51 protein-coding genes and 4 tRNA genes (1 of these 55 cut by a window edge) are annotated in these 56,341 nt (G+C 67.5%); 33 read left to right on the top strand and 22 right to left on the bottom strand.

The genetic code is table 11. The features are described from left to right. A protein-coding gene (locus M3B11_RS01085; RefSeq protein ID WP_259874714.1) for a 1,4-dihydroxy-2-naphthoyl-CoA synthase crosses the window boundary here: on the bottom strand, positions 1–180 show its beginning. The gene continues 738 nt to the left of window position 1, outside the view; only the first 180 of its 918 coding nucleotides appear in the window; it begins with the start codon at positions 178–180; its stop codon lies off the left edge, out of view. Positions 181–239: 59 nt separating this feature from the next. Here M3B11_RS01085 and M3B11_RS01080 point away from each other — a divergent pair, with 59 nt between their 5' ends. Continuing rightward, positions 240–1,316, top strand: a complete 1,077-nt coding sequence (locus M3B11_RS01080; protein ID WP_259874712.1) for an o-succinylbenzoate synthase — start codon at positions 240–242, stop codon at positions 1,314–1,316. Positions 1,317–1,320: 4 nt separating this feature from the next. Here the strand turns inward: M3B11_RS01080 and M3B11_RS01075 are convergent, their stop codons facing one another. Then, the gene (locus M3B11_RS01075; RefSeq protein ID WP_259874710.1) at positions 1,321–1,968 is read right to left on the bottom strand and encodes a sensor domain-containing protein; all 648 of its coding nucleotides are present in this window, start codon (positions 1,966–1,968) and stop codon (positions 1,321–1,323) included. Between the two features lie 76 nt (positions 1,969–2,044). On the opposite strand from M3B11_RS01075, the gene M3B11_RS01070 reads away from it, so the two are divergent. Next, on the top strand, positions 2,045–3,064 hold the full coding sequence (locus tag M3B11_RS01070) for a GNAT family N-acetyltransferase (RefSeq protein ID WP_259874709.1): 1,020 nt from the start codon (positions 2,045–2,047) through the stop codon (positions 3,062–3,064). 71 nt (positions 3,065–3,135) lie between these two features. Here M3B11_RS01070 and M3B11_RS01065 read toward each other — a convergent pair whose 3' ends face one another. After that, positions 3,136–4,611, bottom strand: a complete 1,476-nt coding sequence (locus M3B11_RS01065; RefSeq protein ID WP_259874708.1) for an alpha/beta hydrolase family protein — start codon at positions 4,609–4,611, stop codon at positions 3,136–3,138. Positions 4,612–4,708: 97 nt separating this feature from the next. Next, positions 4,709–5,668, bottom strand: coding sequence for a CPBP family intramembrane glutamic endopeptidase (locus M3B11_RS01060; RefSeq protein ID WP_259874707.1), 960 nt, complete (start codon positions 5,666–5,668; stop codon positions 4,709–4,711). A gap of 89 nt (positions 5,669–5,757) precedes the next feature. On the opposite strand from M3B11_RS01060, the gene menD reads away from it, so the two are divergent. After that, a complete protein-coding gene (gene menD, locus M3B11_RS01055) occupies positions 5,758–7,431 on the top strand; it encodes a 2-succinyl-5-enolpyruvyl-6-hydroxy-3-cyclohexene-1-carboxylic-acid synthase (protein WP_259874705.1) in 1,674 nt (557 codons plus the stop codon). A gap of 8 nt (positions 7,432–7,439) precedes the next feature. Here the strand turns inward: menD and M3B11_RS01050 are convergent, their stop codons facing one another. Next, positions 7,440–7,955 (bottom strand): hypothetical protein, encoded by a 516-nt coding sequence (locus tag M3B11_RS01050; RefSeq protein ID WP_259874703.1) that lies wholly within the window; start codon positions 7,953–7,955, stop codon positions 7,440–7,442. Further along, positions 7,948–9,417, bottom strand: coding sequence for an isochorismate synthase MenF (locus M3B11_RS01045; RefSeq protein WP_259874701.1), 1,470 nt, complete (start codon positions 9,415–9,417; stop codon positions 7,948–7,950). The genes M3B11_RS01050 and M3B11_RS01045 overlap by 8 nt, the downstream gene beginning before the upstream one ends. Before the next feature lie 107 nt (positions 9,418–9,524). Here M3B11_RS01045 and M3B11_RS01040 point away from each other — a divergent pair, with 107 nt between their 5' ends. From M3B11_RS01040 to M3B11_RS01030, 3 genes are read left to right on the top strand one after another with little or no spacing between them, the layout of a single operon-like run. Then, positions 9,525–10,253 carry a demethylmenaquinone methyltransferase gene (locus M3B11_RS01040; protein WP_259874699.1) on the top strand — a complete coding sequence of 243 codons (729 nt, stop codon included), beginning with the start codon at positions 9,525–9,527 and terminating at the stop codon, positions 10,251–10,253. Then, complete coding sequence (locus M3B11_RS01035) at positions 10,250–11,569, top strand: geranylgeranyl reductase family protein (protein WP_259874697.1); 1,320 nt, start codon at positions 10,250–10,252, stop codon at positions 11,567–11,569. Before M3B11_RS01040 ends, M3B11_RS01035 begins: the two co-directional genes overlap by 4 nt. A gap of 38 nt (positions 11,570–11,607) precedes the next feature. Beyond that, entirely contained in the window at positions 11,608–12,618 is a 1,011-nt protein-coding gene (locus M3B11_RS01030) for a polyprenyl synthetase family protein (protein ID WP_259874695.1), read from the top strand. A 23-nt stretch (positions 12,619–12,641) separates the two neighbouring features. On the opposite strand, the gene rarD is transcribed toward M3B11_RS01030, so the two are convergent. Beyond that, positions 12,642–13,715: an EamA family transporter RarD gene (gene rarD / locus M3B11_RS01025; RefSeq protein ID WP_311197706.1), complete on the bottom strand. Its 1,074-nt coding sequence runs from the start codon at positions 13,713–13,715 to the stop codon at positions 12,642–12,644. Positions 13,716–13,836: 121 nt separating this feature from the next. Here rarD and M3B11_RS01020 point away from each other — a divergent pair, with 121 nt between their 5' ends. Both M3B11_RS01020 and M3B11_RS01015 read left to right on the top strand, forming a co-directional pair. Next, complete coding sequence (locus M3B11_RS01020; RefSeq protein ID WP_259874693.1) at positions 13,837–15,258, top strand: FAD-dependent oxidoreductase; 1,422 nt, start codon at positions 13,837–13,839, stop codon at positions 15,256–15,258. Between the two features lie 2 nt (positions 15,259–15,260). Further along, positions 15,261–16,574, top strand: coding sequence for an alpha/beta fold hydrolase (locus M3B11_RS01015; RefSeq protein ID WP_259874691.1), 1,314 nt, complete (start codon positions 15,261–15,263; stop codon positions 16,572–16,574). On the opposite strand, the gene M3B11_RS01010 is transcribed toward M3B11_RS01015, so the two are convergent. Then, a complete protein-coding gene (locus M3B11_RS01010; RefSeq protein WP_102161404.1) occupies positions 16,565–17,056 on the bottom strand; it encodes a YajQ family cyclic di-GMP-binding protein in 492 nt (163 codons plus the stop codon). The two genes, M3B11_RS01015 and M3B11_RS01010, sit on opposite strands and share 10 nt — an antisense overlap. Before the next feature lie 125 nt (positions 17,057–17,181). Here M3B11_RS01010 and M3B11_RS01005 point away from each other — a divergent pair. Further along, positions 17,182–17,263 (top strand) — tRNA-Tyr (locus M3B11_RS01005). 101 nt (positions 17,264–17,364) lie between these two features. Here the strand turns inward: M3B11_RS01005 and M3B11_RS01000 are convergent. From M3B11_RS01000 to M3B11_RS00970, 7 genes are all read right to left on the bottom strand, one after another. Further along, the gene (locus tag M3B11_RS01000) at positions 17,365–17,709 is read right to left on the bottom strand and encodes a transcriptional regulator (protein ID WP_259874689.1); all 345 of its coding nucleotides are present in this window, start codon (positions 17,707–17,709) and stop codon (positions 17,365–17,367) included. A gap of 35 nt (positions 17,710–17,744) precedes the next feature. After that, a complete protein-coding gene (locus M3B11_RS00995; protein ID WP_259874688.1) occupies positions 17,745–18,200 on the bottom strand; it encodes a hypothetical protein in 456 nt (151 codons plus the stop codon). Positions 18,201–18,315: 115 nt separating this feature from the next. Continuing rightward, entirely contained in the window at positions 18,316–19,098 is a 783-nt protein-coding gene (locus M3B11_RS00990; protein ID WP_259874687.1) for an LPXTG cell wall anchor domain-containing protein, read from the bottom strand. Further along, complete coding sequence (locus M3B11_RS00985) at positions 19,091–19,675, bottom strand: signal peptidase I (protein ID WP_259874686.1); 585 nt, start codon at positions 19,673–19,675, stop codon at positions 19,091–19,093. The genes M3B11_RS00990 and M3B11_RS00985 overlap by 8 nt, the downstream gene beginning before the upstream one ends. Then, positions 19,675–20,874, bottom strand: coding sequence for a hypothetical protein (locus M3B11_RS00980; protein WP_259874685.1), 1,200 nt, complete (start codon positions 20,872–20,874; stop codon positions 19,675–19,677). Before M3B11_RS00980 ends, M3B11_RS00985 begins: the two co-directional genes overlap by 1 nt. Beyond that, positions 20,871–21,653, bottom strand: a complete 783-nt coding sequence (locus M3B11_RS00975; RefSeq protein ID WP_259874684.1) for a hypothetical protein — start codon at positions 21,651–21,653, stop codon at positions 20,871–20,873. Before M3B11_RS00975 ends, M3B11_RS00980 begins: the two co-directional genes overlap by 4 nt. 4 nt (positions 21,654–21,657) lie before the next feature. After that, entirely contained in the window at positions 21,658–22,239 is a 582-nt protein-coding gene (locus M3B11_RS00970) for an alternate-type signal peptide domain-containing protein (protein WP_259836474.1), read from the bottom strand. Between the two features lie 340 nt (positions 22,240–22,579). Here M3B11_RS00970 and glsA point away from each other — a divergent pair, with 340 nt between their 5' ends. The 4 genes from glsA to M3B11_RS00950 all read left to right on the top strand — a co-directional run bounded on the left by glsA (position 22,580) and on the right by M3B11_RS00950 (position 25,396). After that, entirely contained in the window at positions 22,580–24,373 is a 1,794-nt protein-coding gene (gene glsA, locus M3B11_RS00965; RefSeq protein ID WP_259874682.1) for a glutaminase A, read from the top strand. Beyond that, on the top strand, positions 24,373–25,167 hold the full coding sequence (locus M3B11_RS00960) for a glycerophosphodiester phosphodiesterase family protein (RefSeq protein ID WP_259874680.1): 795 nt from the start codon (positions 24,373–24,375) through the stop codon (positions 25,165–25,167). Before glsA ends, M3B11_RS00960 begins: the two co-directional genes overlap by 1 nt. Positions 25,168–25,223: 56 nt before the next feature. After that, positions 25,224–25,296: transfer RNA gene (locus M3B11_RS00955), tRNA-Thr, on the top strand. Positions 25,297–25,322: 26 nt separating this feature from the next. After that, a tRNA-Met gene (locus M3B11_RS00950) sits at positions 25,323–25,396 on the top strand. 58 nt (positions 25,397–25,454) lie between these two features. Here M3B11_RS00950 and M3B11_RS00945 read toward each other — a convergent pair. From M3B11_RS00945 to M3B11_RS00935, 3 genes are all read right to left on the bottom strand, one after another. Beyond that, positions 25,455–25,748 carry an AMP-binding enzyme gene (locus M3B11_RS00945; protein ID WP_259874678.1) on the bottom strand — a complete coding sequence of 98 codons (294 nt, stop codon included), beginning with the start codon at positions 25,746–25,748 and terminating at the stop codon, positions 25,455–25,457. After that, the gene (locus tag M3B11_RS00940) at positions 25,745–26,617 is read right to left on the bottom strand and encodes a class I adenylate-forming enzyme family protein (protein WP_259874676.1); all 873 of its coding nucleotides are present in this window, start codon (positions 26,615–26,617) and stop codon (positions 25,745–25,747) included. The genes M3B11_RS00945 and M3B11_RS00940 overlap by 4 nt, the downstream gene beginning before the upstream one ends. Positions 26,618–26,765: 148 nt before the next feature. Beyond that, entirely contained in the window at positions 26,766–27,488 is a 723-nt protein-coding gene (locus M3B11_RS00935) for a cyclase family protein (RefSeq protein ID WP_259874674.1), read from the bottom strand. A gap of 401 nt (positions 27,489–27,889) precedes the next feature. Here M3B11_RS00935 and M3B11_RS00930 point away from each other — a divergent pair, with 401 nt between their 5' ends. The 7 genes from M3B11_RS00930 (at position 27,890) to M3B11_RS00900 (ending at position 34,983) form a co-directional block, all read left to right on the top strand. Further along, on the top strand, positions 27,890–30,043 hold the full coding sequence (locus tag M3B11_RS00930; RefSeq protein WP_259874672.1) for a hypothetical protein: 2,154 nt from the start codon (positions 27,890–27,892) through the stop codon (positions 30,041–30,043). Positions 30,044–30,054: 11 nt separating this feature from the next. Next, entirely contained in the window at positions 30,055–31,377 is a 1,323-nt protein-coding gene (locus M3B11_RS00925; RefSeq protein WP_259874670.1) for a hypothetical protein, read from the top strand. A 127-nt stretch (positions 31,378–31,504) separates the two neighbouring features. Beyond that, positions 31,505–31,789 carry a pyridoxamine 5'-phosphate oxidase family protein gene (locus M3B11_RS00920; RefSeq protein ID WP_259874668.1) on the top strand — a complete coding sequence of 95 codons (285 nt, stop codon included), beginning with the start codon at positions 31,505–31,507 and terminating at the stop codon, positions 31,787–31,789. Between the two features lie 108 nt (positions 31,790–31,897). Beyond that, positions 31,898–32,788 (top strand): helix-turn-helix domain-containing protein, encoded by an 891-nt coding sequence (locus M3B11_RS00915; protein ID WP_259874666.1) that lies wholly within the window; start codon positions 31,898–31,900, stop codon positions 32,786–32,788. 124 nt (positions 32,789–32,912) lie between these two features. Next, a complete protein-coding gene (locus M3B11_RS00910) occupies positions 32,913–33,368 on the top strand; it encodes a MaoC family dehydratase N-terminal domain-containing protein (protein ID WP_259874664.1) in 456 nt (151 codons plus the stop codon). After that, entirely contained in the window at positions 33,365–33,856 is a 492-nt protein-coding gene (locus M3B11_RS00905) for a MaoC/PaaZ C-terminal domain-containing protein (RefSeq protein ID WP_259874662.1), read from the top strand. Before M3B11_RS00910 ends, M3B11_RS00905 begins: the two co-directional genes overlap by 4 nt. After that, positions 33,853–34,983, top strand: a complete 1,131-nt coding sequence (locus M3B11_RS00900) for a UDP-N-acetylmuramate dehydrogenase (protein ID WP_259874661.1) — start codon at positions 33,853–33,855, stop codon at positions 34,981–34,983. The genes M3B11_RS00905 and M3B11_RS00900 overlap by 4 nt, the downstream gene beginning before the upstream one ends. A gap of 65 nt (positions 34,984–35,048) precedes the next feature. On the opposite strand, the gene M3B11_RS00895 is transcribed toward M3B11_RS00900, so the two are convergent. After that, the gene (locus M3B11_RS00895; RefSeq protein ID WP_259874659.1) at positions 35,049–36,068 is read right to left on the bottom strand and encodes an adenosine deaminase; all 1,020 of its coding nucleotides are present in this window, start codon (positions 36,066–36,068) and stop codon (positions 35,049–35,051) included. Positions 36,069–36,174: 106 nt separating this feature from the next. Here M3B11_RS00895 and M3B11_RS00890 point away from each other — a divergent pair, with 106 nt between their 5' ends. From M3B11_RS00890 to rplL, 9 genes are all read left to right on the top strand, one after another. Continuing rightward, on the top strand, positions 36,175–37,941 hold the full coding sequence (locus M3B11_RS00890) for a metallophosphoesterase family protein (RefSeq protein WP_259874657.1): 1,767 nt from the start codon (positions 36,175–36,177) through the stop codon (positions 37,939–37,941). A 107-nt stretch (positions 37,942–38,048) separates the two neighbouring features. Next, positions 38,049–38,121 (top strand) — tRNA-Trp (locus M3B11_RS00885). 40 nt (positions 38,122–38,161) lie between these two features. Then, positions 38,162–38,413 (top strand): preprotein translocase subunit SecE, encoded by a 252-nt coding sequence (gene secE, locus M3B11_RS00880; protein WP_175293053.1) that lies wholly within the window; start codon positions 38,162–38,164, stop codon positions 38,411–38,413. Positions 38,414–38,504: 91 nt separating this feature from the next. After that, positions 38,505–39,269, top strand: coding sequence for a transcription termination/antitermination protein NusG (nusG, locus tag M3B11_RS00875; protein WP_259874655.1), 765 nt, complete (start codon positions 38,505–38,507; stop codon positions 39,267–39,269). A gap of 249 nt (positions 39,270–39,518) precedes the next feature. Next, the gene (gene rplK / locus M3B11_RS00870; protein WP_102161444.1) at positions 39,519–39,956 is read left to right on the top strand and encodes a 50S ribosomal protein L11; all 438 of its coding nucleotides are present in this window, start codon (positions 39,519–39,521) and stop codon (positions 39,954–39,956) included. Between the two features lie 102 nt (positions 39,957–40,058). After that, complete coding sequence (rplA, locus tag M3B11_RS00865; protein ID WP_259874653.1) at positions 40,059–40,754, top strand: 50S ribosomal protein L1; 696 nt, start codon at positions 40,059–40,061, stop codon at positions 40,752–40,754. A 228-nt stretch (positions 40,755–40,982) separates the two neighbouring features. After that, positions 40,983–41,198: a hypothetical protein gene (locus M3B11_RS00860; protein ID WP_259874651.1), complete on the top strand. Its 216-nt coding sequence runs from the start codon at positions 40,983–40,985 to the stop codon at positions 41,196–41,198. Between the two features lie 671 nt (positions 41,199–41,869). Further along, positions 41,870–42,406: a 50S ribosomal protein L10 gene (gene rplJ, locus M3B11_RS00855; protein ID WP_259874649.1), complete on the top strand. Its 537-nt coding sequence runs from the start codon at positions 41,870–41,872 to the stop codon at positions 42,404–42,406. A 72-nt stretch (positions 42,407–42,478) separates the two neighbouring features. Beyond that, a complete protein-coding gene (rplL, locus tag M3B11_RS00850) occupies positions 42,479–42,871 on the top strand; it encodes a 50S ribosomal protein L7/L12 (protein ID WP_102161449.1) in 393 nt (130 codons plus the stop codon). A gap of 105 nt (positions 42,872–42,976) precedes the next feature. Here the strand turns inward: rplL and M3B11_RS00845 are convergent, their stop codons facing one another. Both M3B11_RS00845 and M3B11_RS00840 read right to left on the bottom strand, forming a co-directional pair. Then, positions 42,977–43,318 (bottom strand): MGMT family protein, encoded by a 342-nt coding sequence (locus M3B11_RS00845; RefSeq protein WP_259874647.1) that lies wholly within the window; start codon positions 43,316–43,318, stop codon positions 42,977–42,979. Further along, complete coding sequence (locus M3B11_RS00840) at positions 43,311–46,550, bottom strand: hypothetical protein (protein ID WP_259874645.1); 3,240 nt, start codon at positions 46,548–46,550, stop codon at positions 43,311–43,313. Before M3B11_RS00840 ends, M3B11_RS00845 begins: the two co-directional genes overlap by 8 nt. Positions 46,551–46,639: 89 nt before the next feature. On the opposite strand from M3B11_RS00840, the gene M3B11_RS00835 reads away from it, so the two are divergent. Together M3B11_RS00835 and M3B11_RS00830 are read left to right on the top strand one after the other, a co-directional pair. Continuing rightward, positions 46,640–46,894, top strand: coding sequence for a hypothetical protein (locus M3B11_RS00835; RefSeq protein ID WP_259874643.1), 255 nt, complete (start codon positions 46,640–46,642; stop codon positions 46,892–46,894). 245 nt (positions 46,895–47,139) lie between these two features. Continuing rightward, positions 47,140–47,706, top strand: a complete 567-nt coding sequence (locus M3B11_RS00830; RefSeq protein WP_259874641.1) for a hypothetical protein — start codon at positions 47,140–47,142, stop codon at positions 47,704–47,706. 20 nt (positions 47,707–47,726) lie between these two features. Here M3B11_RS00830 and M3B11_RS00825 read toward each other — a convergent pair whose 3' ends face one another. Then, positions 47,727–48,527 (bottom strand): MBL fold metallo-hydrolase, encoded by an 801-nt coding sequence (locus tag M3B11_RS00825; protein ID WP_259874639.1) that lies wholly within the window; start codon positions 48,525–48,527, stop codon positions 47,727–47,729. Positions 48,528–48,837: 310 nt separating this feature from the next. Here M3B11_RS00825 and rpoB point away from each other — a divergent pair, with 310 nt between their 5' ends. Both rpoB and M3B11_RS00815 read left to right on the top strand, forming a co-directional pair. Beyond that, positions 48,838–52,323 (top strand): DNA-directed RNA polymerase subunit beta, encoded by a 3,486-nt coding sequence (gene rpoB / locus M3B11_RS00820; RefSeq protein ID WP_259874637.1) that lies wholly within the window; start codon positions 48,838–48,840, stop codon positions 52,321–52,323. A gap of 97 nt (positions 52,324–52,420) precedes the next feature. Then, the gene (locus M3B11_RS00815; RefSeq protein ID WP_259874636.1) at positions 52,421–56,293 is read left to right on the top strand and encodes a DNA-directed RNA polymerase subunit beta'; all 3,873 of its coding nucleotides are present in this window, start codon (positions 52,421–52,423) and stop codon (positions 56,291–56,293) included. The last annotated feature ends 48 nt before the right edge of the window (positions 56,294–56,341 follow it).

The raw sequence follows: 56,341 nt of genomic DNA, 5'->3' as shown, positions 1-56,341 counted from the left end.
AAGCTCATCGACGGTGTGCGGACGGAACGCATTGCGCACCTCGGGCCGGTCGAAGGCGATGCGCACACAGCCGACGTCGGCGCCGTCTGCGTCGATGGCGCGGTGGTAGGTGATGTCGGTGAAGTCGAAGCCGGAGACCGCGCGCCAACGGCTGGGGTCGAAGATCTCAGAGACAGGCATGCCCTTACCTTAGCGCTTGGGACCGTCGCAGGTGCCGGTGCGCGGCGTAGTGTGGAGGCATGATCCCAGACTGGCTGGCCGACCTCGTCACCGGCACCGAGGACCTCGATGAGCTGCTGCCTGAGCGCCGCGTCGTCGAGCTGCCGATGATCACCCGCTTCCGCGGCATCACCTCCCGGCAGGCGCTCGTCTTCCGGGGGCCCGCCGGCTGGTCGGAGTTCTCACCGTTCGCCGAATACGCCGCGCCCGAGGCGGCACGCTGGCTGGCAGGTGCGCTCGAGTTCGGTCACCGGCCGGCTCCGGCACCGCTGCGTGATGCCGTCCCCCTCAACGGCACCATCCCCGACTGCCCGCCAGCAGCGGTGCCGGGTCTCATCGCCCGCTACCCGGGTGCCGGAACCTTCAAGATCAAGATCGCAGCACGCGGGATCGCGAGCCTCGACACTGATCTTGCGCGCATCCGCACTGTGCGCGCCCACACACCTGCAGCCCGGCTGCGCTTCGACGCCAACACCGGCTACCCACTGGCCGACGCCCAGCAGCTGTGTGCCGCCATCGCCGAGCTGCCCGAGGTGGGCGACTGGCTGGAGTACATCGAGCAGCCCGTCGCCTCAGTCGAGGATCTCGCCCGGCTGCGGGAGTGGATCGCCGCACGCGGGCTGCCCATCCGCATCGCTGCCGATGAGTCGATCCGCAAGGCCGATGACCCCTACCGGGTCGCAGTCCTCGGTGCGGCTGATGTCATCATCGTCAAGGCCCAGCCGCTCGGCGGCGCCCAGCATGCCGCAGAGGTTGTCACCGGATGCGGGCTGCCCGCCGTCGTGTCATCAGCCCTGGAGACCGGCATCGGGCTGCGGGCAGGTGCGCTGCTGGCCGCCAGCCTGCCGGTCGATACCGCGGCCGAGGCGATCTTCGCCGGCCCACCAGCCTGCGGGCTGGGCACCGGGGCGCTTTTCGCCGAAGACATCATCAGCGAACCCGGCCCAGGCGGTTCAGAAAACGCCGCAACGCTGCCAGCGGCCCGCACGGCACCTGATCCGCAGCTGCTCGCCGCCCACACCGCAGACGCCGGGGCTCACGCCTGGTGGGACGCCCGGGTGCGCGAATGCCTGACCGAACTGCGCCGCGTGGCTTGAGCTCTCAGCCGAAGACACCCAGGGCCTCACCGGCGATCGCCTGCAGGTCGACCCGATAGGCCTCATCATCGATCGGTGCCGGCGAATCCGGTGCCCCATACGCGGAGATGAGCGTGTTTCCGGCCTGGGCGTAGACGTAGAGGAAGACGAACCCGTCGGCCTGCTTCTCCGCATAGCCCAGTGCCGCATCGGCGCCGTCGACCTCAACGTCGAAGAGCGTGAGCGTCGAGGACGCGTACGTCTCACCACCGCTCGTGCGCTCATAGCTGGCACACGACTCGACATAGGCGCGCACCCGCTCGAGGCCCGCCTCGGCGGCGTCTGCATCGGGGTAGCTGGTCGCATCGAGGTCGGCACGGGCATGCTCGCCGTGGGAGAAATGCTCATGCATCTGCACCTGCTCACGCTGCACCGCCGTCAGCGCCTCGGCACACGCAGTGTCCGCGATCTCCTCGGAGATGAACCCGATCTCATCCTCACTGGGCACCGTCTCATTCCCGTGCGCGGTGAACGCCTCACCATCGAAGCTCACCTGGTCGATCCGCTCCGAGACCGCATCCGTCTCCAGCTGCTCACCCCCACCGACACCGCAGCCGGCGAGCAGGAGGAGGGAGGCAGCAGCGCAGGCAGTGACAGCATGACGGGTTCGCATTCCCCCCCAGCCTATCGGCACTGGCATGCACCACACCGCATGTGCGCAACCTGCCGCGCGCGCCTAGGATCGCTGCATGGACACCGTCTTCGATCCCGCACCGCATGCCGCGCTCGCCCGGCTCACCACCGAGCAGACCGCCCGGTTGGCTGCCCTCGATCCGGCCTGGGCACCGCTGGAGGTGCCACACCTCGACGCCGGTGATTCCGTTGTCGGGGCTGATCCCGCTGCACCCGCGCCCGAGGCGTCGGTCGCCCTGGCCGTCGTGCGCACCCATGTCTCCCAGCTCGATACCCCGGCTGCCGCGTGGGGCACCCGGGTGGCGCACACGATCCAGTTGCGCGTCGGCAGCGATGCCGATGCCGCTGAAATCGCTGCGGTGCTCGCCGCTGCCGTCGCCGAGGCGCGGGCCCGGGATGCCGAGACGGCCCGTGGTCCCGGCAGCAGGTTCGGCGGCGGGGAGACGATCGACGAGCAGGACCGGTCGATCCGCGTCTCGATTCCCGCCCGCGAGGCGGTCATCGCGCAGGCGCTGGCGGCGACCGGCTTCCGTCTCGACTCCGTCGACGGATTGCGCACGCTTTCCGGCGACGCGCCCTGTGCGCCGGCAGGGGAGGCGCCGTTCACCGCACCGGAGGAGGCTGATGAGGACGCGCTGACGGACGGGATGATGAAGCTGCAGGCCTTCGATGCCGCGTTCATGTCCAACCTCATGCGCGAGAACACCGAGGCGGCCATGCGCCAGTATGCGCGCGAGGCGATCGCAGCCGGTCCCGGGTGGTCGGCGATCGTGCGCGGCCGAAAACCGGGCACCATCGACGCCTACCTCACCATCACCCCACCCGAGGAGTCCGCCTGGGCGGCCGCCGGCCTCACAGTTGGTGCCAGCGCCTATGTCGGCTTCGCCTGGACCGAACCGCACCTGCGCGGCACCGGACTGGCCAGCCGGATGCTCGCCGCCGGAGAAGCCCACGCCCGGGCTCAGGGCGTCGACTCGCTGCTCATTGGGTATGCGGCACAGAATCCGCTCTCCGGCCCGCTGTGGATCCGGCGCGGCTACCGGCCGGTGCGTGCGCACTGGCTGCTGCACCCGTAACCATCACCAGGGCTGCTACCGGGACCCGTCACTGCGGCACAGCGGTCGACGAGTACAGCCACTGCCGGATTTCAGCGTTTCTCGGCGGCGTCCCCGCGGCGACGCTTCCAGGCCCTGGATGCGGCCGGCACCGGTGCACAGGGTGCGATCGTCACATGCGTGATCTCGTCCTGGCCCCAGGTGCGATAGTGGCGGGTGCGCCGGCCGGGCACGATCGGATCGTGCAGCGCTCCGGCCATCCGGCCGGTGAAGTCGAGCCGGCCCTGTGCATCGGCGCGCAGCGTCGAGACTGACTCCGACAGCGGCGAGGAGATCCGCAGTTCATACTTCTCACCCGGGTGGTACAGCGCAGGAGTGCGGATGCGGAACGTGCCCGCCCCGTTGAGGGTGAACCCGGCAGTCGTCACCTGCCCGAAGGTCACCAGCTGCGCGCGCCGCCGCGAGATCGAGACCTCCCAGCCGTGCACGGAGAACACCGGCAGACCGGTGATGAAGGTGAATGATGCGCCATCGGAGACCTGACCACCACCTCGGGAACGGCGACCGGCGGCAGCCTGGGCCGCCAGCCGCTGCGGCAGCGCGGTGAGCCACTCGCCGAGTTCGCGCTGCCAGGCGAACCAGTTGTGCAGGCCGGTGGCGCGCGGCGTCCACAGGTGCCTGATGCCCAGCTCGCTCAGCCGCCGGTGGAAGGACTCACCGTGATGACTGACGCTGGCCTCCAGCACGTCGACGTGCTCCTCGGCCTCCTCCGGGTCCGGATCGCCGGAGCCGGCGGTGAACCACAGATCGGTGGCGGCGAGGTTCTCCGCCAGGTGCAGCGGGGAGTTGGCCAGCCATTCGGCCTTGTCACGGCGCGGATCGCCGAACAGCGAACGCGGTTCGCCGCCCTCGCGCAGGGAGATGATGTCCATGAGCGGCACGGCGGCCAGCGGGTCGAGCGGGGAGGAGAATGCGGCAGCCGCGCAGTAGCGGTCGGGATGCCAGGCGGCGTACTTCATCGCCGCATATCCGCCCATCGACAGGCCGGCCAGGATCTGGCCGCCGCGTTCGGCGTTGACGGAGTAGCGGCCGGTGACGAAGTCGACGAGCTCGCCGGTGTGGAACTTCGGCCAGTCGAGCAGCGTATCGCCGAAGGCATGCGTGGAGTAGCTCGCCGCCCCGGCATCGGGCATGACGACGAGATACGGGCTCTCAGCGGTGATCCGCTCAGCAGCCCCGAGGTCGGTCCAGGAGCGGAAGTCATCGCCGGAGCCGTGGAAGAGGTAGATGACGTCGGCGACCTCGCTCGGGGTGCCCGGCAGCAGCACCCGCAGCCCGACAGTGCGCGACAGGGCGGGGGAGTAGACGAAGAACTCGCGCAGCCGGCGGGAGAGCTTGCGCTTTTCCCGCACATGGAAGCGGGCGGCATCCTCGCCGGTGGGTTCGGGGCCGAGGAAGGTGAGCGTCTGGTTGCGGCCGGGGAACTCGCCGGCCCGGTTGCGGGCAGCGGTCAGGGCGCGCACGGCGCGCGCGCCGACGGAGAGCATGATGTGACGTCGCTGGATCATAAGCGTCCTCGCAGGGGTCGGCAGATGTGGGCGCGACACTGGGTCTCACCGCTCACGATAGGACGCGTGGGTGAACGGGAGGAGACGGGCGTGCGACTCAGCGCTGGGGATTGGCTGCCCGGCGCCGCTCGGTGCGCAGGCTCGGCAGCAGCTGACCCTGCCGGTGGGCGAGGAAGAGCATCGCCAGGCCGGCCAGCGAGCACACCGTGACGGTGATGACCGATCCCTCCATGCCGAGGTCCCCGCCGGTCAGCCAGTCCGGCCCGGAGAATGTCGCAGCGAACAGACCGTCCCCGGAACCGACGCCGGAGACCGGGGAGCTGAAGATGCCACCGGAGAGGAAGTTCCACGTGGCGTGGATGCCGATCGGCAGCCACAGCCGGCGGGTGAGCAGATAGGCCCCGCCCAGCAGCAGACCGGCCTCCACAGCGATCGCGGTCGCACCCCACCAGCTGGAGCCGGGATTGCCCAGATGCGCGGCACCGAACAGCGCTGAGGAGATGATGAGTGCTGCCCATGAGCCGAACCACGCATCGAGGATCCGCAGCAGGATCCCGCGGAAGACGATCTCCTCGATGACACCGGCGCTGATCCCGCTGGCCAGGCCGATGAGAATCCCGTCACTGAGCTGGATGCCGGTGATCCGGTAGCCGCCAAGCAGAGCGATGATCCCGATCGCTGCGAGGATGACCGCGACACCGACGGTGATGCCGAAGAGGAACTCGATGGTCTTCGAGCCCCCGCGCAGCCCCTGACCCGGATCACCGCCGATCCAGCCGACGATGAGCCGGTAGAGCAGCAGCGCAACGGCGGCGGCCGCGCAGGCGCTGATGACGCCCATCCAGCCGGGCCGGGCGACGGTGCCCGGATCGGTGATCTCGATCGGGTGGCCGGAGAGGTTCAGCAGCGCCCAGTCGACGGTGAGCAGTACGACGCTCGTGAGGATGAACAGGACCACCCCGGCGAGCAGCTGCAGGATCCGCCGCCTGTCCGTGCGCTGCGTCTTGGGCTCCTCAGGCTCAGAGCGCAGCAGATAGGGATGCGGCGGGTAGGTCATGAGCACATTCTAAGCTGTTGCGTCGGATGCCCGGCACGCTGCGACCGGAGAGGGAACAGCTTTCGGGCGGGCGTGGTTGAATCGAGGTGATGAACACCTCTCCCGATCAGCAGCTGCAGCCCTCGACCGCGGTGGCCCGTGCCGTCGTCCGCGCCCTGACCGCCGCGGGGGTGCGCGATGTCGTCATCTGCCCCGGCTCCCGGTCGGCACCGCTGACCTATGCGCTCGCGCAGTCAGCCGCGGCCGGGAAGATTACCGCCCATGTGCGCATCGACGAGCGCTCGGCTGCTTTTCTCGCCCTCGGTTTGGCCAAAGGGCACCGGATCGCAGGGCACCCCCGCCCGGTCGCTGTCGTCACCACCTCGGGTTCGGCGGTCGCGAACCTCCACCCGGCGTTCGCCGAAGCCGCCTACGCCCACCTGCCGCTCATCGCGCTCACCGCCGACCGGCCCGCCCGGCTGCGCGGCACCGGCGCCAATCAGACTCTCGATGCCCAGGCGACGATGCTCCCCGAGGCCGTGGCCGGCTGCGATATCCCCTCCGGCGCCGCTGACGCCGAGGCGATCGCCGGGCGCTGCCTGGCAGCGGCCCGCGGTGCCGGTCCGGGTGGGCAGCCGGGGCCGGTGCAGGTCAACGTCCAGTTCGACGTCCCGCTCGTGCCCACCGCCGCCGAGGCGGCAGACGGCTGGGCAGCAAAGCTCACGTGCGCGCCGATCCCCGCACCGATCCCCGCGACCGAGACAGTGGAGACCGCGCAGATCGCCGCCGCTGTCGAGGCGCTCACGAAGACGAGCGGGGAGACGATTGTGCTTGCCGGGGATGTCCACGGCTTCCCGCTTGCGGGTCTCGCCGCAGCATTGGAAGCCACCGGTGTGCCGATCCTGGCCGAACCCTCCTGTCCGCTCGTCGACTCCAGCGCCGCGGTGCCGGCTCACCCGCAGGTCCTCGAGGCGCACCCAGAGCTTCTCGACGAGTGCCGGCGGGTCGTGGTCATCGGCAAACCGACCCTGTTCAGGCCCGATGCGAAGCTGCTGGCCTCCGACCGGCAGATCATCCGCATCCCCGCCGGCGCCGAGGCGGGACTCGCCTCGGCACTCGACGCCGAACGCGAGGCCGGGTGCCACGCCGAACGTCCCGCTGGTGCCGGCGGCTGGTCGGGCCGCTGGATCGAAGCCGGCCGGAAGCACACCGGAACCGGCGGCAGGCGGGCGGAGATTGTGCAGGCGGCGCTCACCGCCGCGGGCGATGTGCGCCCGCACGTCTACGCAGCCAGCTCGTCGGCCATCCGCGTCATCGCCAAGACCATCCACGCCGTACCGGTCGAGAGGCGCGCGCATGTGCATGCTTCGCGCGGATTGGCCGGCATCGACGGGCTCATCTCGACAGCCACCGGGTTCTCCCGGGCACGTGACCCGGCCGTGCCGGTACGCCTCATCATCGGGGACCTGGCGATGCTGCATGAGATCGGCGGGCTGCTGCGCGAAGCAGGCGAAGAGCTGCCAGCGGTGCAGATCATTGTGCTCAACGATGACGGCGGGCAGATCTTCGCCGGACTCGAACACGGCCAGGACCACCTCGTGCCCTACTTCGAACGCTACTTCGCCACCCCGCACGGCCGGGACTTCGCCGATCTGGCCGCCGGCTACGGCTGGCCGCACACACGGGTCGACAATGCCGAAGAGCTCGCACGGGCGCTGGCTGCTGGCGAGGCGGGCATCATCGAGGTGCCGCTGCCGTCAGTGGCCAGCCCAGCAGCCAGCTGAGCCTGGCATCAGGCGCTGCCGCGGCGCTGCGCGCGCCTGCGGGCAGCAGCGATGAGACTGAGCGCCACGCCGGCGATGAGGATGACACCAGCAGCGAGCATGATGACCGCAGCGGTGGTGGCCCCGCCGTCGGACGGGGCGAAGAGGTCGGTTACATAGCCGGTGAGGAACGTCCCGGCCCCGGCGTAGACGACGCTGTTGGCGACCCTGCCGAGCGCGGTGGCCGGGCGTTCGGCTGAGTCGGTGAACTCGCGGCGCGAATCGTCGTGCCGGGTGCCGCCGGAGGCGGCATCGTGCTCGGCATCGCCGTCATGGTCACCGGTGCCGTCATCGAAGGACCCCGCGACCGTGCTTGCCACCTGCAGTCCGATGCCGGTGGCGATGAGCACGGCCGCGACGGTGAGGACGAACTCCTGACCGGCAGGCACCCCGTCGCCGAAGAACACGAGCGGAAAGCTGATGAGCGCACTGAACGCGACGATGACTGCACCTGCGAAGATCGCCAGATAGCCGGACCTACGCATGGCTGTCCTCCCGAACAGCAGCCGTCGGTGCTGTATCCGTCGGCATGGCTGCCGCGTGCTCCTCGGCGATCGCGGCCTGCGGGTCGATGCCGAGCGCGGTGCGCATCGGCGCGAACTTCGCACCGGTCTCGACCAGTTCGGTCAGCGGATCGGAATCGGGCATGATCCCGGCCCCGGCGAAGAGCCGGATGCGGTTGCGGTCCTCGAACTGCCCACACCGCAGCGCGATGCCGAACTGCCCGTTGCCGGCTGAGTCCATCCAGCCCACCGGCCCGGAGAACCGGCCCCGGTCGGTGCGCTCGTATTCGGCGATCGTCGCGGCGGCCAGCGGCGTCGGTACCCCGCCGATCGCAGCAGTCGGGTGGACCGCCTTGGCGACGGCCAGCGCAGTGGGCACCCGCCCGTCGCGGACTGTCAGCGTGCCGTGGGCATCGGAGGCCAGGTGGATGACATTGGCCAGCTGCAGCAGATGCGGCTCCTCATCGACGTGCAGCTGATCGGTCAGGCGGGTCAGCGGCGCGACGACCGACTCGATCGCATACCTGTGCTCCTCCTGATCCTTGGCCTTGCCCAGCAGCTCGCGGGCGGCGGCGAGTTCGGCACGCGGATCGTCCTCGACCCGGTAGGTGCCGGCGAGCACCCGGGTGGTGACCCGGCCGTCCTCGACTCCGACGAGCAGCTCCGGGGTCGCGCCGATGAGGCCGGCGACATCGAAGGTCCAGCAGCCCGGATAGGCGGTGTTGAGTGCTGCGAGCAGCGCACGCACGTCGATCTCGTCGGGAGTCTCGATGAGCTCATCGCGGGCGAGCACGACCTTCTTCAGCGCCTGCGCACCGGTCTGCTCCCGCATGAGCGCGCTCGCCTGGGCGACGATGTCGAGGTAGTCCGACCCGGTCGTGTGACCGGGCTTGCGAACGGCGCCGGTCGGCCGGCGGATCGCGGTCGGGGCGAGGACGAGCTCCCCTTCGTCACTGCCATCGCCGCTGCCCGCCGGGTCGGCTGTGTGAGCATCGAGCGGTTCGATTGAGGTCAGCCACACGCGCCCGTCGCGGCGGCCGAGCAGATAGCGGGGGATGTCGATGACCGAGGTGGCCTGCGACTGGGCGGAGAACGTCACCGCTGAGAAGCACATGAGCCCCGAACCCGGCAGGCCGACCGGATCGTCGATCGTCGAGGTCGCCACGATCTGCTGCCAGGCCCGGTCGAGGTCAGCGAACCGGCGGGTGCCGGTGGCGGTCAGCCGGGCTGCCCGGCCGAACCCGACGAGCCCGGAGGTGTGCCGCACCCAGCACGAGAACCCTGCAGCCGGCAGCTGGGAGATGAACTCCTGCGGCGTCGTCGGCAGTCCGTGGGTGAAGGGCACTGGGGCATGGGGGCTGAGGCCGTCGATGAACCATGAACGCACCGCGAACCGCGGCAGCCCAGGGTCGTCGTCGCTCACATCGATCCTGTCCATAGTCATGCCATCCTACGTGCTCACCGGATCCGGCGGCAGGCACCTCGAGCCGTCCGCGCCACGACACCGGGCCCCGATTGGCTCCCGGGCGGCTCAGTTGAGACGATAGGGCAATGAACCGGGCCCAGCTGGACAAACAGGCCGCCGACGTCGCGTCGATGTTCGACGACGTCGCCGAGCGCTACGACCTCACCAACGACGTCATGACCTTCGGGATCTCACGCCTGTGGCGCATCGCCAACACCGAGGCGGTCGACCCCAAGCCGGGTGAGAAGATCCTCGACCTGGCCGCCGGGACCGGCGCCTCGTCCGTTCCGTATGTGCGCGCCGGCGCCGAGGTGGTGGCAGGCGACATCTCCGAGGGCATGCTCGCTGTCGGAAGGGAACGCTACCCGGACATCGAGTTCGTCTACGCCGATGCCCTCGACCTGCCGTTCGCCGATGATCATTTCGATGCGGTGACGATCACCTACGGCATCCGCAACTTCCAGGATGTCGACGCTTCCCTGACTGAGATCCTGCGCGTCCTCAAGCCCGGCGGCCGGCTTGTCATCGCCGAGTTCTCCACCCCGACGTTCGCACCGTTCGCTGTGGCGTACAAGGAGTACATCATGGCCGCGCTGCCGGCCCTGGCGAAGGCCGTGAGCTCGAATCCCGATGCCTACGTCTACCTCGCCGAGTCGATCCGCGCCTGGCCGGACCAGGACACCTTCGCCCGGCAGATCTTCGCTGCCGGCTACGACCAGGTCAAGTACCGCAACCTCACCGGCGGCATCGTCGCCATCCACCACGCCCTCAAACCCGCCGCCGGACCCAACCCGGCTGGCAGCGCGACGACATGACCCGCATCGACGCCGATGTCGTCATCGTCGGTGCAGGACCGGCTGGCTCGACCGCAGCCGCCCACCTCGCTCAGGCGGGTTTCGACGTCGCGCTTCTGGAGAAGGCCTCCTTCCCGCGTGACAAGATCTGCGGCGACGCGCTCACCCCCAGGGCGGTGCGCGAAACCCAGCGCCTCGGCATCCCGACCCGGGCCGAGGACGGCTGGCACCCCAACCGCGGGCTGCGGCTCATCGGCGCCGGCCACCGCCTGGAGATCGACTGGCCCGATGTGCCGGGCATGCCCGATCACGGGCTCACCCGTCCGCGCATGAAGCTCGACGCCGACCTCGCCGGCTTCGCAGCCGCGTGCGGCGCGCACCTGCACGAGAACACGATGGCCACCCATCCGATCCTCGGCCCCGACGGCTGGGTCACCGGTATCGCGGCCCGGGCCACCGATGAGCACGGCCGCAGGACCGGCCCCGAGCTGACCTTCCGCGCCCCGGTCGTCATCGCCGCCGACGGCGTGTCCTCCCGCATGGCCGTCTCCCTGGGCCTCGAGAAGCGCAACGACCGCCCGATGGGCGTGGCCGTGCGCACCTACCATTCCTCCCCGCGTCATGACGACGACTACATCGAAAGCTGGGTCGAGCTCACCGCACCCACCCAGACCACCGCCTCGGGCCAGGCGACCGGCGGCGAGGTGATGCCCGGCTACGGCTGGCTGTTCCCGCTCGGCGACGGCACCGTCAACGTCGGACTCGGGATGCTCAACACCTCCCCGGCCTTCGGTCAGCTCGACTACCGGGCGGTGCTGCGTGACTGGATCGCAGCCATGGGTCACGAGTGGGACATCGACGAGACCACCGAACTGACCCCGGTGCGCTCAGCGGCCCTGCCGATGGCCTTCAACCGCACCCCGCACTTCAACCGCGGCATGCTGCTCATCGGCGACGCCGGCGGAATGGTCAACCCCTTCAACGGCGAAGGCATCGACTACGGCATGGAAGCCGCCCGCATCGCCGCCGAGGTCATCTCCACCTACGCCCGCTATCCCGAGGCCGCCCGCCGGCGCCGCCTGGCCGAATACCCGGCCGCCGTGCGCGAGAGCTTCGGCTCCTACTTCACCCTCGGACGGGTGTTCGCCGAGCTCATCGGACGCCCCGAGCTCATGAGCCTCGGCATCAAGTACGGTATGAGTAGCAGACTGGTGATGACCTTCGTGGTCAAGCTGCTGGCGAACCTCTACGACGACGGATCCACCACCGATCGGGACGCCTACGACTATGTCATCACCGCGCTGACGAGGCTGACACCGGCGACGACGAACGACTGAGGGCTGAGGGGACGGACATGACGAAGCATTCGACACCCATGACGGGTCCGCTGTCGCCGGTCTCCTTCACCGGCGCCGGATCCGAGCTCAGCGCTGCCCTGACAGCGCGCCTGGATGAGGTCGAGGAGTTCCTCGACATCGCCGTCACGCAGACCGACAAGCTGCCGAACGAGACCTCCCATCATCTGCTGCGCGCCGGCGGCAAACGGGTCCGGCCGATGCTCGTGCTGCTCGCCGCCGAATACGGCGACTCCAGCACCCGCGATGTCGTCAAGGCCAGCGCGGCCGTCGAACTCATCCACCTCGCGACCCTCTACCACGACGACGTCATGGACGACGCCCCGGTGCGCCGTGGCGCACAGGCCGCACACGAGGTGTGGGGCAACTCGGTGGCGATCCTCACCGGTGATCTGCTCTTCGCCCGCGCCTCGCTGCTCTCAGCCGAACTCGGCGTCGCCGCCGTCGAACTGCAGTCGCGTACCTTCGAACGCCTCGTCCTCGGCCAGCTCAACGAATTCGTCGGCCCCCAGCCCGGTGACGACCCGATCGAACACTACCTCAAGGTGCTGGCTGACAAGACAGGTTCGCTCATCGCAGGCTCCTGTGAGTTCGGGCTGCTCGCCTCCGGCGGCCCAGCCGAGCTCGTGCCGGTGCTGCGCGACTACGGCGAACGCGTCGGTGTGGCCTTCCAGCTCGCCGATGACATCATCGACCTGACCTCCGACGCGCAGACCTCCGGCAAGACGCCCGGCACTGACCTGCGCGAGGGTGTGCCGACCCTGCCGGTGCTCTACCTGCGCCGGGCTGCCGCAGCCGGTGACGTTGAGGCGCAGCGCATCGTCGAGCTGCTTGCCGCCGACCTGTCCTCCGATGACGCACTCGAGACCGCCCGTGCAGCGCTCGCCGCCCACCCGGTGACCGCTGAGGCGCGCGCCGAAGCACGCCGCTGGTCCGATGCCGCGGTCAGCGCCCTCGAAGCACTGCCGGCCGGCTGGATCAAGGACAGCCTCGCCGCGTTCGCCGACACCGTCGTCTCCCGCGTCGCCTGAGGCTCACCCGGCAGGCGACTGCCCTATACGCGGTGGCCGGCTGCCGGCGGTTCGTCTGCCTCCGGACGATTCGCGTCCACACCGTCGGTAGCCCTCGCCTCCCCAGCCGCTGCGACATCCGGAGTCCCAGTTACCGCCGGCAGAGGCGGTTCGGGCCGGTCGGCGTTGCGGACCTCGCGGCGCCGCTGAGCCTGGGTGGCGCGCAGCATGTCGACGGTGAGCATGATGACGGCGATCCAGATGATGATGAACCCGATCCAGCGGGCCAGCGGCATCTGCTCGCCGAGCACCGTGATGCCGAGGATGAACTGGATCGTCGGGGTGACGTACTGCATGAGCCCCACCCACGACAGCGGCACCCGCCGGGTGGCGGCGCCGAAGAGGATGAGCGGGATCGCGGTGATCGGGCCGAGCGCGAGCATGATGAGCAGATGCCCGGTGCCCTCGGTGCCGAAGTGCGAGGCACCGATGGCGGTGAGATAGATGATGTAGGCCCCGCAGACCGGGGCGAGCACCGCAGTCTCGACTGTCAGCCCCTCGAGCGCGCCGACCTTCCCGCCGACCCGGTTCTTGATGAGCCCGTAGAAGCCGAAGGAGAACGCCACGAGCAGCGCCAGCCACGGCATCTGCCCGTAGCCCACGGCGATGACCACGACGGCCAGGCAGCCGACGATGACCGCCGCCCACTGCAGCCTGCGCAGTCGCTCGCCGAGGAAGACCACCCCGATGAGCACAGTGACGAGTGGATTGAAGAAGTAGCCGAGTGAGATCTCGACGACGCGATTGAGGCTGACGCCGAGGAGGAAGCCGAACCAGTTGATCGAGACGACGATCGCGGCCAGGGCGAGCGTGCCGAGCACGCGCAGGTCGCGCACCGCGGCCAGGACGCGGCGGAACCCGCGGGCGAAGATGAGCAGGATGGTGCAGAACACCAGAGACCACACGATCCGGTGGGCGAGGATCTCGATCGGCGTCGCCGGGGCCGCAGCGGCGAAGACGAGCGGCATCCCTCCCCAGAACAGGTAGCCGGAGAGACCGAGCATCAGGCCCGAGCGGCGGCGGGCGGATTCCTCGTCAGTCAGCGGGCGTTCAGTCACGAACGGCAGTCTAGTCCACAGCAGGATCGCTGCTGTGACTTCCCACATACTGACCGCCCGAGATGTCGACATCAGGCGCCTGGACGTTAGAATCGTGAGTTGACTAGGTGAAAGGTGTGTTATGACTCGTCCTCTCCGGGTGGCCATCATCGGCGCGGGCCCGGCCGGCATCTACGCCGCAGACCTGCTGACCAAGGCTGAACGGGAATTCGACGTCAGCATCGACCTCTTCGAACGCCTCCCCGCCCCCTTCGGGCTGGTGCGCTACGGTGTGGCTCCTGACCACCCGCGCATCAAGGGCATCACCAACGCACTCATCAAGGTGCTCGACCGCGGGGACATCCGGCTGTTCGCCAATGTGGACTACGGCACCGACATCACGCGTGAGGAGCTGCAGCAGCACTACGACGCCGTCGTCTTCTCCACCGGCTGCTTCGTCGACGCCAAGCTCACCATCCCCGGCATCGACCTGCCCCGCTCCTACGGCGCCGCTGACTTCGTCAACTGGTACGACGCCCACCCCGATGTCTCCCAGGACTGGCCGCTGGACACCAAGGAGGTCGCCGTCATCGGCAACGGCAACGTCGCCCTCGACGTGGCCCGGGTGCTGGCCAAGCAGGCCGACGATATGCTCACCACGGAGATCCCCGACCACGTCTACGAGGGACTCAAGCGCTCCGAGGTCACCGATGTCCACGTCTTCGGCCGCCGCGGCCCGGCCCAGGCGAAGTTCACGCCGCTGGAGCTGCGCGAACTCGGCCACGTCAAGGACGTCGACATCATCGTCTACCCCGAGGATTTCGAGTTCGACGAAGCCTCGATGGCTCAGATCCACTCGAACAACCAGACCAAGCAGGTCACCAAGACGCTGACGGACTTCACGCTGCGTGAGCCAACCGGTGCCAAGCGACGCCTGCACCTGCACTTCCTCCACGCCCCGGTCGCCGTGCTCGGCGACGAGGACACCGGCGTCACCGGCCTGCGCACCGAACGGCAGGAGCTCGACGGCCGCGGGGGAGTCAACGCCACCGGCACCTTCGTCGACTGGCCGGTGGACGCGATCTACCGGGCGGTCGGCTACTTCGGCACCCCGCTGACCGAACTGCCCTTCGACGAGCTCAAGGGCGTGATCCCGAACCACGAGGGCCGCGTCGTCGATGCGCTCTCGCAGTCGGAGTCGGCTGATGCGCCGTGGATCCCCGGCGTGTACGCCACCGGCTGGATCAAGCGCGGACCCGTGGGGCTCATCGGTCACACGAAGGGCGATGCGCTCGAGACGATCACCCACCTCATCGAAGACCATGTCGCCGGCCGGCTGCCGACCCCGTCGGCCCCGGGCGAGGACGCGATCACCGAACGGCTCGCCGCCAAGGGCGTCGACTACGTCGACTGGGAGGGCTACCACCGGCTCGAAGCCGCGGAGAAGCAGCTGGGCGAACCGCACGGCCGTGAGCGGATCAAGATCGCCACCCGTGAGGGCATGCTCGCCGAAGCCCGCCGCGCCGTCGAGGCCGCCGACCCCGTCGCCGTCGGCGAAAGCTGATCGTGGGTGCAGCCGGGCGGGCCGAGCGCATCGTCCGCTCCGTGCGCGGCCTGCGCCGTGTGCGCCGGCCGGCCACCGCCTCGGGCCCGGAGTTCGACCTCCACTACGTCCGCCAGCCGGCAACCGGCACCCGCCCAGCAGGCCTGCCGATCGTCATCGTTCCCGGCGGGCCGGGTCTCGGCTCCCTCCTGCTGTTCACCGGGCTGCGGGCCCGTGCCGCCCGCGCCGGTCTCGAGGTCATCATGATCGAGCACCGCGGCATCGGCCTGTCCCGCTTTGACACAGACGGTGCGGATCTGCCGCTTGAGGCGATGCGCGTGGCTGCGGTGGCCGATGACATCGCCGCTGTCCTGGATGCGGAATCCGTTCCCGAGGCGGTGCTCGCCGGATCCTCGTACGGCACCTATGCGGTCCAGGCCTTCGCGGCCGACCATCCCGAACGCACCGCCGCTCTCGTCCTCGACTCGGCGATGATCGACGCGGGCTTCCCGCAGCGCATCGAGGACTACAGCCGCCAGCTGCTCTTCGAGGGGCGCCCGCCAGCAGAGCTGAGCGAGATCGGCCCGGTGCCCGGCATCGCCGGGCCGGTCGACCCGGCCGCTGACCTGCCCGGGACCGAGTGGGTGGCGATGAAGATCCGCGACCTCACCGGCTCCCAGCTCATCAGCCAGCAGGACCTCGGCCGCATGGTGCGCTCGGTCTTCGAGTTCGCCGGAGTCAGCACACTCGACCGGCTGCTCAACCAGATCGCCCTGGGCCGCGCCGGGTGGACGCAGGCGATGCTGACCACGCTCATCACCGGCGAGCTCGAATCGCGCAGACCGCATATCATGGAATTCGACCTCGTCGGTGAGATCGCGGTGCGCGAACTCGGCTATGCACTGCCGGGCCGCGGCAGCCTCTTCGACTCCTCCGCGGACTTCGGAGACGCCAGTGGCCGCTTCACCCCGTTCGCCGGAGAGTCCTATGATCTGTCGGCAGCGCTCAAGCCGCTGCAGGCCCCGGTGACCGTGATCTCCGGGAATCGTGACCTGCGCACTCCGCGCAGCATCGCCGCACGCATCGCAGCTGACGCACCCGACGGCGCGCTCATTCCGGTTGCCGACCACGGGCACAGCGCTCTCGACACGCATGCTGGGCTGTTCCTCGCCGTCGTCACCGCCCACGCTGCCGGCCGGCGCCCGCGGGCAGACGAGCTGGCTGCGGCCAGCGGCCGGCGTTCCGGTTCAGGCTCGCACCGCCTCGGCGGGATGCTGCGCGCCAGCCTGCTGGCCGACCGGCTGCGACCGGTCAGTCAGCGTCCCGGTCAGCGGTAGTTGGTGAACTGCAGGTCGACGTCGAGGTCCTTGCCCTTGAGCAGGGCGATGACCGCCTGCAGGTCATCGCGCTTCTTCGAGCTCACCCGCAGCTCCTCGCCCTGGATCTGGGCTTTGACGCCCTTGGGGCCCTCATCGCGGATGATCTTCGCGATCTTCTTCGCGTTCTCCTTGTCGATGCCCTCCTTGAGGTGACCCTCCAGTCGGTACTCCTTGCCCGAGGCGTACGGGTCGCCGGTCTCGAGGGACTTGAGCGAGATGCCGCGGCGCACGAGCTTGGACTGGAAGACATCGAGCACGGCCTTGACGCGGTCCTCACTGACCGCCTTCATCATGATCGACTCGCCGGACCATTCGATCGAGGCGTCGGTGCCCTTGAAGTCGTAGCGGGAGCGGATCTCCTTCGCTGCCTGGTTCAGGGCGTTGTCGGCTTCCTGCCGGTCGACTTCAGAGACGATGTCGAATGACGATTCGCTGGCCATGGATCCTCCTGCGGACGGTGACGTTTCGCACACCATTCTAGGCGCTGAGGCGATTGGCGTTTCTGCCGCGGAGCTAGTATCCTTCCATAGGTGCTTGACCGCGCATGCGCCTCAAGCAGACACCTGGCAGGTTGCCCGAGCGGCCAAAGGGAGCTGACTGTAAATCAGCCGGCATTGCCTTCATAGGTTCGAATCCTATACCTGCCACAGCCAAGGCCCGAGGCGTTCTCGCCTCGGGCCTTTGCCGTCGCCGGTTGCCGTCTCCGGGTCCGCTGCGGCCGGGTTCGTGCGGTGGTGCCGGCCGCTGTTCACCTGGTGCTCGGTTCGTTCTCCGCTTCGGCCTCGCTGAACGCCAGGTCCGCGATCTGGCGCAGCCCGGCCATATGCGCGTCATAGACCTTCCGGCCGGCGGAGGTGAGGCTCAGCCACGTGCGCGTCCGCTTGCCGATGAAGCCCTTGCGGACTGCAACGATCTCGTTGTCTTCGAGGGTGGAGATGTGCTTCGACAGCGTCGAATCGCTGACGCCGAGCTGCTCGCGGATCGTGCGGAAATCCGCCCGCACACAGCCGTGGAGTCCGGCGACGAGGGCCAGCCGCGTCGGGTTCGTCAGCTGCGGGGACAGCTGCGCAATCGCATTCTGAGGGGTGCCCATGATCGTCTCCTGTCTGCCGGTTCATGTACGGCGGTTCAAGCACGGCGGCGCAGCACGGCCATCGCCACGGTCGTGACGAGGATGATGAAGCCGGCCGCGAGGTCAGCGTACAGCGGGGCGGCGAGCAGGTTCGCTGCCATCGCCGCGCCGATGTAGGCGCCCACCTGCAGCACGAGCACGGTGACGAGCAGGATAGTGTCCCGGCGCGTCCACGAGCGGGCGGCGGAGTAGATGACCGCACCGGGGATGAGCAGCGCGAGGGAGAGCAGGATCCGCAGGATGAACAGCGGTGAGCCTCCCGCCTCGGCGTCAGCGGCGACGACGAGTGATCCGGCGGTCATCGCAGCCCCGGAGGCCAGAAGACCGGCGGCCAAGGGCAGCGTGTTGGCACGCGCGGAGGTGGTGTGCGCCTGTTCTGCTGCGGCGAGTGATGTGCGGGCTTCGGCTGGGTCGGGGTGCTGGTGGGCGTGTGCTGAGGTGCTGTTCGTCATCGTGACTCCCTCGTCTCATCATCTGTCGTCTTCTGCAGCTGACGTCAGAGTATCAGTCACTTTCCATGATGGAAAGTGACTGGGGTTAAGGAGTCTGAGCAGCTGCGTCTCAGCGCTAGGGGGAGCCTGCTTCCGCATTGCGGCGCCGATGGCGGGCCACGAGCAGCGCGGTGATGCCGACGCCGATCGCCACCAGCCCTGCCGCCAGGAGCAGCAGTGTCTCCACTCCGGTGCGCGGCAGCGGTGCCCAGCGGTCGGCCTCATCGTCGCGCGGCAGGCTGCGCTCACTGCCCTCGGAGTCGTTTTCAGACCCGTGCTGTGCGGAAGAGGCGGACGGAACCGGCCTGAGGGCATCGCTCGGGCCGGAATCGTCTTCGCCGCTGAGCTGAAGGACGAGATCGAGACCGAGGTACCGCGACTGCGTCGCATTCGGCGCCGAGAACGGCAGCACGGCCTCGGCGTCGAGACGGGCAGTGGCCTGTGGGGCGAGCTTACCGAGGTCGGCGGTCAGAGGCTCGGCGCGCAGCTGGCGGACGGTCGCAGAGCTCCCGTTCATGCCCACGGCAATCGCATCGTCGATCGCTGCTGTGTCCGCCGGCCCGATCCAGCGCATCTGCACGCGAACGGCGATCGGCGCATCGGTGGCATTCCGCAGCCATACCGTGTCGTCGACACGGTCACCGGGGGAGAGGCGGTCGACGCTGTCGAACAGCTGCCGGGGCAGCTGCGGAGCCCAGTTCTCACCGTCGACGGAGACCTCGATAGGAGCTGATGCCGAGGCGGTGGTCGCTGTGGCAGGCAACACGTCCAGAGCAAGAGCGAGGGCTGCGAGGGCGGCCAGCAGGACGCGTGCGACCGGGCGCGCGGGGGCGTGCTGTAAGGCGGGGGTCTCAGGCATCGGTGCGCACCTCCTCGGCGCTGGGGGAGCGCTCACCGGGTGCGGTCTCATCCTCGGAATCCGGGCGGCGCCGCACGCGGTCGCGGCCAGCGAGCAGCAGCTGCCAGATCGCGTAGCCGATGAGCGCCAGGCCGATGACGGTGATCGCGGCGATCTTCGTCGGCCCGTCGATGCCGAGTGCGATGTGTCCGACGTAGGGGAGGTGGTAGACGACGACGCCGCGGACCTGCTTGGGAAGCACCGCCTCAGGGTCGGGTGCGTTGTTGGCATCGCCCTGGGTGGTGAAGGACTTCTCACCGGCCCCGTTGACACTGAAGCCGACGACCCGGTGCGTGATGAGCGTCTCGTCATCGGGGTTGGGCATGAACGTGATGACATCGCCGACGGAGACCTCGGCCGCACCCTCGACGGGTTTGACGTAGACCTGCGAACCCGGCGGGATCGCAGGCTCCATCGAGCCAGTCAGCACTGTCAGCGGCACCCACCCCATGAGGCGGGGGACGACGACCATCGCGAGCAGCAGCAGCGCCAGAGCACCGGCAGCGCTCCACAGGAGCCACGTGAGAAGCGTGCGCATCACCACTGCCTCCCCGGGACGTTCGGGGCGCCGGTGAGGTTTCCAGGCGTGGTGACGGTGCTGTTGCAGAGGTACTGGTTCATAAGCGACATGCCGTTCCACGACAGGTCCCACCCCTGCGCCGCAATGAATCGTGTCTGCGCGGAGTTCTTCAGAACGCCGACGATGGCGAAATCACGGTGCACCCGATTGCCGTCCAAAGCTGGGCGGCGGATGATTTCGCGTTCGACGTACACATGACGCTCTGATGCAGGGATGTTGCCACCGGGATGCTCCGGAGCGTAGGGTCCATCACTGGGACGCACGTGGTAGCCGTTGGTGATCTTGGACCAGGACCCGCCGGTCGGCTTGCTCCAGACTTCCCACCGGTCGATGACAGACGTGTCGACGGCGCTGGAGCCGCTGGCATCTGGCCACCCCCACTGCAGCCGCATGTAGCCGCGGTAACTGGACATGCGTCCGGGCTGACATCCGGGAACTCCGTTTGACGTGATGGAGGGCGACGGCGCTGGCTGCGGCAAGCTGACGCGGTAGAGGCTCGTGACCGACCCAGATTCGCGGCCATCGGTCGACAGTGTCTGAGCCGGGCCGATGTCGGTGACAGCTTTGATGCCGGCACCGGCGAAGCGGCGCAACAGGGAACGGCGCTGGTCCACCGTGGACGAAGCAGTGTCAAGGGTGATGTCGACGCACATGTGGCGGGTCTCGCCGGCTGCGAGCATGAATGTTGCGCCACCGGCCGGCGGAGTGAAGATCCCGTTCGCAGGTGGAGCCTGTCCGGTTTCCTTTGCTGTCCAGACCTGCTTCCGTTCGCTGCTCGTGCACGTCCGGCCGGCGGGGGCGAGCGCGAAGGTGATGCGGGAATTGCGCACCGGATCAAGGGTCGAACCGTCGTAGCTGTAGCGGCTTGTGAGCTGAGCGCGGGTGATGCGCATCTCACGCGCGAGGGTCGAGGACTTATTCGTGACGGTGAAGCTCGGCTGATTCCACACCGGAGGCTGTGCCGGGTTGGTGCTCTCGCTGGTGCTGGGCACATCGGCGAAGTCGAGCGTGTAGCTGTCCGTCTGTGCAGAGAGCTCATCGGTGGTGAGCTCTTCGAACCACATGGCCAGAGTGGAACCGGTCGGGGTGATGACCGTGGCGATGACGATGAGGAGCGCAGCGATGAGGCTTGCCGGGGTGATCCACTGCTGTCTCACGGTGCGTGCTCCTGTCGTATCGTCACCATGCGTGTCGTGTCTCGTGTGTCCTCGGGTACAGCTCGGCACTGGAGTGGGCTGTCACCGGTGGTGTTCCCTGCCGGTTCCCAGTGTGAGCCTGCTGTGCTGGTGAGGGGTCGAATGCAGTCGAGGTGTTGCGGCGCCTGCTGCTCGACCTGAACGGTGAGCGCGCCGAGGTCGATGCTGCGGGGCTCGAAGGACACCGGCCACTGCTGTGGGGTGGTGATCGTCGAACTCACCTGCCACTCGGCCTTCTTCAGTTCTGCGGGGTCGGATCCGGAGATCTCGGCCGGATCGCCGAGGCTCTCACCATCGCGGGTGAGTTCGGTGTCCACCGTTGTGCCGTTCGGCAGCGCAGCTGTGACGTCTGCTCGATCGACGGTGACGTGTGCGGTGAGGTTCGTCCCGTTCGCTGCTGCCGTGAAAGTCTCCTGGATGAGCAGCTGGTCGCCGGGCAGCAGCAGCTGCCCTTCGAGTTCAGCTGCCGTGAGTTCACGGCACGCCGCGAACCCGCTCGGTGCCGTGCATGCGGTGCCGCCGGCGAAGGTCCGCTGATCTTCGGGAAAGCGGCTGTGCAGCTGCACCGGAGCGGTGGAGCCGGCCTCAAGCGTGAGCGAGCCGGAGGAGATCTGGGTATCCGGCAGGGTGGTCTCTTCGTACCAATTCGCCAGGGTGACGCCGGTCGAGGACAGGAGGACCAGTCCCAGACCGGCGGCCACCGCGGCTGCCGCTACCCGTCGCACGGAGGCAACGGTCATGAGATCAGGGGTTGTCGTTCTGATCGAGTTCGATCTTGATCTCGGAGAGGTTGACCGTTCCGTCCTCGCCACGGTCGCCCCACCAGTTGGACTTGTCCTCTGTCGGAGTTTCGCCGTCAGCCGTCAGTGGGAACGTCAGCTCGACGGACACCGGGATCGCGGCAGTGTCGCCGGGCCTGACGGTCTGCTGGGTATCGGTGCCGGTACCGACAACGGTCGTGACCTCGACGATATTGGCAAGATCGCCGGTGACGGTGTCTGTGGTGTTGACTTTCAGTGTGGCGACGAGATTGTCGCCTTCGAGGTCAGGGGTGACGTTTGCGGTGTAGCGCAGCCTGTCGCCGGGCACCATCTTGAACTGGGCTTCATCGATGGTCTGCCCGCTGTTGTCGTCGACCCATTTTTCGTCCTCGACAGTCATATTCAAGTGCCCTGTCTGCAGGCTGCTGTCGCCGATCGAGGCCTCTTCATACCACTTGGCGAAGGTGGTACCGAGCCCGGCGAGCAGGGCCACACCGAGGGCACCGGCTGCGGCTGCCTTGGCGGCACGACGATTGGGCTTCTTCTGCGTTGGCGTTTCGGTCATGAGAGATCCGTTCCTCACGTGGGTTGTTTTGCGGCTTAACAGCAGGTGAGTGGTTGGTGAGCGCTCAACTGACGCATGTGCAAATCCTGCGTAGAGGGCTCATGCGAGATGAATGTGAGCTGAATAAACCTCATAGAAGTGATGAACACCTCATGGCTGCACGCTTCTGCGGGGCAGACGCGAGTGCCTTCGCGGATGCGGAGGGCTCGCCTCCCCGCCCACTCGTCGCCGAATCGGTGCCCATCCGTCTCCGTCACGCGAACCAGACATCAACGGGGTTCGCTGTCTCTGCCGTGCGAACCGTTAGCGTAGGGCAGGAGGCGTCGGCTAGCCTGGAACCATGCAATCGCCCATTCAGCAGTACCTCGACTCCGTGCACGAGCGTCTCTTCGATGTCCACGGCGGTGAACAGCCGCAGAACAACCCCTCACTCGCCGAGGCCGACCCTGATCTGTGCGGCCTGGCGATGACAACCGCTGACGGATACACCTACACCTCCGGTGACGCCGAGGTGCCCTTCAGCATGCAGTCGATCTCCAAAGTGTTCTGCTACGCCATCGCGCTGCAGGACCGCGGCTTCCGGTTCATGGACGCGAAGATCGACGTCGAGCCCTCCGGCTCCTCGTTCAAGGACCTCTCCAGTGAGGCCAACACCGGCAGGCCGAAGAACCCGCTCATCAACATCGGTGCGATTGCGGCAACCGCGCAGATTCTGCCGGACTCCGACGGCGAGGTCTTCGACAAGATCCTGCGCGTCATGTCCGACTGCGCTGCCCGGGACCTCGAAGTCGACGAGGTCTCCTATGAGGCGGATCGCGACGGCGGCATGCACAACCGCGCGCTGTCATGGTTCCTCGCCTCATGGGGCATCATCGACGGCGACCCGCTCCCGGCCTTCGACGACTACAGTCGCCAGTGCGCCATCCTCGCCAGCGCGAAGGACCTGTCGATCATGTCCGCGACGCTGACCAACCTCGGCGTCAACCCGGTCACCGGCAAGCGCGTGTTCTCCCGCCAGGTCGCCCAGCGGGTGCTGTCGGTCATGCTCACCTGCGGCATGTACGACGACTCCGGTGACTGGGTGTCCTCGGTCGGCTTGCCGGCCAAGAGCGGCGTCGGCGGCGGCATCATCTCCGCTCTGCCCGGCCAGCTCGGCATCGCCACCTACGCTCCGCCGCTCGACCAGCACGGTTCGAGCGTGCGCGGTCTGGCCGCCCACCGGATCCTCTCCCGCGACCTGGAGCTGCACTTCGTGCGCACCTCCACGGCCGGCCTGTCGACGATCCGCACGCACGACACCATCGACCATGTGCCCTCGACGACCCGTCGTCCGGAAGCCGCCGAGGCGGTCCTCACCGAATACGGCGAGCGCGCCCACGTGCTCGAAGTCATGGGCGACCTGCTGTTCTCCGGCATCGAAGTGCTCTCCCGTGAGGTCGCGACATTCGACAAGAACACCGTCTGCGTCGTCGTCGACCTCTCACGTGCCGATCACATCGCCGAGGTCTCAGTCAAGGCGATCTCGCGGCTGGCCGCCGCCCTCGCCGACGTCGACACCTCCCTCGGTCTCGTCGACCCGTTCGACCGGCTGGCGAACCTTCTGGTGCCCGTCGACATGCAGGTCGAGATCTTCGAGGACCGCAACGATGCCCTGTTATGGGCTGAGGATCAGATTCTCCGCCAGTACGGCGACGAGGACTGCTTCCCCGACGAGGCGATCTCCACTCCAGTGCTGCTCGAAGGCATCGACGAGAAGATCCGTGAGAAGGTCGTCAGCCTGCTCAAGCGCGAGGAGTACGACACCGGCGATATCGTCCGCAAGGTCGGTGACGAGTTCGACGGCATCCGGTTCATCGTCTCCGGCGAGGTGCACATGCTCAATCCTGAGGATGAGGGCGGCGACGTCAACGCGCAGCTCGTCGCCGGCATGTCCTTCGGTGAGCTCGCCCTCAATGAGACCTACCATCAGCCCTTCGACGTCCGCGTAGCCGAGCCGACCGTTGTCGAACTGCTGTCGAAGTCCGCGATCGAGAAGCTGGAGAAGTCGGATCCGGAAGCCGCGGCCATGCTGTGGCGCGCGATCGCGGTCGAAGGCTACATCCGCCTCGGGCAGGTCATGCGAGGAGTCAACTGATGCTCGAGGCGTTCCTCGCCGATCACGGGTACCCGCACGCCCCCGGCGGGGAGCACAAGCCGTGGGTCATCGCCCACCGGGGCTACTCGGGAGTCGCACCGGAGAACACACTCGTCGCCATCGAAGCCGCCCGGGTGCTCGGGTCCGACTGGATCGAAATCGACATCGGGATCAGTGCTGACGGAACCCCGATCGTGCTGCACGATACGACCCTGAACCGCACCACCTCGGCGACGGGAACCGCAGCGCAGATGAGCGACGAACGGATCTCACTGGCCGATGCCGGCTCATGGTTGGGTCCGGGCTTCATCGGCCAACGGGTGCCGAAGCTGCGCACTGTTCTCGCCAACCTGGCAGACTTCGACGGCAATCTGCTCCTGGAGTTCAAAGACGACTGGTCGCCAGGTGCGATCGCGCAGGTGGCCGACGACATCATGGCCACCGGGATGGCCGACCGGATGATCCTGCAGAGCTTCTCAACCGCAACGCTGACCGCCGTGCGCGACCTCATTCCCGTAGTCGCCCGCGGTCTGCTGCGCATGGTCCCACGGCCGGAGGACAAGACGCTGGCCTCAGATCTCGACGTGACCTTCTACAACCCATCGCGGCGCGGCTTCTTCCTCAGGCAGGCGCTGCTCGAGGAGTTCATGGCCGAGGGTTACGGCTGCCTCGTGTGGACGTCGAACGCGCCTGCCGACTGGGAGCGCCTCATGGCCGCTGGAGTGCACGGCATCATCACCGATCACCCGGGTCGCCTGCAGGGCTATCTGAGCGCCAAGTACGACGCCGACTGAGCGCAGTGAAGCTGATTTTGTCCGCGGCCGGAATGTGTGTATAGTGTTTTCTCGTTGCCCCGATAGCTCAGTCGGCAGAGCATCTCCATGGTAAGGAGAAGGTCAAGGGTTCGATTCCCTTTCGGGGCTCTCGTGCCGCTCGGAAGCGGCACTGCGGCGGGGTAGCTCAGCTGGTTAGAGCGCACGACTCATAATCGTGAGGTCGCGGGATCGAGTCCCGCCCCCGCTACGGCAGAAGAACGGCCACTACACAGCGCGTGTGGTGGCCGTTTCGCATCTGCCAGGGCTCAGGGCGTGCGCAACTGGCGGCGCAGGGTCTTCCCGGTGGCCGTCTTCGGCATCTCGTCACGGATCTCGACCTCGCGCGGATACTTGTAGGCCGCCATATTCGCCTTGCAGAACGCCGCCAGCTCCGCAGGCTCCACCTGCTGCCCGCTCTGCAGCGTGACGAAGGCCTTGACCGTCTCTCCCCGGTACTCATCGGCCGCCCCGATGACCGCCGCCTCGGCGACGGTCGGATGCGTGTAGAGGACGTCCTCGACCTCGCGCGGCCACACCTTGTAACCGGAGGCGTTGATCATGCCCATCTTCCGGTCGACGAGATAGAACCAGCCCTCGTCGTCGACGAACCCGATGTCCCCGGTCTTGAGCCAGCCATCGGCGAAGGCGCCCTCCGTTGTCTCGGGTGTGTTCCAGTATCCCGGGGTGATCTGGGGCCTGTGATGACGATCTCCCCGCACTCACCCGGCGGGAGGTCGGCGAGGTTCTCATCGACGATCCGCGCGCTCGTGTCGTAGACCGGTTTGCCGATCGACAGGGCGCCCGAGGTGGGGTCGGCCGGTGCACGCTGACCGCGCGGCACCAGATGCGTCGGGGAGGCCGTCTCGCTCATCCCGAAGATGTTGTGCACATACGCGCCATAGATCCCCTCCAGGCGATCACCGAGCGACGGGGCGATCGGGGCGCGGCCGGAGCAGATCGTGTGCAGGCTGGCGAAGTCCTCGGTGCGCGCCTCGGGGCTGTCGGCCAGTGCCATGAGTGCGGTGATCGCACTGACAGTGAAGGCCGGGCGGGTGCGGCGGATCGCCTCGAGCATGACGCTGGGGTGGAAGCGGTGGGTGATGACCATCGGTGTGCCGAGCCGCAGCCCGAGCATGACGTGGCCGACCATGCCGGTGATGTGGAACAGCGGCGCGACCGCCAGAATCGGCTCACCGGATTCGAGCGCGGAGATCTGCACACAGGTCTCGGCATTGAACGCCAGGTTCCCGTGGGTGTTCATCGCACCTTTGGACTTGCCGGTGGTTCCCGAGGCGTAGATCAGCAGTGCGACATCGTCGCCTGCCAGCTCGGCCGGGTCGTAATCCGAGCCGGCCGGCCGTGCCGAGGAGCTCGTCTGGGACCTCGGCGCGGGACTGCTTGGGCCGGTCGCCTGCCATCCGCCACTCATCGTGGGGCGCGATGATGACGAGCTCGACAGTGCCGATGCCGGCTGTGACGACCTCGCGGGCGACGAGCGACCACAGGCCCGGCAGCGTGATGAGGGCCTTCGCCCCGGAGTCCGCCAGCTGGTAGCCCAGTTCGGGCCGTGGGTGTGTTCATAGCAGTGCAATCGGGTTGACGGGCGAGCCGGCGGCGCGGTGGATCTTGAGCCGGGCTGCGATGTAGCAGAACTTGTAGCGGCCCTCGCGGTCACACGCCTCGGCGAGCGATTCGAGATCGCAGATCTCGGTGAAGGCGATGCCAAGGGTGCGCATGAGCGCGTTGTGCAGGACGAGGGCGGTGCCGGCGGAGGGGTCCATCGTCACCTCGTTGGCGATGGTGACGGTGACGAGGTTGGGGATCTCCATCTCGGCGAACCACTGCACGAGCTCCGGGCTGTACTCCAGGCCGGGTTCGCAGAAGTCCTCGTAGAATCTCTCGCCCTGCTCGAAGAACAGCTGCAGGTGGTTCGTGCGGATGAGCAGGATGTCGCGCTTGTCGATCGTGACGCCCTGGCGTTCGGCACAGGCGAGCAGATCGGTGTGGTCGAAGGTGTGCTTGGCCTCCATCGCCTCGACGCCGAAGTACCGGGCCATGTCGAGCAGCACGCCGGTGCCGGCGACGTCGCGCTGGGCGATCGGCTCGACGCTGGCCTTGTCCAGGCCGCCGACCGTGGTCCGGGCGTCATAGCCGTTCCACGGCTTGCCGTCGTACCAGACGTGGCCTAAGGCGTCGTACTGCGTGGGTCCCTGCAGGAAGGCCTCAATCTTGTCATCGGCAAAGTGCAGGTCACCGGGGAGTTGGGGTGCGTCCTCGCGGTCCCAGATGGATTCGTCCATCACCATCTCGCGTTCGGCCGGCGAGCGGCCGGGCCAGACCGGGTCGTCCCCCAGTTGGTCGGTGCGTTAGCGAGCAGCTCGGTGAGATCGGGTACATTGGTCATGGCATTCCCGCCAGGGGTGCCGACGACGGTGCGCGACGTCGAGCACCAGATTTTAATCTTGGGCGAACAATTGGTCAGTTTTCATCCGTGATTTTTGTGAGCAGACCCGGAGTGTCAACAGTCAGCACCCGCAGTTCTGCGAGCTGAGACACTCCTGGCGTTTGACGTTTGTCACTCCAGATGGATGACCAGATGTCGTCAGCTGCCAGGACTGCCCAGCACACAACAAGGCGCCTTGTTGCAGATCTGGCACATGGCGATGCCGTCATCCTGTCCGGAGATGCCTACAGTGAGGGAATGCCCATTCTGAGTCCCGGTCACCGGACTGTCCTCGTCAGACTGCTCGCGCTCGCTGCCGCGCTCCTGTGCTGCTTCGCCATGGCGGCGGCTCCTGCTGCAGCGAGCCCCGAGAAGAAGACCCTTTTCTCGGAGAGCGCAGCCGAATCAGAGGCGCGGCAACAGTCAGCTGAGGACAACTACATTTCGACGTGGGCAGACGTCATCGGAACGACTGTGGAGTCTGGCGACAAGGTCTACGTCGCTCCCGGTTTCGAATCGTTCTGGGATGAGCGACAGCAGAAGCTGGCCGCGCCTATGGTGAAACTCGCTGAGGACGCTGGTTACCACGTCACCCTTCTGGTGCTCCCCGCCACCGTCGCAGAAGATCGTGCAGGCAACGACATCGAGCCTGCGGAGCTGGAGCGCATCTGGCAAGAGATCTTCAACACCGTCGCGCGTGAGCACGACCTCGATTCGGTGGTCTTCGCCTCCTGGTCGGCTGTCTCAGGCGAACTCAAGACCACGGTGTACCGGGACCAGCAGCTCATCACTGAAGTCGGCGGCGTCATCAGTCCTGCCGAACTCAACGACGATGTGCCCGGTCCCTGGTTCCGGTACAGCCTGCGCCGCGCAGTCGACCCCAGCGTTTCGAGTCCCGAACAAGTCGAACTATCCCCGGACCCGTGGTTCGGCAGCAGACGGCCCGAGGACATCGTGCGCATCGACCAGGGCGCCGTCCACTGGGCGATACCGCTCGGTGCCGCGGCGGGATCGCTCATCGCCTTTCCCCTATCGGCCGGATGGTCGTGGTGGGGTGCCTTCCGCAGGAAACGGTCGGCGGCACGTCGTGAGTCCGACGACGAACTCAAGGCTGTGCGAAAGGCGGGAGTAAAAGGAGAACTCCTCGTCCAGCGCCGCGTCCAGACCGCTCTCTCACCGAAGTCATCCAGTGAGAGGCTCGCTGCTCACGATCGGCTGCGCAAAGCCGCCGAGGTGCTGCCCGCGGCTGCTGATTCGGAGAACCCGCTCGTGTGGGTCGCCTGGGCGCGCCTGGCCGAAGAAGCCCGCAGCGTCACGAAACCCACCCGCTGCTTCTTCCGGCCCGACAGGAGGGCTGAATCCACCCGATACTGGTCGGGGCTGGGAGATGACCTTCGCGTCCCTGTCAGCCGCGATGTGCGTGAGCAGCTGGATGCGGGAGATGAACCCAGCTTCCTCTCAGAGCGCGGGATCGACGTCGACAGGCCTTACTTCACCCATGACACCGCATTTGCCCGCAGCGGATTCGGTGCATTCGGATCGCTTGCCGAGGCATTGGCCGACAGTGCGGGCTCCTTCGCTCAGAACGGGAAGAGTGTCAGGCCGAAAGCCAAGCGCGGCGCTCGGACATTCGACAAGCTGCCTGTCACAGTGGCCACGGCCTTCGCCATCGCAGCCGTCGTGGGAGGGATCGCTGGGGCAGGAGTCGGATACCTCATCGACGACCGTGACACATCCGAACGGGCGCGCTCGGCAAGCAACGCCTACTCCGAGCAGGCCCCGTCACCGGATGAGGCAGACCGCTCGCTGCATGATCAGATCGCAGCAGACGCGGCTGATGATTCCGTGGCAGTGGCACCCGAGGCTCTGCTGGGAATCGCCCCGGAGGACATCGCCGAACTGAGCGAGAAGGTGCAGAGCATGCCGCATCGCACCGCGCTGCTGATCTGGGAGAATCCTTCAGCGGCTCCGTTCTTGCCAGACCGCAACCTGCTCGATGAGCAGCTTGTCGTCTACTCCGGTTACGAGATCGTGCTGAGAGCCAACCCGGGCTTCAGTGCTCTTCACAACTATCACCCGGACTTATCGAAAGTCCGCGACGAAGCGCCGGAAGAGCGAGACTCGGACCTGCCTGCACTCACGGCTTACATGACTGAACTGGACGCGCTCACCCAGGCCGCATGGGAGGGCGCGTCTACCCGGACCGGGTATACCGACATGCAGCACCTGTCGGATACCGAGCCGATTCAACCGCTTCCCGGTACAGCGCAGTTCGCCGAGAATCGCCGGATCGGTCTGCGCAAGAGCGCTTTGCTTGCGATCCCGGCTGTGCCGATCGGTCTGATCGCCGCCTTCCTCGTCTGGAACACCGACCACGATCGCCTCCGCCGCTATCGGGAGTCGAAGCGATGAAAGAAGTGCACATGACAAGAACGGCAACACAGCGGCCGGCAATCGACCGGCCCATTCTGCTGCGCATCCTCGGGACAGCCGCTGTTCTGCTGCTCATGGTGTCAGCCCTCAGCACTCCGGTGCACTCGGCAGAGCCGAAACTCGGCGGGCAGTTGGCAACGGCACAGAAACTCGCCGACAGCTGGACGCACGAGAGAATCTACGTTGAACCGGCGCTGCGCACGACATACGGCGACTCCACTGTCGCGTCCCTGACCAAGATGGCCGAGGAGCCATCACCTGCGGTGTGGGTGGCGGTCATGTCAGCCCCGGATGGCGATTTCCGGAAGCTGTCGGAGATCCTGTCGTTGGCCGCTGAGTTGCATGGTGAGCAGGGAACATATGTGCTCCTCGAAGCCGAATTGGGCATGACGCGAGTCGTCACGAATGCCACGGGTGAACGGGGATCGCTCATCACGAGCCAGGATGACCGCTACCTGTGGGACCCGGATCACTCTATGAGCCCGGTCGAGTGGCTGCGCGACATTCTGATGCGTTTGAAGAACCCGCAGGAGGGCGAACACAAGCGAAGCCGGGTTGATGACCTGCGATACTACGTCTACTCCGAACCAGTGAAGTCCGCGCTTTGGGCAGCGGCAGCGCTCACCGTCCTGCTTCTCGGGGTCTACGGCATCGCCAAGCGGCGCGGTGCGCGGCCGGGCCGCTACCGGCTTCCTTCGTCAGTGGTGAAAGCCGCGCGGCGAGCCTCCCAGGACGAGCTGCGCACAATGCTGGGTGAGGACTCCCTGCGCATCGCCGCCCGGCTGGAGAAGCTGCAGGCCGGTGAGCTCAGCGAGAAGCAGAGCGAGCAGGTGCAGCACGGGTTCGACGCGTTCTCCCTCGCGCGGCGCATCAGCGAAGACGACTCAGCCCGCGAGGATGACCTCGCTGGGGCGATGGTGCTCTTCGACATCGCCGAGCACGACCTCAACGCCGTTCAGTCGGCGGTCGGCGCCGAAGACCCCGGCCCGCGGTCACAGCGTGGCCGGCGCGGGACGTCTGAGAGTACGTCTCAGGGCAGAACAGAACTCGGGCTCTGCGTCATCAACCCCCGGCACGGTCGGGCGAAGACGGCGCGAAAGCTGCCGCGGATGGAGAAGTTCGCCAGCGTCTCCGTGCCGATGTGCCGGCAGTGTGTCTCTGCGGCAGCTGAAGGCAGGCGGATGCAGTGGCTGCAGGTCAACGGGAAGCCGTACCCTGAACGCGACAGCGTGTGGGGCAACACCCTCTACGGCGCCGCCGGCTCCGACCTCGTCGCCGACGTCATCCGGGCGCGCGCAATGGGAACAGACTGACGCAGTCGCGGCCGCAGTCGGCCGGTCATCGGCCCTGGTGGCCGTGACGGGTTCGGGTATGTGAGCCGGCCGGTCCCGCCTGCCGGGCCGGTGCCCGTTCCGGGTGTGACCCGGCGCACAATGGACTATGGAGCAGATCACACAGAACCCCGAGAAGACCGCCCCTCCGCCGATTGAAACCCTCAGCCTCGACGAATGCTGGGTGCTGCTGGAGTCCGAGAGCTTCGGCCGCCTCGCGGTCGCCGTCAACGGTGACATCGAGACCTTCCCCGTCAACTGCGCCGCCTACGACGGCGCGCTCTACATCCGCACCGCCGCCGGCGAGCGCCAAGTCCCGCCACATCCGCATCCGCCCGACCGAGGTGACCGGCCGCAGCCTGCGCTTCGGCCCCGAACCCGAGGCCGAACCTGACCTCACCTGCTGAGCCGAACGCTCATTCGGCATCCGAACCGCACCAACCCGAAAGCGCCTGGACGGACGTGCCTGCACACGGCGCGTGAGTGCCGTATACTGTTTAGTATGGTTAAAGTTCATGGGGTTGAAGGTGGATCGGGCATCGGCGGCCGCGTCCGTGCGGCCCGAACACAGGCCGGACTGACGCTCGAGGAGCTGAGCTCGCAGATCGGCGTCAGCCCTGCCACCCTGTCTCTCATCGAGCGAGAGCGCGTCTCCGTCACCGTCGAGCGGGTCTCACAGCTGGCTGAGGTGCTCGGTCTCGAACTCGAGGACCTCATGTACTCCGGTGACTTCGAGCCGAGCGCGGTGCGCACCGGACCCGGTGGCCGCGAGCACGCCGGCGCCCCACACCTCGTGCGCGGCGCTCCCGATGCCCCGCATCCCAAGATCGTCGAGGCGATCATCGACTGTTTCGTGCGCTGGGGCTACCACGGCACCTCGATGCGGCAGATCGCGCAGGCCGGCGGGGTGAGCGTCGCCGGGGTCTACCATTACTTCACGTCCAAGCAGCAGATGCTCGTTAGCCTGATGGACGAGACGATGGCCGAGCTCATCAGCCGGCTCGACGATGTGCTCACGGCGGCGGAAGGCCAGCCGGTCGAGGAACGCTACCGGCAGGTGGTGCGCGAGCTGGCGCTGTTCCATCTGGAGCAGCGGCGCAAGGGATTCATCGGAGCCAGTGAGATGCGCAGCATCGACGAACCCGACCGCTCCCGCATCGCCGGGCTGCGTCGCGACGTGCAGCACACCGTCGACGCGCTGGCTCGCGAAGGCATCGAGACCGGTGCGTTCGCCAACCCCGACTGGCGCTTCGCCGGCCGCGTGGTGTCGAACATGTGCACCTCGACCTCGCAGTGGTACGACCCCGAGGGGCCGGTGCCCAAGGACGCCGCCGCCGACAACCTCGCCGACTACGCCCTGGCGATGATGCGGGTGCCCGGCCCCGGGCGATAGACTCGCAGACACGGGACTGCCGCACGTCACCGGTCAGCGGCCGGGAGGTGCCGGCAGTCTGCCCACCTGAGCCGGACGAACCCGCACGGGCGCAGCGCCTGTGCCCAAGGAGGTACATCTGCCGATGGCTGTCAACACCGAGCTGCAGGGTGCGAGCTACGCCCTGCCGGAGCCCTATGAGGTCTCCCGCGAGGCGATCATCGAGTTCGCCCGCGCGACCGGGGCGCAGAACCGCGCCCACCGCAGCGCTGCGGCCGCAGCCGAGTTCGGTTACGCCGACGTCGTCGCCCCGCCGACGTTCGCCGTCATCCCCTCCCAGCGCGCCGAAGCGCTCTACATATCCAACCCGGAAGCCGGCATCGACTTCTCCCGCGTCGTCCACGGTTCCGAACAGTTCACCTACACCCGCCCGATCGTCGCCGGTGACCGGCTCAACGCCGTCTGCCACGTCGACGGGCTGCGCGAGGCCGGCGGGCATGCGATGATCACCACCCGCACCGAACTCACCGACGCGAACAGCGACGACGCCCCCGTGGTCACTGTGACCTCGACGATCGTCGTGCGAGGAGAAGAAGCATGAACGAGCCCATCGAACGCGAGGAATACCGTCCCTCCGGCGCCGACCTGGCGCCGAAGCTGCGCGACCAGGAGGTCGGCCGCACCGTCGTCTCCGCCCGCATCCCGCTCTCCCGCGCCGACCTCGTCGCCTACGCCGGCGCCTCGGGAGACCACAACCCGATCCACTGGAACGAGCGCTTCGCCCGCGAGGTCGGCCTCGACGACGTCATCGCCCACGGCATGCTGTCGATGGGATCCGTGCTCGCCCGCATCACCGAATGGGCCGCCGACCCCGGTGCGATCGTCGACTGCCGCACCCGCTTCACCGCCCCGGTCGTCGTCGCCGATGCCGCCTCCGGCTCCCCGGACACCCCGACGGCCTACCTCGACATGGCCGCCGTCGTCGGCGCGATCGATGACGAGGCCGGGATCGTGCGCCTCGACATCTCCGTCAGCTGCGGTGAGGACACCGTGCTCGGACGCACCCAGGCGAAGGTGCGGTTGGCGTGAGCCGGACAGCGCTGGCGGACTACGCGACGATGCGCGTCGGCGGCCCGGCCGCCGACCTCACCGTCGCCGGCACCCGCGAGGAGCTGCTCGACTTCCTCACCGCCCACCCGCTGACTGCTGACCGGGCAGCCCAGCCCCCCGGCAGTGGGGGAGAGGCAGCCGGCATCGGGCAGGGACTGAACCCCGATGTGCTCTTCATCGCCGGCGGATCCAACCTCGTCATCAGCGATGACGGCTTCGCCGGTCCCGTGTGCCTCATCCGCACCAGCGGCATGGAGTTCACCGAGCTCGGCGGCAACCGGGTCCTGCTGCGCGTGGCAGCCGGTGAGAACTGGGACGACTGCGTCGCAGAAACCGTCACCCGCGGGCTCTCCGGGCTCGAAGCGCTCTCCGGAATTCCCGGCTCAGCCGGTGCGACCCCGGTGCAGAACGTCGGCGCCTACGGAGCCGAGGTCGCCGACACCCTCGAATCCGTCACCGTCTACGACCGGCTCTCCGGCGACGTCATCACGCTGCCGCGCGCCGAGCTCGAATTCGGCTACCGCACCTCCCGGCTCAAGCGCACCACCGCCGAGATCGGCACCGTGCGCTTCGTCGTCCTCGACGTCAGCTTCGCGCTCACCTCCTCGGCCGAGTCCGCGCCGATCCGCTACCGGCAGCTCGCCGCTGCGCTCGGCGTCGACCTCGAAGACCGGGTGCCGCTGGCCGAGGTGCGCGAAGCCGTCCTCGCCGTCCGCGCCTCCAAGGGCATGGTCCTCGACCCTGCCGACTACGACACGTGGTCATGCGGATCCTTCTTCACCAACCCGATCGTCCCGCTCTCCACCCCGCTGCCCGACGGGGCGCCGGAATACCCGGTCATCGACCCGCTGACCGGCATGCGCGATGAGCACCGGAAGAAGACCTCGGCCGCCTGGCTCATCGACCGGGCCGGGTTCCGCAAGGGATTCGGGATCGGCGAACAGCGCGCCCGCCTGTCGACCAAGCACACGTTGGCGCTGACCAACCGCGGGCAGGCACGTACCGCCGACATCCTCGACCTCGCTCGCCACATCCGCGACGGGGTCGAGGAATCCACCGGCATCCGGCTCGAACCCGAACCCAACCTCATCGGCTGCCGGATCTGAGCTTGCGGATCCGAGTTTTCGGAGCCGAGCACCCGGAGCCGCTGGGCGCACCCGCCGCGGCAGGCTCAGCCTGCGGTCTCCCAGCGGTCGATGTCACTGATCGCGGCCTGCCGGATCCGCGCAGGTGCCAGTGAGATGGCAAAGGACTGCCGGGCAAGCTCGGCGATCTCAGCCCGGGTCAGCACCGCCTCGGCGGCGGCATACTGATCGACCAGCCGCGAATCGAAGATCAGCGGGTCATCGGCCCCGAGCGCGATCTGCGCACCGGAGTCGAACAGCTGACGCAGCGGCACCTGCGCTGCAGAGGCGTACACGCCCAGCGACACATTCGAGCCCGGGCACACCTCCAGGCCGATGCCGGCCTGCACGATCTGGTCCAGCAGCTGCGGATCCTCCGCGGCCCGCACTCCGTGCCCGAGGCGGTGGGGACGCAGGTGGGCGATGACTTCGCGGATGTGCGCGGGCCCGAGCAGCTCCCCGCCGTGGGGCAGAGATGCCAGGCCCGCCCGGCGGGCGATGCGGAAGGCGTGTCGGAACTCCGCCGTGTCGCCGCGGCGCTCATCGTTCGACAGCCCGAACCCCACGACCGTGGCGGCATCATCACCGGCGTACTGGGCGGCAAGCCGGGCAAGCGTCCGGGCCTCGAACTGGCTGCGGGTGCGGGAGGCGGCGACGATGATCGCGATGCCGAAGTCCGGCCCGGATTGGCGGGCGGCCTCATCGAGGACGATCTCCAGAGCCGGGGTGATGCCGCCGACGTAGGGCCCGTAGGAGGTCGGGTCGATCTGCAGCTCCAGCCAGCGCGAGCCCTCGGCCCGGTCGGCGGCTGCGGCCTCGGCGACGACCCGGCGCATGATCGTCTCCCCGCGCACGACGGCGCGGGCGGCATCGTAGAGGCGCTGGAAGCGGAACCAGCCGCGCTGGTCAGGGGACAGGTTCGCCGGAGTCGAACCGACGATGCCGCGCGGCAGCCGGATGCCGGCCTCGGCGGCGAGCTCGGCGAGCGTCTCATCAGCCAGCGAGCCGGTGAAGTGCAGGTGCAGGTGGGCTTTGGGAAGTGCGCGCAGACCCTCCCGTGTCACCATGACGACAGTTTAGTCGATGCCCTGCTGCGCCTGCCGCCGGCAGCCGGCATCTGCCCTGATGAGCTGAGCTGTCACCCGGCGGTGGGCCGCTCGTATAATTGCCCGCATGGTCTCAGCTCAGCGCCCCACACGCCGGGCATCTGCCCGCCTCGCGGCCGCGGCGCGGTTCCTGGCCGCATCCCTCGGACTGTTTCTGGCAGGCGCCCTGCTCGCCGCACCGTGGGCGGTGACGACCGCGCAGACCGAGGCGAACTTCGGCCCCCACGATGCAACCTATGCGGTCACGACCGACGGGGCGATCACCATCGACCTCGGACCGATCGGCCAGCTCGTGATACCGGCAGGCGACAGGCTGCCGCTGGGCCTCGGCGTCGACGTCGCCGTGGAGGAGATCCCGAACCATGCCGGCGTGCCGGTCTCAACGATCGATGAACTCGCCCAGGACGCCTCTTCCTACGCCAGCCTGTTCGGCGACATCGACGCCCTCGTCACCGTCGTGCGCAACGGCATCATCGCCGATGCGCTCACCCGCGACCTCATCGCCGCCGGTGTCGTCACTGTGGTGGCCGGCGCATACCTGCTGCACAGGCGCACCCGCCTGCAGCCCGAGACCGCCAGCGAGCGGGACCCGGCCGACGGGCCGATGACCGCGCTCGTGCTCAGCCTCGCTGCGGTGCTCATCGCCATCATCGCCGTGCCGGTGAGCGCGCCCAAGCAGATCACCCCGAATCCGGTGTTCGAGCGCACACCGCTGGCCGGATCCGAGGTGACCGGCAGGTTCTCCGGCGTCATCGACGAAGTCGCCCGCGTCGTCACCGACTACTACAACGACAACGAGACCTTCTACGACACCGCCCGCACGAGCCTGGACGTCGCCTGGCTTCAGCGCCCGACCAGCCCGCGCACCACCTCGGGCGCGGACCTGGTGCCCCGGCCCAACTGGGACCAGCCGCTGGATGGTGACCAGTCAGCCGATGGCGACGGTGCCCAGGCCGCCATCGGGAGGACGGCCACTGGGGAGGGGGCCACCGGCGGGGCTACCGGCGGGGCGGCCGATGGCGGGCAGGCCCAGGCGGGCGGGCAGGCCGGCGCACAACAGGGTGAGCCGGCTGGCATCATCACCGTGCTCATGGCCTCCGACATCCACTGCAACACCGGCATGTCGCGGGTCCTCGCCCGCGCCGCCCAGCTGTCGGGGGCCGACCTCTACCTCGACGGCGGAGACATCACGATGACCGGCACCACCGCTGAGAACATCTGCGTCGACTCCGTGCACCAGGCGCTGCCGCACGGCCTGCCGCGCCTCTACGTCAAGGGCAACCACGACTCGGCCGACACCGCCGCCCATGCCCGCTCACTCGGCTGGCAGGTCCTCGACGGCCAGCCGGTGACCGCCGCCGGGCTGACGTTCTTCGGGCTGCCGGATCCGCGGCGCACCGTCTTCCCCACCGGTGACGTGCTCGAACGCGGAGAGACCGGAGCCGGGTTCACCGACCGGGTCGCCGCCGAGGCGTGTGCGGCCGAGAACATCGACACCCTCGTCATCCACGACCCCCGGCAGGCGGCTGCGGCCCTCGGCGAGGGCTGCGCAGGCTTCGCCGTCTCCGGCCACTGGCACCGGCGGGTCGGGCCAGAGGCGTTCGGCCCGGCCACCCGGTTCGTCAACTCGACGACCGGCGGGGCACTGGCCAATGCGCTGACACCGGGCCCGCTCAAGATGCCCGCCGAGTTCTCCTTCATCCGCTACGACGCACAGACCCGCCAGCCCATCGACGTGCAGGTCGTCACCGTCGACATGGACGCACAGGTCAGCTTCAGCCCGTGGACGTCGATCCCACAGCCGGGCCCTTGGGCGCCGGCCGAAGCGAAGTGACCCGTCGTTAGACGGATGAGACATCGAGCGTGTATGCTCGTACCTTGGCAGAAGCCGACCCGGGTCTCCGGGTCTGTTTCATGCCCCGGCTGTGCCCGCACAGCCGAAGGGGTGTGGCGCAAGTGGTAGCGCAACGGTCTCCAAAACCGTAGGTTGCAGGTTCGAGTCCTGTCACCCCTGCTGAGAACGACGGAGCACAACGACCCCCGAGTGAGGAAGCGTGAGCGACACACCCGCAGGAACCTCTGAGAAGCGCGGCTTCTTCGGCACCATCATGCAGTTCTTCCGCGAGGTGATCAGCGAGCTCAAGAAGGTGGTCACGCCCACTCGCAAGGAGCTCATCAACTACACGCTCGTCGTGCTCGGGTTCGTCATCTTCATGATGCTGCTCGTCACCGTCCTGGATCTGCTGTTCGGAAAGCTCTCCGGCTTCGTCTTCGGCGGCTCGCCGATCTGGCCGCTGTGGGGTTAGTCGGCTGATCCAGCCGCCGAGCGGCGACACAGCCGCGGACGCGCCCGCACACGTCAGACCACGCCCCACGACCTAAGCACAAGGAGAACAGGTGTCGGACAACACCCCGGAAACCGAGAACCTCGATGCGGCCGCAGAGCCGACTGCCGAGGCTGTCACTGAGGAGACCGCCAGCCAGCCGGCCGCCGACGATACGACCGAACAGGCGCCGGCCGCCGAGGACACCGGCGACGAGCACGATCCGGCGGAGGAGTTCAAGTCCGAGCTGCGCATGAAGGACGGCGACTGGTATGTCATCCACTCCTACGCCGGCTACGAGAACCGGGTGAAGGCCAACCTCGAGAATCGCATCATCTCGCTGGACATGGAAGACTACATCTTCGAGATCCAGGTGCCGATGGAAGACGTCATCGAGGTCAAGAACGCCCAGCGCAAGCAGGTCCGCCGCGTGCGCATCCCCGGCTACGTGCTCGTGCGCATGGAGCTGACTGACGAGTCGTGGGGCGTCGTGCGCCACACTCCGGGCGTCACCGGCTTCGTCGGCAACGCCTACGACCCCGTCCCGCTCACCATCGACGAGGTCTTCTCGATGCTCGCCCCGGTCTTCGAAGAGGAGCAGGCCAAGGCCGCTGCCGAAGCCGGCGAGCAGGCGAAGGCAGCCGCTGGGGGCGGAGCAGCCTACGAGGTCGAATTCGAAGTCGGCGAATCCGTCATGGTCAAGGAGGGCTCCTTCGAAGGCCACCCGGCCACGATCCAGGAGATCCGCCCCGAATCGCAGAAGCTCACCGTCCTGCTGTCGATCTTCGAGCGCGACGTTCCCGTCGAGCTCGGCTTCGACCAGGTCGCCAAGATCTGAGCCGCACCACAGCGTTCGCCGGCACATCCCGGCACACAGCCGTGCCCGAGGTGAGGACCGCCTCGGGCGCGGCGGCGCCTGGAGAGCCTGGGGCTGGATTTAACAACCACGGGCTGTTCATGGAATAATGGTGTGGTTTGCGCCTGCGACATTCATCGGAGCGCGGCGCAGCACCCCTGACGCATCCCGCTGAAGGGAACGACCCTCGGCAGCCGTCGAGGGCTTCATCGAAGTATTAAGGACCGAAGAATGCCTCCCAAGAAAAAGGTAGCCGGCCTGATCAAGCTTCAGATCCAGGCTGGTGCGGCCAATCCCGCACCGCCGATCGGCCCCGCGCTTGGTCAGCACGGCGTCAACATCATGGAGTTCTGCAAGGCATACAACGCCGCAACGGAATCCATGCGTGGCAACGTCGTCCCGGTTGAAATCACCGTCTACGAAGACCGCTCGTTCACCTTCATCACGAAGACTCCGCCGGCTGCGGAGCTCATCAAGAAGGCCGCCGGTCTGAAGTCGGGCTCGGCCACCCCGCACACTGACAAGGTTGGACACCTGACCAAGGACCAGGTGCGCGAGATCGCCGAAACGAAGATGCCGGACCTCAACGCCAACGACATCGACGCAGCGTCGAAGATCGTCGCCGGCACCGCCCGTTCGATGGGAATCACCACCGACGTCGAAATGTGATGAACGGTGCCCCGGCTCGGTGGAACCGGCCGGCAGCGGCACCGACGTCACGTGGTAGGAGCAGCGCGCTCCCCGACACCACAACTGCAAGGAGAGAAGCAGATGGCAAAGCGCTCAAAGGCCTATCGGGCCGCCGCGGAGAAGATCGCGGCTGACACATACTACGAACCGGCTCAGGCAGTCTCCCTGGCCAAGGACACCTCTGTCGCGAAGTTCGACGCCACCGTGGAGGTCGCTCTGCGCCTCGGCGTAGACCCGCGCAAAGCTGACCAGATGGTGCGCGGCACCGTCAACCTCCCGCACGGTACCGGCAAGACCGCTAAGGTCCTGGTGTTCGCAGCCGGCGACCGTGCCGAAGCAGCCCGCGAAGCAGGTGCTGACTACGTCGGCTCCGATGACCTGCTCGAGAAGGTCGCTGGCGGCTTCACCGACTTCGACGCAGCCGTCGCCACCCCGGACATGATGGGCAAGGTCGGACGACTCGGCAAGGTGCTCGGCCCCCGCGGCCTCATGCCGAACCCGAAGACCGGCACCGTCACCATGGACGTGGCGAAGGCCGTCTCGGACATCAAGGGCGGAAAGATCGAGTTCCGCATCGACAAGCACTCGAATCTGCACTTCATCATCGGCAAGGTGTCCTTTGACCAGAGTGCACTCGAGGACAACTTCAACGCTGCGATGGACGAGGTCATGCGTCTCAAGCCGTCTTCGTCGAAGGGCCGCTACATCTCGAAGGCGACCATGACGACGACGAACGGTCCGGCCCTTCCGATGGACGTCTCCGCGCTGCGCGCGTGACATCGGAGGCACGACCCGGCCGCCAGCCGGCCTGAGGTCTGCAGCCACACCCCACAGGCCCCGCCTGCCCCACACCGTTGAGGACAGGCGGGGCCTGCGGCGTTGAGCGGAGTCTGTCCTGCGTTCGGAATATGCGCTCGGGCCCGCAGGTGAGGCCGCAGCTGGCGCAGGCGCTCCGGATGACCGCCGTGCACGCACCACCGGCTGACGGTCTGCAGCGCGCCTATGATGCGTGGGCGCCCATTCTCGTTCGAGCGCTGGGCACCGCACCTGTCTGGACCGGAGATCGAGCGCCCACCGGAGACGAACCTGACGTTCTACGACCGGCTGTTCGCCCGGCTCATCGACGACCTCGGGCTCACCGGCCCGCTCGTGTTCGCCTATCTCACCCCGAGCGGCCGCTCGGTCGGCGCGTGGAGCTGCGCCCCGGGCCGATCGGCATGAGCAGCCGGCTGACGACCCGCGGTGAGATGAGTGCGCTGCGCGGCGGCGTGGGCCCCGGCCTGCGGTGCCTGCGCAGCTGATGTCGAGGCCGACCGGTCACCCGACTGGCTCTACGATGGCGCCACACCGTGTGCCGAAGCGGACACGGTCTGGGCCCGCACGCTCTTCGGTGCGGTCGGTGACGATCTCGCCACGCAGCTGCAGCGTGAGAAGCCGGGCAGTCAGCGCGGCTGATTCCCGCTCGCGCCACCCGGATGCTGCGGATGCTGGCCGTAACCCGGGGGTGGGGTGACGCCATGACCGGCAGCCGGCTGCTGCGGCAGCACTTTCTTCTGATTCCGTGGCAGGGGGCGAATATCTCCATCCTACCGCCGGGGCACCCGCGAGAGCAGCACTGGCCCCGATTTGGATTCTCAGCCTGGTCTGCTCTATGCTGATAGTTGCCCAAGACCGTCGGTCTTCACAGGGACTCACATCTCACCTCCGTGTGCTGCTGTGCGCCGCTGTGAACGAAGACTCGCAAGAGTGGCCAGCGCAGGTGTGTAGTGGATGACTGTTCCGGTGATCCGGTTGCTGAGCAGCTTCGAGGATCCGGATGTGCAAGCGTTCCGTGCAGCCTGCGCGGGGCGCTTTTTCGCGTCTGACGCACCGACATGTACGAAAGGAATACCATGGCGAGGCCTGACAAGGCAGCCGCAGTAGCCGAACTCAAGGAACTCTTTGAGAACTCTCCTGCTGCAGTGCTGACCGAGTACCGCGGTCTCACCGTGGCGCAGCTCAAGGAGCTGCGCCGTGGTCTCGGTGAGAACGCCTCCTACGCCGTGGTAAAGAATACGCTGACCGCTATCGCGGCTAAGGAAGCCGGCATCGAAGCGCTCGAGGGACAGCTCACTGGCCCCTCGGCCATCGCCTTCGTCACCGGTGAACCCTCCGAAGCCGCCAAGGTCCTGCGTGACTTTGCCAAGGCGAATCCGCAGCTGGTCATCAAGGGTGGTTACTTCGAAGGTAACGCCATGACCGCTGAGGACATCACGAAGCTCGCCGACCTCGAATCCCGTGAGGTGCTGCTGGCCAAGGCCGCCGGTGCCATGAAGGCAAGCATGTACAACGCTGCTTACATGTTCACCGCTCCGCTGGTCAAGGCCGCGCGCACCGTCGACGCTCTGCGCGAGAAGCAGGGCGGCGAACCGGCTGCCGAGGACGCCTGAGTTTCACTCAGACCCACAGACAATCCATTCACGGCTGAACAGACCAGCCACGTACGGAAGGACATAGCCACCATGGCTAAGCTCACCCCCGAAGAGCTCATCGAAGCATTCAAGGAGCTCTCCCTCATCGAACTGTCGGACTTCGTCAAGAAGTTCGAGGAGACCTTCGAGGTCGAGGCCGCCGCTCCGGTTGCCGCAGTCGCCGCTCCGGCTGCCGGCGGAGCCGGCGGTGGCGATGCCGCTGCTGAAGAGAAGACCGAGTTCGACGTCATCCTCGAGTCGGCCGGCGACAAGAAGGTTCCGGTCATCAAGGAGGTCCGCGGCATCACCTCGCTCGGACTGAAGGAAGCCAAGGACCTCGTCGACAACGCTCCGAAGGCCGTCCTCGAAGGCGCCGACAAGGAGACCGCCGAGAAGGCCAAGGAAGCTCTCGAGGGCGCAGGCGCCACCGTCTCGCTCAAGTGATCTTCCACCCGGCCAGGCGGCTTTCGCGCGCAGCCTAGCCCGGGATCATGCAACAGCCCCGCTGCCAGCTGGCAGCGGGGCTGCTGTCATTCATCCAGATACCGGTCACTGTGCAGGAAGGTCAGCGCACGCGGCCTGCCAGGCGGCCGCCAGCTGATTCGCATCAGTGCGGGCATGCGCGATCGCCGCTCCGTGCCGGTCGGCAGTCAGGGGAGTGCCCTCGGCTGTCCACTGCTCCAGAGCGCGGATCGTGATCGCCTCCGGCAGCCGGCCGCTGGCGTTCGTCACCCGCCACCACGCGACATTCGATCCCCAGGCGGCCATGATCCTGCCGACCAGCCGCGGGGAGGTGCCGACGAGTTCGGCGAGCATCCCGTAGCTGACCACCTGCCCGGGCGGGACGCATTCAACCGCGCGCAGCACCCGTTCGACGAGCAGCTCATCCATCGTGGCGGGGTTCCTGCCATGTCCGTTCCCGAGGCGGTGGCTGGCCGGTCTGGCCGGGCACCTGACCAGGTGCCCGGGGAGGAGCAGGTGGTAGTGGGCCCTGCTGCGGCGGGACGTGCGGCGGTCCGAAGCCGTGCGCCGGGCCGGGATGCGGCGGGTTCTGCGGAGGCTCCTGGAATCGGCCGCCGCGCGGGTCCGGGCTCTTCGGTTTGCGCAGCAGCTGCCAGATGACGACGCCGATGATGAACACGGCGATGATGACGAGAGCCAGCCACATGAGATCGCGCAGGAACCACACAATTCCGGCGCTGACGCCGACAAGCCCCCACCACAGCGCCCAGGCTCGCAGCAGGACGGCGCCGGCGATGAGCAGTGCGGCATGGTCGATGAGGAACAGCAGGGAGTAGCCGGTGTGGTCGGCGGTGAACGCCGCGACCGTGCCGGTGAGCGTGATGAGCGCCATCGGGATGACAGTGCGCAGGTCGACGCGGACGAACTGGGCACCAGGGCCGCTGCGCACCGGCTGGCTGCGCGCGTAGAAGATCGACCAGCCGATCGCGGCGGCCAGCAGCACATGCAGAGGCACGACAGGGCGCAGCTGCCAGATTCCCGCCAGTGCGATCATGCCGCCGACCGCACCGATATAGGTGGCGGCCTCAGCGGTGATACGGCGCGTGAGCTGGTGCGGGAACCGCTGGGCCAGCAGCACGAGCATGAATGCCGGCATCATGAGCGTGATGCCGGCGATGAGCATCGTGAGCGAATGGAGCGCAGGAACCTCGGCGTCGACGAGCAGTGCGCTGATGAAGGCGGTGAGCATCGCGGCGAACGCTGCGATCAGCGGGGCGAGCGACCAGCGGGAGAAGCCGGCGACGAGGTGCTGGGCACCCGGCCTGCGGTCATAGGCGACCGAGACGCACCAGTACAGCGCATACGCCAGCATCCAGACCAGCCATGCCGCCAGCAGGTGCGCCAATGCCGTCTCGGCAATGCCGAGTCCGGCAAGGACGCGAACCCCGTGGTAGAGAGCGAGGAATCCGAGCAGCACGACTTCGGGGACACGGGCGGCGAACGCGTGGGCGAAGGCGACGGCGAACAGCAGCAGAAGCACAACTGCGGCCGCCAGCCGCACGTGCTCGACCGAATGGAGGCAGATGATGAGCACGCTGGCGAGGAACGCCGCCACTGCCGAGATGCTCAGCGGCAGCAGCCGCAGCTCCGCGAAGCGAAGACCGGGCCCGGGACCAGCGGCGGACAGTCTGCGGCTGGCCCAGTGCCCGGCGGCGAACAGCCCGACGGTGACGAACATAAGAACCGGCCCGGCGATGTAGGCGGCCTGACTGTCCTGGATGCTCATCGTGACGATCATGAACGCCAGCCCGAGCCCGAAGAAGGCCGCGAGGATGCCTGCGGTGATGACCGCGTAGCGGGCACGCCAGGTACGGCCGCGCCGGCGCAGACCGACCTCGGCGAGGGCCAGCCCGGCAAGAGCTGCGGCCAGGATGATGAGGTACCCGCCGGTGACGATCGGCGAGGCGACGCTCGAGCCGAGGCCCAGCGCCTTCCAGATGTCGCCGAGGACGTAGCCGAAGGCCAGGGCCACCGGCACAGCGCCGGTGACGAGCAGCGCATTGCGCGCCCACCATGCGCACAGTCCCAGCGCCGCCACAGTCGCGATGACGATGAGCGCACTGACCGGCGAGTCGATGTCGGCGGCCGCCATCGGTGCCGGGATCAGCAGCAGGAGAGCGGCAGCCGGCATGAGCAGCGGCAAGCCGGCGCGCAGCACCTGGCGGTGGCGGGCCCGGCGGGAGGTGATGGTCGAACTGAGCCACGCGAGTCCGATGAGCAGCAGCACATGCCAGATGAACCCGGCACTCGTCGCTACCCCGTTCGGCAGCGCGTCGCCCAGCGGGGCATCCTCCGGGCCATGGTGCATGATCTGGTAGACGAGGAACGCCCCGACTCGGGCAGCGACGGCGATCCCGGCGCCCAGCGGCAGCAGCGCATCGGCGCGCAGGGCCGCGAACACGGCAGCACCTGCTGCCAGCAGCCCGACGGCACTGACGAGGATCGTGGCGATGGTCTCACCCGGATCGGTGTAGGGGACCTCGGCAACCGCGATGCCGGTGGCGTAGAGGAAACCGCCGGCGAGCATGAGCGCGATGTGCGACGCCGCCGTCTGTGCGGCAGGTGTGGCCATGGCTGCCGGCAGCTCGCTGGAGTTCGGCCGCCGGGCAGGGCTGCCGCGGCCTGCCGGGCTGCGCAGGGCGGATTCGGTGAAGAGGACCGCGCCGATGAGGAGGGCCGCCACCGCGGTCAGCGGGCGATCCCAGCTGAAGTGCAGGCTGATCATCTCATTGTGGGCCAGACCGCTGATGATGAGCAGGATCGCCAGCGCGAAGCTGAACCGCGCCCCGACCCCGCGCAGCGGCGAACGGCGCAGCAGGGCGCCGACGAGGAAGTGCACACCGAGGGCTGCGAACAGGAAGCCCCACTCCAGGCGGGTCGGCACCGGGTCGATGAAGATCGCACCGGCGACGGCCAGGGGTGCGAGCACATCGCCGAGGATGATCTGCGGGCGGATGTACTTCTCGGCAAGCCGGCCGCGCAGCAGCACTGCCAGCAGCGCCAGGGGAGCGGTGGTGAGGATGAGGACGACGAAGTACCACACGACCGGTGCCGGGGTCAGGGCGATCGCCGACATCGTCAGCGAGAACGTGAAGGCCACGCTGAGCCAGGTGACGAGCTGTGAGCGCAGCACCACAGCGGCCCCCAGGTTGGCGAGCACTCCTGCGGCGGAGGAGATGAACCAGGCCAGTGTGCCTGACGTCAGCTGCCAGCCGCCGAGGCCGAATCCGGCGATCGGGATGATCGCCAGGCCGATTGCGGTGAGTGCGAAGCCGACCGGCCGCAGTCTGGCTACCAGCGAATAGACACCCAGCCCGGCGCTGTAGAAGGCGATGGCGACGAACCACAGGCTCACGGCCTTGATGACGGTCGAGGAGGCGACGGTGATGAAGATGATCGCCGCGGTGATCATGAGCAGGGCCGCGACCCCGAGCAGGATGTTGAGATACAGGCCGGTGCGGTCGACCGGTGGTGTCACCGGGGCCGAGGCGGTGGCCGGCTGACTCGGCTGTCCGCCGCCTGCGTGGGGCGGGTAGGGCAGGCGCGGCGGGCCGGGGTGCGACAGGCCCGGGCGCATCGAAGGCCCGGCAGGAGGTCGCATGCCCGGTGGCGGCGGGGGAGGAGCGAACCGACTGCGTGGCTGCGGCCAGTGCCGGTGAGGGTGCACACCCTGCTGCGGACCTGGAGGGCGTGGTCCCTGACGGCCCGGACCACGATGTCCAGGTTCCGGTTGGCCTGATCCGGGATGAGAGTGTTCCGGGTGCGCGGATCCCCGATGGCTGGGATGCGGCGGCGCTGACCATAGAGGTGGAGGCGGCGGTGGTCCTGGTCGGCCGGCTGCCGGCTGCTTGCCGACCGGCGGCTGCCTTTCTGCCGGCTGCCTTTCTGCCGGCTGCCCGGGTGCCGGGCCGCGGGGAGCAGGTGCTGGCCGGGGCCGGTCTTTGACCCGAGCGGTCGTCCAGGCCGCGAACCATGCCACCGTTGCATAACCCACCAGCAGCAGAGTGAGGATGAGGCTGATGAGATTCAGTCCTGCTGCAGCTGAGGCGTTCACGGCAGACTCGCTTTCGATGGGGCGCTCTGCCTCACCCTAGCGAATCTCAGCGTGCAGAACCGGTTATCCACAGGCGGGAACGCGACATGCTGACATGCCTCCCGCCTCGGGCGCGGAAGCATCCTAGGATCGGATCATGATCCGACTGCCCCGAAACCGCAGGCGCACCGCCTCCGGCGTGCTGGCGCTTGCGCTGGTGAGCGGACTGTCGGGCTGTGCGCTGCTCGGTCCGGTCGAGGTCGGTACCCATGATGCCGGGATCATCGCGCGGTTCACCGATCCGCGCACCGGCTCAGCCAACCGCAGCTGGGTCATCGAAGCCGTCCCCGAACGGGCCGCCCTGCGCGTGCATGCCCATGAAGAGTTCCTCAGCTATGAACGCGTCGACCTGCCGGCCGAGGTGTGGTCCGATGTCGCCACCGCCGCCGACGCCGCCCAGGAGCGGACGAACTTCATCCCGGAGCAGGGCTGTGAGGGGGCGCGCGAGATCGAGGTCGAGCTGTGGCGCGGGGACAAGCAGATGAAGGTGCTGCACGCCAACAACTGCGGCAGCGACGACACCTACTACGACCTGTACATCGCCGTCGCCCAGCCGCTGGTCGAGCAGTTCGACGACAGCCGGCTCAACCCCAACATCGAACCCGAACCGGTCCAGCCGCGCACGACGATGAGCCGGGAGGTCAGCGGGCCGCCCCAGCCCTGAGCGCTCGCCGGTTGAGCAGCTCAGCGCAGGCGGCGCACCCCGGCTGGCAGGCCGGTGCCGTCGGCGAAGGGGAACGGCTCGGCGCCCACCGCTGCCAGCTCATGATCCGGATCGGTGGCAAGGGCGGCGATGTCCTCAGCCTGCCGGCGGACGAACCCGGCGTCGACCGGCTGCCCGTGACCGGGCGCGTACACCTGAGCGCCGGGCAGGGCGGCAAGCGCCCTCAGCCCAGCCGCCCAACGGCTCGGAGTGGCGTCATCGCCAGCCTGCGGCGCGGTGCCCTCCTCGACGAGATCGCCGGTGAAGACGACATCAGCGCAGGCGAGGACGAGATCGGTGTCGATGTGGCCGGGCACCTCGAAGACGTGCAGCTGCCAGCCGCCGATGCCGAGGACTGCGCCATCGGCCAGCGCCGCGACCTCGACGGCCAGCTCACTCGGGTCGGCCGGCAGCTGCGGTTCGGCCTCAAGGGGCACCGAGTGGAACTGCAGCCAGGCCGAACCGGCTTGATCGCGGACGAAGGCCGGTGAGCCGAAGAACTCCTCGACGCCGCAGGCGGCAAAATGGGCGTTGCCGAAATAGTGGTCCCAATGGTCGTGGGTGTTGACGACGGCGATCGGCAGCTCGCCGTCCCGGCCGGGCGCCCTGTGCTGCGCGAGCACGGCGGTGAAGGCGTCGAGGATGCCGGCGGCCTGAGCGGGGCCTGAGCCGGTGTCGATGATGACGGCGCGCTCGGTGCCGATGATGAGATAGGAGTTGAGCGCAGCTGGCTCGGACGTGTGGACGAAGATCGCCGGAGCCGGCAGGGAAGGCGCAGACATGGCCGCAGACTATCACTGGCTCACCAGGGCAGATGGGGCGGCAGAGGCGAAAACTCAGCACTCTACCACACCGGCTTGCCACACGGGGATACGGCGACTATGCTATCTCTTTGCGTTGCTTTGTCTCTGTGGTGCCTTCATATAGCGGTGGGCTCACGCACAGCGCCCGACGGAATCGGGACCTGCCGACCCTCATTCACCCGGGACTCTACCAGCCACTGCGTGCTGTGTCCGGTGTGTGCGGCGGCGCGTCTCCTCTCCTCAGGCAGGCGAAGCGAACTGACCAGGTGAACCACTCGGAAGGATCCCATTGGCCGCCGCCAACGAACACACCAGGACCGCTAACCCACCCACGCGCGTTTCTTTCGCGAAGATCAACGAGCCGCTGCCGCTGCCGAACCTCCTCGGCCTGCAGACCGACAGCTTCGATTGGCTGATCGGCAATGAGAAGTGGCAGGACCGCGTCGCCGAGGCCATCGAGACCGGTGATGACTCCGTTGCCACCACCTCGGGCCTGGAGGACATCTTCGAGGAGATCTCCCCGATCGAGGACTTCTCCGGCGCGATGAGCCTGTCGTTCCGCGAACACCGCTTCGAGCCTCCGAAGTACTCCATCGATGAGTGCAAGGAACGCGATATGACCTACTCGGCGCCGCTGTTCGTCACCGCCGAGTTCATGAACAACAACACCGGCGAGATCAAGAGCCAGACCGTCTTCATGGGCGACTTCCCGCTCATGACCGACAAGGGCACCTTCGTCATCAACGGCACCGAGCGCGTCGTCGTCTCGCAGCTCGTCCGCTCGCCCGGCGCCTACTTCGAGGCCGCTGCCGACAAGACCTCGGACAAGGACATCTACACCGCCAAGATCATCCCGTCGCGCGGTGCCTGGCTGGAGTTCGAGATCGACAAGCGCGATCAGGTGGGTGTGCGCCTGGACCGCAAGCGCAAGCAGTCGGTCACCGTGCTGCTCAAGGCGCTCGGCTGGACCAGCTCGAAGATCCTCGAGGAGTTCGGCGATTTCGAGTCGATCCGCGAGACCCTGGCCAAGGACACCGTCGAGACCCGCGAAGACGCCCTGCTCGACATCTACAAGAAGCTGCGCCCTGCAGAGCCTGCCACGATCGAGGCGGCAGAGAACCTGCTGAAGAACCTCTACTTCAACGCCAAGCGCTACGACCTTGCCAAGGTCGGCCGCTACAAGATCAACCGCAAGCTCGGCATTGACGCGCCGCTGTCGGACTCGGTGCTCACCGCCGACGACATCGCCCAGACGATCCGCTACATCGTCTCGCTGCACGCCGGCAAGGACACCATGTCCGGCCGCCGCGACGGCGAGGAGGCTGAGATCCGCGTCGCCCTCGATGACATCGACCACTTCGGCAACCGCCGCATCCGCGCCGTCGGCGAGCTCATCGAAAGCCAGGTGCGCACCGGTCTGTCGCGCATGGAGCGCGTCGTGCGCGAGCGCATGACGACCCAGGACGTCGAGGCGATCACCCCGCAGTCGCTCATCAACATCCGCCCGGTCGTGGCCGCGATCAAGGAGTTCTTCGGAACTTCCCAGCTGTCGCAGTTCATGGACCAGAACAACCCGCTGGCCGGCCTGACGCACAAGCGCCGCCTGTCGGCACTGGGCCCCGGCGGCCTGTCGCGCGACCGCGCCGGCATGGAAGTCCGCGACGTCCACCCGTCGCACTACGGCCGCATGTGCCCGATCGAGACGCCGGAGGGCCCGAACATCGGCCTCATCGGCTCGCTGGCCTCCTACGGCCGGATCAACCCGTTCGGCTTCATCGAGACCCCGTACCGCAAGGTCGAAAACGGTTTCGTGACCGACAGGATCGAGTACCTCACCGCCGATGACGAGCTCGAATACGACATCGCGCAGGCCAACGCCCCGCTGACCGAGGATGACAAGTTCGCCGAGGAGTTCGTGCTCTGCCGCCCGGCCGGCGGCAGCGGCGAAGCCGAGCTGCTCCCGGTCGACGAGGTCGACTACATGGATGTCTCGGCACGCCAGATGGTCTCGGTCGCCACCGCGCTCATCCCGTTCCTCGAGCACGACGACGCCAACCGTGCGCTCATGGGTGCGAACATGCAGCGTCAGGCCGTGCCGCTGGTGCGCAGCGAATCGCCGTTGGTCGGCACCGGTATGGAGTACCGCTCCGCCGTCGACGCCGGTGACGTCATCCTCGCTGAGCACCCCGGTGTCGTCACCGACGTGTGCGCCGACTACGTCACCGTCATGAACGACGACGGCACCACCATGACGTACAAGGCCGAGAAGTTCCGCCGCTCCAACCACGGCACCTCCTACAACCAGCGCATCCTCGTCAACGAGGGTGACCGGGTGGAGGCCGGTGCGGTGCTCGCCGACGGGCCCTCAACCCAGGACGGCGAGATGGCACTGGGCAAGAACCTGCTCGTGGCATTCATGTCGTGGGAGGGCTACAACTACGAGGACGCGATCATCCTGTCCCAGCGCATGGTGCAGGACGACGTGCTCTCCTCGATCCACATCGAAGAGCACGAAGTCGACGCCCGCGACACCAAGCTCGGTGCCGAGGAGATCACCCGGGACATCCCGAACATCTCCCCGGATGCGCTGGCCGATCTCGACGACCGCGGCATCATCCGCATCGGCGCCGAGGTCACCGACGGTGACATCCTCGTCGGCAAGGTCACCCCGAAGGGCGAGACTGAGCTGACCCCCGAAGAGCGCCTGCTGCGCGCGATCTTCGGTGAGAAGTCCCGTGAAGTTCGCGACACCTCGCTCAAGGTCCCGCACGGCGAGTCCGGCACCGTTATCGGCGTCAAGGTCTTCGACCGCGACGAGGACGACGAGCTCTCGCCCGGCGTCAACCAGCTGGTGCGCGTCTACGTCGCCCAGCGCCGCAAGATTACCATTGGTGACAAGATGGCCGGCCGCCACGGCAACAAGGGCGTCATCTCGACGATCCTGCCGGTCGAGGACATGCCGTTCCTCGAAGACGGCACGCCCGTCGACGTCATCCTCAACCCGCACGGCGTGCCGCGTCGTATGAACATCGGACAGGTGTTCGAGGTTCACCTCGGCTGGATCGCCAAGCAGGGCTGGAAGATCGAAGGCAACCCCGAGTGGGCCACCGAACTCCTCGACCACGGCTTCGCCGCCGAGGTGGAGGCCGGCACCAACGTCGCCACCCCGGTGTTCGACGGTGCACACGAAGAGGAGATGCGCGGACTGCTCGAAGCCACCCACCCGAACCGCGACGGCGACCGCCTCGTCGACGCCTCGGGCAAGGCACGCCTGTTCGACGGCCGCTCCGGCGAGCCGTTCCCGTACCCGATCTCGGTCGGCTACATGTACCTGCTCAAGCTGCACCACCTGGTCGACGACAAGATCCACGCGCGTTCGACCGGACCGTACTCGATGATCACCCAGCAGCCGCTGGGCGGTAAGGCGCAGTTCGGCGGTCAGCGCTTCGGTGAGATGGAGGTGTGGGCACTGGAGGCATACGGTGCCGCCTACACTCTGCAGGAGCTCCTGACGATCAAGTCCGATGACATCCCCGGCCGCGTCAAGGTCTACGAGGCGATCGTCAAGGGCGACAACCTGCCGAATCCGGGCATCCCGGAATCGTTCAAGGTTCTCATCAAGGAGATGCAGTCGCTGTGCCTCGACGTCGAGGTGCTGTCCTCGGACGGCATGCACGTCGAGATGCGCGATTCCGATGATGAGGTGTTCCGTGCAGCCGAGGAGCTCGGCATCAACCTGTCGCGCCACGAAGCACAGACCGTCGAAGAAGTCTGATCGCCCCTGCCGGCCCCGTGCGGGCCGGCAGGCACAAGCCTGAGTATTCGAGAATTCCGACAGCTGTCCGTCAGCTGTCAAGAGAAAGAGGATTTACGTGCCTGACGTCAATTTCTTTGATGAGCTGCGCATCGGCCTGGCCACCGCTGATGACATCCGCCGCTGGTCCCACGGTGAGGTCAAGAAGCCCGAGACGATCAACTACCGCACCCTCAAGCCGGAGAAGGACGGCCTGTTCTGCGAGAAGATCTTCGGACCGACCCGTGACTGGGAGTGCTACTGCGGCAAGTACAAGCGCGTGCGCTTCAAGGGCATCATCTGCGAACGCTGCGGTGTCGAGGTCACCCGCGCCAAGGTTCGCCGTGAGCGCATGGGCCACATCGAGCTCGCCGCCCCGGTGACCCACATCTGGTACTTCAAGGGTGTGCCGTCGCGCCTGGGCTACCTGCTCGACCTGGCGCCGAAGGACCTGGAGAAGGTCATCTACTTCGCCGCCTACATGATCACCTCCGTCGACGAGGAGTCCCGTCACCGGGATCTGCCGACCCTGCAGAACCAGATCGACGTCGAGAAGAAGCGCATCGGCGACCGCCGTGACGCCGACCTCGACCGCCGGTCGAAGAAGCTGGAAGAGGATCTGGCCGAACTCGAGTCCGAGGGTGCCACCGCAGCTGCGAAGAACAAGCTGCGCACCCAGGCCGAGAAGGAGATGAACAATCTCCGCAAGAACGCCGATCGTGAGATCGACCGCATTGAGCAGGTGTGGGACCGCTTCAAGGGCCTCAAGGTCTCCGACCTCGAAGGCGATGAGAGCCTCTACCGCGACATGGTCGCCCGGTTCGGCATCTACTTCACCGGCGCGATGGGCGCTGAGGCGATCCAGAAGCGCCTGCAGGACTTCGACCTCGAAGGCGAGTCCGACAAGCTGCGCGAGCTGATCAAGACCGGCAAGGGACAGCGCAAGACCCGTGCGCTCAAGCGCCTCAAGGTCGTCAACGCCTTCCTGTCGACTGACAACAGCCCTGAGGGCATGGTGCTCGATGCGATTCCGGTGATCCCGCCGGAGCTGCGCCCGATGGTCCAGCTCGACGGCGGCCGCTTCGCCACCTCGGACCTCAACGACCTGTACCGTCGCGTCATCAACCGCAACAACCGCCTCAAGCGCCTCCTCGACCTGGGTGCGCCTGAGATCATCGTGAACAACGAGAAGCGGATGCTGCAGGAAGCTGTCGACTCGCTGTTCGACAACGGCCGCCGCGGCCGTCCGGTCACCGGACCGGGCAACCGCCCGCTCAAGTCGCTGTCCGACATGCTCAAGGGCAAGCAGGGCCGGTTCCGCCAGAACCTGCTCGGCAAGCGCGTCGACTACTCCGGCCGTTCGGTCATCGTCGTCGGCCCGACTCTGAACCTGCACGAGTGCGGTCTGCCCAAGACCATGGCGCTCGAGCTGTTCAAGCCCTTCGTCATGAAGCGGCTCGTCGACCTCAATCACGCGCAGAACATCAAATCCGCCAAGCGCATGGTCGAACGCCAGCACGCTCAGGTGTGGGACGTCCTCGAAGAGGTCATCTCCGAGCACCCGGTGCTGCTCAACCGCGCACCGACCCTGCACCGCCTCGGCATCCAGGCCTTCGAGCCGCAGCTTGTCGAGGGCAAGGCCATCCAGATCCACCCGCTCGTCTGCTCGGCGTTCAACGCTGACTTCGACGGTGACCAGATGGCCGTGCATCTGCCGCTGAGCGCTGAGGCCCAAGCTGAGGCACGCATCCTCATGCTCTCGGCGAACAACATCCTCAAGCCCTCGGACGGCAAGCCCGTCACGATGCCGTCGCAGGACATGATCATCGGCCTGTACCACCTCACCAGCGAGCGCTCAGGCTCGGAGGGCGAAGGACGCACATTCGCCTCCATCGCCGAGGCGATCATGGCCTTCGACCGCGACGAGCTCAACCTCGGTGCCAAGATCAAGCTGCGCATCGACGACATCGTGCCCTCGCGCACGATGGAGATGCCCGAGGGCTGGGAGCCGGGCCAGCCGGCGATCATCGAGACGACGCTCGGCCGCGCCCTGTTCAACGAGACGCTGCCGGCGGACTACCAGTACGTCAACTCGACCGTGGACAAGAAGGCGCTGTCGAAGATCGTCAACCGTCTGGCTGATCTGTACCCGAAGGTCGAGGTCGCGCACACGCTCGACCAGTTCAAGTCCGAGGGCTTCTACTGGGCCACCCACTCGGGCCTGACCGTCGCGATGTCCGACATCGTCTCTCCGGAGGCGAAGGCCGGCATGCTCGACGAGGCCGAAGAGCAGGCATCCCGCGTGCAGGAGCAGTACGATTTCGGTGCGCTCACCGACGATGAGCGCCGCAGCGAACTCGTCAAGATCTGGTCGGACACCTCCGACCAGGTCGCCGAGGTGATGCAGAAGAACTTCCCTGAGGAGAACTCCGTCGTCCGCCTCGTCAACTCCGGCGCGTCGGGCAACTGGACCCAGGTCCGTCAGCTGGCCGGTATGCGCGGCCTGGTGACGAACCCGAAGGGCGAGATCATCCCCCGTCCGATCAAGTCGAACTACCGCGAGGGCCTGTCCGTCCTCGAGTACTTCATCGCCAGCCACGGTGCCCGTAAGGGCCTGGCCGACACCGCTCTGCGTACGGCGGACTCCGGCTACCTGACCCGTCGTCTCGTCGACGTGTCGCAGGATGTCATCATCCGCTCGGAGTCGACCGATTCGCCCAAGGGGATCACGCTGCCGGTCGCGCAGCGCGGCGTCAACGGCGAACTGGAGCCGCACGAGTTCGCGGAGACCAGCGTCTACGGCCGCCTGACCGTCTCGGACATCACCGACGCTGACGGCAACGTCATCGTCCCGGCCAAGTCCGACGTCGGCCCCGACATCGTCGACACCCTCGTGGCCGCCGGCATCGAGGAGATCAAGGTCCACTCGGTGCTCACCGCCGACTCGGACGTGCAGATCTCGGCGATGCACTACGGCCGTTCGATGGCCACCGGCAAGCTCGTCGACATCGGCGAGGCGATCGGCACCGTCGCAGCCCAGTCGATCGGTGAGCCGGGCACCCAGCTGACGATGCGCACCTTCCACACCGGCGGCGTTGCCGCCGGCGGCGGAGGCGACATCACGCAGGGTCTGCCCCGAGTCACCGAGCTCTTCGAGGCCCGCACCCCGAAGGGCTTCGCCCCGATCGCCGAGGCGACCGGCAAGGTGAAGATCGACGACAGCCGCAAGACCCGCTACGTCATCGTCACCCCGGACGACGGCTCGGAGGAGATCGAACACCCGGTCGGCCGCCGTGCGCAGCTGCTCGTCGAGGACGGACAGCGCGTCGAGGCCGGATCGAAGCTCGTCGAGGGCGCCATCGACCCGAAGCAGGTGCTGCGCATCCGCGGTCGCCGGGAAGCCGAGCGCTTCCTCGTCGACGAGGTGCAGAAGGTCTACCGCTCGCAGGGCGTGGGCATCCACGACAAGCACATCGAGGTCATCGTCCGCCAGATGCTCCGACGGGTCACCGTCATCGAATCCGGCGATACGAACCTGCTGCCCGGTGAGCTGGTCGACCGCGGTCGCTACCAGGAGGAGAACCGCCGCGTCGTCGCCGAAGGCGGCAAGCCGGCCTCGGCCCGTGACGAACTCATGGGCATCACGAAGGCCTCGCTGGCGACTGAGTCGTGGCTGTCGGCGGCCTCCTTCCAGGAGACCACCCGCGTCCTCACCGAAGCAGCGATGGAAGGCAAGACCGACCCGCTGCTCGGCCTGAAGGAGAACGTCATCCTCGGCAAGCTCATCCCGGCCGGCACCGGTATGCACAAGTACCGCGACATGATCGTCGAGCCGACCGAAGAGGCCCGCCAGGACATGTTCTCCAACTCCTACAACGACTTCTACCCGTCGCTGGCAGGAGAAGGAGCGGCCATCCCGCTGGAGGACTATGACTTCGGCGCCTTCAGCTGATGACGTGACCGGCAGCCCACGGCTGCAGGCCTGAACCGTTTGGGGGGG

It is taken from the genome of Brevibacterium sp. p3-SID960, assembly GCF_025144725.1.
Classification (GTDB): domain Bacteria; phylum Actinomycetota; class Actinomycetes; order Actinomycetales; family Brevibacteriaceae; genus Brevibacterium.
Note: the sequence above shows the minus strand (reverse complement) of the source record. Positions and strands in the feature narration are given on the sequence as shown.

What these genes read in the sequence shown, in the direction of transcription:
- glsA (WP_259874682.1), top strand. Translation starts at nt 22,580, where the DNA reads ATGCAATCGCCCATTCAGCAGTACCTCGACTCCGTGCACGAGCGTCTC.
- M3B11_RS00995 (WP_259874688.1), bottom strand. Translation starts at nt 18,200, where the DNA reads ATGACGAACAGCACCTCAGCACACGCCCACCAGCACCCCGACCCAGCC.
- M3B11_RS00840 (WP_259874645.1), bottom strand. Translation starts at nt 46,550, where the DNA reads ATGCGACCTCCTGCCGGGCCTTCGATGCGCCCGGGCCTGTCGCACCCC.
- M3B11_RS00825 (WP_259874639.1), bottom strand. Translation starts at nt 48,527, where the DNA reads ATGTCTGCGCCTTCCCTGCCGGCTCCGGCGATCTTCGTCCACACGTCC.
- M3B11_RS00985 (WP_259874686.1), bottom strand. Translation starts at nt 19,675, where the DNA reads ATGCGCACGCTTCTCACGTGGCTCCTGTGGAGCGCTGCCGGTGCTCTG.
- M3B11_RS01065 (WP_259874708.1), bottom strand. Translation starts at nt 4,611, where the DNA reads ATGATCCAGCGACGTCACATCATGCTCTCCGTCGGCGCGCGCGCCGTG.
- M3B11_RS00920 (WP_259874668.1), top strand. Translation starts at nt 31,505, where the DNA reads ATGGAGCAGATCACACAGAACCCCGAGAAGACCGCCCCTCCGCCGATT.
- rplL (WP_102161449.1), top strand. Translation starts at nt 42,479, where the DNA reads ATGGCTAAGCTCACCCCCGAAGAGCTCATCGAAGCATTCAAGGAGCTC.
- M3B11_RS01040 (WP_259874699.1), top strand. Translation starts at nt 9,525, where the DNA reads ATGAACCGGGCCCAGCTGGACAAACAGGCCGCCGACGTCGCGTCGATG.
- M3B11_RS01020 (WP_259874693.1), top strand. Translation starts at nt 13,837, where the DNA reads ATGACTCGTCCTCTCCGGGTGGCCATCATCGGCGCGGGCCCGGCCGGC.
- M3B11_RS00860 (WP_259874651.1), top strand. Translation starts at nt 40,983, where the DNA reads ATGCGTGGGCGCCCATTCTCGTTCGAGCGCTGGGCACCGCACCTGTCT.
- M3B11_RS00830 (WP_259874641.1), top strand. Translation starts at nt 47,140, where the DNA reads ATGATCCGACTGCCCCGAAACCGCAGGCGCACCGCCTCCGGCGTGCTG.
- M3B11_RS00990 (WP_259874687.1), bottom strand. Translation starts at nt 19,098, where the DNA reads ATGCCTGAGACCCCCGCCTTACAGCACGCCCCCGCGCGCCCGGTCGCA.
- M3B11_RS01000 (WP_259874689.1), bottom strand. Translation starts at nt 17,709, where the DNA reads ATGGGCACCCCTCAGAATGCGATTGCGCAGCTGTCCCCGCAGCTGACG.
- M3B11_RS01075 (WP_259874710.1), bottom strand. Translation starts at nt 1,968, where the DNA reads ATGCGAACCCGTCATGCTGTCACTGCCTGCGCTGCTGCCTCCCTCCTC.
- M3B11_RS00975 (WP_259874684.1), bottom strand. Translation starts at nt 21,653, where the DNA reads ATGACCGTTGCCTCCGTGCGACGGGTAGCGGCAGCCGCGGTGGCCGCC.
- M3B11_RS00970 (WP_259836474.1), bottom strand. Translation starts at nt 22,239, where the DNA reads ATGACCGAAACGCCAACGCAGAAGAAGCCCAATCGTCGTGCCGCCAAG.
- M3B11_RS00960 (WP_259874680.1), top strand. Translation starts at nt 24,373, where the DNA reads ATGCTCGAGGCGTTCCTCGCCGATCACGGGTACCCGCACGCCCCCGGC.
- M3B11_RS01080 (WP_259874712.1), top strand. Translation starts at nt 240, where the DNA reads ATGATCCCAGACTGGCTGGCCGACCTCGTCACCGGCACCGAGGACCTC.
- M3B11_RS00845 (WP_259874647.1), bottom strand. Translation starts at nt 43,318, where the DNA reads ATGGATGAGCTGCTCGTCGAACGGGTGCTGCGCGCGGTTGAATGCGTC.
- M3B11_RS00930 (WP_259874672.1), top strand. Translation starts at nt 27,890, where the DNA reads ATGCCCATTCTGAGTCCCGGTCACCGGACTGTCCTCGTCAGACTGCTC.
- M3B11_RS00910 (WP_259874664.1), top strand. Translation starts at nt 32,913, where the DNA reads ATGGCTGTCAACACCGAGCTGCAGGGTGCGAGCTACGCCCTGCCGGAG.
- M3B11_RS00935 (WP_259874674.1), bottom strand. Translation starts at nt 27,488, where the DNA reads ATGGACGAATCCATCTGGGACCGCGAGGACGCACCCCAACTCCCCGGT.
- M3B11_RS00940 (WP_259874676.1), bottom strand. Translation starts at nt 26,617, where the DNA reads ATGAGTGGCGGATGGCAGGCGACCGGCCCAAGCAGTCCCGCGCCGAGG.
- M3B11_RS00890 (WP_259874657.1), top strand. Translation starts at nt 36,175, where the DNA reads ATGGTCTCAGCTCAGCGCCCCACACGCCGGGCATCTGCCCGCCTCGCG.
- M3B11_RS01035 (WP_259874697.1), top strand. Translation starts at nt 10,250, where the DNA reads ATGACCCGCATCGACGCCGATGTCGTCATCGTCGGTGCAGGACCGGCT.
- M3B11_RS01030 (WP_259874695.1), top strand. Translation starts at nt 11,608, where the DNA reads ATGACGGGTCCGCTGTCGCCGGTCTCCTTCACCGGCGCCGGATCCGAG.
- M3B11_RS00945 (WP_259874678.1), bottom strand. Translation starts at nt 25,748, where the DNA reads ATGATCAACGCCTCCGGTTACAAGGTGTGGCCGCGCGAGGTCGAGGAC.
- M3B11_RS00915 (WP_259874666.1), top strand. Translation starts at nt 31,898, where the DNA reads ATGGTTAAAGTTCATGGGGTTGAAGGTGGATCGGGCATCGGCGGCCGC.
- M3B11_RS01050 (WP_259874703.1), bottom strand. Translation starts at nt 7,955, where the DNA reads ATGCGTAGGTCCGGCTATCTGGCGATCTTCGCAGGTGCAGTCATCGTC.
- M3B11_RS01045 (WP_259874701.1), bottom strand. Translation starts at nt 9,417, where the DNA reads ATGACTATGGACAGGATCGATGTGAGCGACGACGACCCTGGGCTGCCG.
- M3B11_RS01010 (WP_102161404.1), bottom strand. Translation starts at nt 17,056, where the DNA reads ATGGCCAGCGAATCGTCATTCGACATCGTCTCTGAAGTCGACCGGCAG.
- rplK (WP_102161444.1), top strand. Translation starts at nt 39,519, where the DNA reads ATGCCTCCCAAGAAAAAGGTAGCCGGCCTGATCAAGCTTCAGATCCAG.
- M3B11_RS01060 (WP_259874707.1), bottom strand. Translation starts at nt 5,668, where the DNA reads ATGACCTACCCGCCGCATCCCTATCTGCTGCGCTCTGAGCCTGAGGAG.
- menD (WP_259874705.1), top strand. Translation starts at nt 5,758, where the DNA reads ATGAACACCTCTCCCGATCAGCAGCTGCAGCCCTCGACCGCGGTGGCC.
- rplJ (WP_259874649.1), top strand. Translation starts at nt 41,870, where the DNA reads ATGGCGAGGCCTGACAAGGCAGCCGCAGTAGCCGAACTCAAGGAACTC.
- M3B11_RS01070 (WP_259874709.1), top strand. Translation starts at nt 2,045, where the DNA reads ATGGACACCGTCTTCGATCCCGCACCGCATGCCGCGCTCGCCCGGCTC.
- M3B11_RS00905 (WP_259874662.1), top strand. Translation starts at nt 33,365, where the DNA reads ATGAACGAGCCCATCGAACGCGAGGAATACCGTCCCTCCGGCGCCGAC.
- M3B11_RS00925 (WP_259874670.1), top strand. Translation starts at nt 30,055, where the DNA reads ATGACAAGAACGGCAACACAGCGGCCGGCAATCGACCGGCCCATTCTG.
- rplA (WP_259874653.1), top strand. Translation starts at nt 40,059, where the DNA reads ATGGCAAAGCGCTCAAAGGCCTATCGGGCCGCCGCGGAGAAGATCGCG.
- M3B11_RS00895 (WP_259874659.1), bottom strand. Translation starts at nt 36,068, where the DNA reads ATGGTGACACGGGAGGGTCTGCGCGCACTTCCCAAAGCCCACCTGCAC.